Source organism: Kitasatospora sp. Root107, from assembly GCF_001424875.1.
GTDB lineage: Bacteria > Actinomycetota > Actinomycetes > Streptomycetales > Streptomycetaceae > Kitasatospora.
Genome location: NZ_LMCT01000072.1, coordinates 216,609 through 274,279 on the forward strand (window position 1 = coordinate 216,609; position 57,671 = coordinate 274,279).

At 72.5% G+C, this 57,671-nt stretch carries 47 protein-coding genes and 1 pseudogene (2 of these 48 cut by a window edge); 27 read left to right on the forward strand and 21 right to left on the reverse strand.

What is annotated here, in order from left to right; genetic code table 11:
* The 5 genes from ASC99_RS34490 to ASC99_RS34510 all read right to left on the reverse strand — a co-directional run.
* Positions 1-259, reverse strand: partial view of an acetyl-CoA carboxylase biotin carboxylase subunit family protein gene (locus tag ASC99_RS34490; protein WP_057239584.1) — the start only. Its footprint begins 938 nt before the window's first position; only the first 259 of its 1,197 coding nucleotides appear in the window; its start codon is at positions 257-259; its stop codon lies off the left edge, out of view.
* 64 nt (positions 260-323) lie between these two features.
* Entirely contained in the window at positions 324-1,310 is a 987-nt protein-coding gene (locus ASC99_RS34495; protein WP_057239586.1) for an ABC transporter substrate-binding protein, read from the reverse strand.
* A 90-nt stretch (positions 1,311-1,400) separates the two neighbouring features.
* Positions 1,401-2,240, reverse strand: coding sequence for an ABC transporter ATP-binding protein (locus tag ASC99_RS34500; RefSeq protein WP_369824401.1), 840 nt, complete (start codon positions 2,238-2,240; stop codon positions 1,401-1,403).
* Positions 2,237-3,292, reverse strand: a complete 1,056-nt coding sequence (locus ASC99_RS34505) for an iron chelate uptake ABC transporter family permease subunit (protein WP_235502951.1) — start codon at positions 3,290-3,292, stop codon at positions 2,237-2,239. The genes ASC99_RS34500 and ASC99_RS34505 overlap by 4 nt, the downstream gene beginning before the upstream one ends.
* A complete protein-coding gene (locus ASC99_RS34510; protein WP_235502970.1) occupies positions 3,289-4,254 on the reverse strand; it encodes an iron ABC transporter permease in 966 nt (321 codons plus the stop codon). The genes ASC99_RS34505 and ASC99_RS34510 overlap by 4 nt, the downstream gene beginning before the upstream one ends.
* Positions 4,255-4,446: 192 nt before the next feature.
* On the opposite strand from ASC99_RS34510, the gene ASC99_RS34515 reads away from it, so the two are divergent.
* Positions 4,447-5,205, forward strand: a complete 759-nt coding sequence (locus ASC99_RS34515; RefSeq protein WP_200948505.1) for a (2Fe-2S)-binding protein — start codon at positions 4,447-4,449, stop codon at positions 5,203-5,205.
* A 7-nt stretch (positions 5,206-5,212) separates the two neighbouring features.
* On the opposite strand, the gene ASC99_RS34520 is transcribed toward ASC99_RS34515, so the two are convergent.
* Positions 5,213-6,433 carry an MFS transporter gene (locus ASC99_RS34520; RefSeq protein ID WP_369824410.1) on the reverse strand — a complete coding sequence of 407 codons (1,221 nt, stop codon included), beginning with the start codon at positions 6,431-6,433 and terminating at the stop codon, positions 5,213-5,215.
* A gap of 185 nt (positions 6,434-6,618) precedes the next feature.
* Positions 6,619-7,359, reverse strand: coding sequence for a MerR family transcriptional regulator (locus tag ASC99_RS34525; protein WP_369824400.1), 741 nt, complete (start codon positions 7,357-7,359; stop codon positions 6,619-6,621).
* 144 nt (positions 7,360-7,503) lie between these two features.
* On the opposite strand from ASC99_RS34525, the gene ASC99_RS34530 reads away from it, so the two are divergent.
* The 3 genes from ASC99_RS34530 to ASC99_RS34540 are packed head-to-tail and all read left to right on the forward strand — an operon-like array spanning position 7,504 to position 10,837.
* Positions 7,504-9,036 carry an NAD(P)/FAD-dependent oxidoreductase gene (locus ASC99_RS34530; RefSeq protein ID WP_057239595.1) on the forward strand — a complete coding sequence of 511 codons (1,533 nt, stop codon included), beginning with the start codon at positions 7,504-7,506 and terminating at the stop codon, positions 9,034-9,036.
* Positions 9,033-9,956, forward strand: coding sequence for an alpha/beta fold hydrolase (locus ASC99_RS34535; RefSeq protein WP_057239597.1), 924 nt, complete (start codon positions 9,033-9,035; stop codon positions 9,954-9,956). The genes ASC99_RS34530 and ASC99_RS34535 overlap by 4 nt, the downstream gene beginning before the upstream one ends.
* Complete coding sequence (locus ASC99_RS34540) at positions 9,953-10,837, forward strand: SDR family oxidoreductase (RefSeq protein ID WP_057239599.1); 885 nt, start codon at positions 9,953-9,955, stop codon at positions 10,835-10,837. Before ASC99_RS34535 ends, ASC99_RS34540 begins: the two co-directional genes overlap by 4 nt.
* A gap of 70 nt (positions 10,838-10,907) precedes the next feature.
* Here ASC99_RS34540 and ASC99_RS34545 read toward each other — a convergent pair whose 3' ends face one another.
* From ASC99_RS34545 to ASC99_RS34560, 4 genes are all read right to left on the reverse strand, one after another.
* Positions 10,908-13,127, reverse strand: a complete 2,220-nt coding sequence (locus ASC99_RS34545; RefSeq protein WP_057239601.1) for an NADP-dependent isocitrate dehydrogenase — start codon at positions 13,125-13,127, stop codon at positions 10,908-10,910.
* Between the two features lie 91 nt (positions 13,128-13,218).
* On the reverse strand, positions 13,219-14,154 hold the full coding sequence (locus ASC99_RS34550; protein WP_057239603.1) for a hypothetical protein: 936 nt from the start codon (positions 14,152-14,154) through the stop codon (positions 13,219-13,221).
* Positions 14,151-14,822 (reverse strand): hypothetical protein, encoded by a 672-nt coding sequence (locus ASC99_RS34555; RefSeq protein WP_057239605.1) that lies wholly within the window; start codon positions 14,820-14,822, stop codon positions 14,151-14,153. The genes ASC99_RS34550 and ASC99_RS34555 overlap by 4 nt, the downstream gene beginning before the upstream one ends.
* Positions 14,823-14,860: 38 nt before the next feature.
* The gene (locus ASC99_RS34560) at positions 14,861-15,040 is read right to left on the reverse strand and encodes a hypothetical protein (protein WP_057239607.1); all 180 of its coding nucleotides are present in this window, start codon (positions 15,038-15,040) and stop codon (positions 14,861-14,863) included.
* 160 nt (positions 15,041-15,200) lie between these two features.
* Between ASC99_RS34560 and ASC99_RS34565 the strand changes: the two genes are divergently transcribed.
* Together ASC99_RS34565 and ASC99_RS34570 are read left to right on the forward strand one after the other, a co-directional pair.
* Complete coding sequence (locus tag ASC99_RS34565) at positions 15,201-15,968, forward strand: SDR family oxidoreductase (protein ID WP_057240013.1); 768 nt, start codon at positions 15,201-15,203, stop codon at positions 15,966-15,968.
* A gap of 99 nt (positions 15,969-16,067) precedes the next feature.
* The gene (locus tag ASC99_RS34570) at positions 16,068-17,903 is read left to right on the forward strand and encodes an ABC transporter ATP-binding protein (protein WP_057239608.1); all 1,836 of its coding nucleotides are present in this window, start codon (positions 16,068-16,070) and stop codon (positions 17,901-17,903) included.
* Here ASC99_RS34570 and ASC99_RS34575 read toward each other — a convergent pair.
* The gene (locus tag ASC99_RS34575; protein WP_057239610.1) at positions 17,876-18,544 is read right to left on the reverse strand and encodes a 1-acyl-sn-glycerol-3-phosphate acyltransferase; all 669 of its coding nucleotides are present in this window, start codon (positions 18,542-18,544) and stop codon (positions 17,876-17,878) included. The genes ASC99_RS34570 and ASC99_RS34575 overlap by 28 nt on opposite strands.
* A 185-nt stretch (positions 18,545-18,729) precedes the next feature.
* Between ASC99_RS34575 and ASC99_RS34580 the strand changes: the two genes are divergently transcribed.
* On the forward strand, positions 18,730-20,286 hold the full coding sequence (locus tag ASC99_RS34580) for a Na+/H+ antiporter (protein WP_057239612.1): 1,557 nt from the start codon (positions 18,730-18,732) through the stop codon (positions 20,284-20,286).
* Between the two features lie 18 nt (positions 20,287-20,304).
* Here ASC99_RS34580 and ASC99_RS34585 read toward each other — a convergent pair whose 3' ends face one another.
* Positions 20,305-22,479, reverse strand: coding sequence for a bifunctional glycosyltransferase family 2 protein/CDP-glycerol:glycerophosphate glycerophosphotransferase (locus ASC99_RS34585; protein WP_057239614.1), 2,175 nt, complete (start codon positions 22,477-22,479; stop codon positions 20,305-20,307).
* A gap of 608 nt (positions 22,480-23,087) precedes the next feature.
* Here ASC99_RS34585 and ASC99_RS34590 point away from each other — a divergent pair.
* From ASC99_RS34590 to ASC99_RS34600, 3 genes are all read left to right on the forward strand, one after another.
* Entirely contained in the window at positions 23,088-23,354 is a 267-nt protein-coding gene (locus tag ASC99_RS34590) for a hypothetical protein (protein ID WP_082598872.1), read from the forward strand.
* A gap of 80 nt (positions 23,355-23,434) precedes the next feature.
* Complete coding sequence (locus tag ASC99_RS34595; RefSeq protein ID WP_057239616.1) at positions 23,435-23,860, forward strand: YjbQ family protein; 426 nt, start codon at positions 23,435-23,437, stop codon at positions 23,858-23,860.
* 38 nt (positions 23,861-23,898) lie between these two features.
* The gene (locus ASC99_RS34600; protein ID WP_057239618.1) at positions 23,899-24,099 is read left to right on the forward strand and encodes a hypothetical protein; all 201 of its coding nucleotides are present in this window, start codon (positions 23,899-23,901) and stop codon (positions 24,097-24,099) included.
* 47 nt (positions 24,100-24,146) lie between these two features.
* Here the strand turns inward: ASC99_RS34600 and ASC99_RS39225 are convergent.
* From ASC99_RS39225 to ASC99_RS34615, 3 genes and pseudogenes are all read right to left on the reverse strand, one after another.
* A partial coding sequence (locus tag ASC99_RS39225) for an SbcC/MukB-like Walker B domain-containing protein (RefSeq protein WP_304440760.1) occupies positions 24,147-25,023 on the reverse strand: 877 nt, incomplete at its 5' end.
* A gap of 574 nt (positions 25,024-25,597) precedes the next feature.
* Positions 25,598-27,397, reverse strand: a pseudogene (locus ASC99_RS41570) (AAA family ATPase); the annotation flags it as partial.
* Positions 27,394-28,563 (reverse strand): exonuclease SbcCD subunit D, encoded by a 1,170-nt coding sequence (locus tag ASC99_RS34615; protein WP_057239624.1) that lies wholly within the window; start codon positions 28,561-28,563, stop codon positions 27,394-27,396. The pseudogene ASC99_RS41570 and the gene ASC99_RS34615, both read right to left, overlap by 4 nt.
* A 172-nt stretch (positions 28,564-28,735) precedes the next feature.
* On the opposite strand from ASC99_RS34615, the gene ASC99_RS42005 reads away from it, so the two are divergent.
* From ASC99_RS42005 to ASC99_RS34630, 3 genes are all read left to right on the forward strand, one after another.
* Positions 28,736-29,605 carry a hypothetical protein gene (locus tag ASC99_RS42005; RefSeq protein WP_057239625.1) on the forward strand — a complete coding sequence of 290 codons (870 nt, stop codon included), beginning with the start codon at positions 28,736-28,738 and terminating at the stop codon, positions 29,603-29,605.
* Between the two features lie 173 nt (positions 29,606-29,778).
* A complete protein-coding gene (locus tag ASC99_RS34625) occupies positions 29,779-30,375 on the forward strand; it encodes a hypothetical protein (protein WP_157531935.1) in 597 nt (198 codons plus the stop codon).
* Between the two features lie 156 nt (positions 30,376-30,531).
* Entirely contained in the window at positions 30,532-31,332 is an 801-nt protein-coding gene (locus tag ASC99_RS34630) for an SGNH/GDSL hydrolase family protein (protein WP_057239627.1), read from the forward strand.
* 61 nt (positions 31,333-31,393) lie between these two features.
* Here ASC99_RS34630 and ASC99_RS34635 read toward each other — a convergent pair whose 3' ends face one another.
* The 3 genes from ASC99_RS34635 to ASC99_RS34645 form a co-directional block, all read right to left on the reverse strand.
* A complete protein-coding gene (locus tag ASC99_RS34635; protein ID WP_057239629.1) occupies positions 31,394-32,464 on the reverse strand; it encodes a M36 family metallopeptidase in 1,071 nt (356 codons plus the stop codon).
* Between the two features lie 177 nt (positions 32,465-32,641).
* Positions 32,642-33,751 carry a polysaccharide deacetylase family protein gene (locus tag ASC99_RS34640; RefSeq protein WP_057239631.1) on the reverse strand — a complete coding sequence of 370 codons (1,110 nt, stop codon included), beginning with the start codon at positions 33,749-33,751 and terminating at the stop codon, positions 32,642-32,644.
* Positions 33,752-33,933: 182 nt separating this feature from the next.
* Positions 33,934-35,745 (reverse strand): long-chain fatty acid--CoA ligase, encoded by a 1,812-nt coding sequence (locus tag ASC99_RS34645; RefSeq protein ID WP_057239632.1) that lies wholly within the window; start codon positions 35,743-35,745, stop codon positions 33,934-33,936.
* 305 nt (positions 35,746-36,050) lie between these two features.
* Between ASC99_RS34645 and ASC99_RS34650 the strand changes: the two genes are divergently transcribed.
* The 5 genes from ASC99_RS34650 (at position 36,051) to ASC99_RS34670 (ending at position 41,387) form a co-directional block, all read left to right on the forward strand.
* On the forward strand, positions 36,051-38,795 hold the full coding sequence (locus ASC99_RS34650) for a nitrate- and nitrite sensing domain-containing protein (RefSeq protein ID WP_057239634.1): 2,745 nt from the start codon (positions 36,051-36,053) through the stop codon (positions 38,793-38,795).
* Positions 38,792-39,211: a roadblock/LC7 domain-containing protein gene (locus ASC99_RS34655; RefSeq protein WP_057239636.1), complete on the forward strand. Its 420-nt coding sequence runs from the start codon at positions 38,792-38,794 to the stop codon at positions 39,209-39,211. Before ASC99_RS34650 ends, ASC99_RS34655 begins: the two co-directional genes overlap by 4 nt.
* 7 nt (positions 39,212-39,218) lie before the next feature.
* Positions 39,219-39,668 carry a DUF742 domain-containing protein gene (locus ASC99_RS34660; protein ID WP_082598874.1) on the forward strand — a complete coding sequence of 150 codons (450 nt, stop codon included), beginning with the start codon at positions 39,219-39,221 and terminating at the stop codon, positions 39,666-39,668.
* On the forward strand, positions 39,649-40,266 hold the full coding sequence (locus tag ASC99_RS34665) for an ATP/GTP-binding protein (protein WP_057239637.1): 618 nt from the start codon (positions 39,649-39,651) through the stop codon (positions 40,264-40,266). Before ASC99_RS34660 ends, ASC99_RS34665 begins: the two co-directional genes overlap by 20 nt.
* Before the next feature lie 482 nt (positions 40,267-40,748).
* Positions 40,749-41,387 carry a winged helix-turn-helix domain-containing protein gene (locus tag ASC99_RS34670; RefSeq protein WP_057239639.1) on the forward strand — a complete coding sequence of 213 codons (639 nt, stop codon included), beginning with the start codon at positions 40,749-40,751 and terminating at the stop codon, positions 41,385-41,387.
* A gap of 159 nt (positions 41,388-41,546) precedes the next feature.
* Here ASC99_RS34670 and ASC99_RS34675 read toward each other — a convergent pair whose 3' ends face one another.
* Positions 41,547-42,536 carry an aldo/keto reductase gene (locus ASC99_RS34675; protein WP_057239641.1) on the reverse strand — a complete coding sequence of 330 codons (990 nt, stop codon included), beginning with the start codon at positions 42,534-42,536 and terminating at the stop codon, positions 41,547-41,549.
* Positions 42,537-42,642: 106 nt separating this feature from the next.
* On the opposite strand from ASC99_RS34675, the gene ASC99_RS34680 reads away from it, so the two are divergent.
* The 8 genes from ASC99_RS34680 to ASC99_RS34715 all read left to right on the forward strand — a co-directional run bounded on the left by ASC99_RS34680 (position 42,643) and on the right by ASC99_RS34715 (position 56,326).
* A complete protein-coding gene (locus tag ASC99_RS34680; RefSeq protein WP_057239643.1) occupies positions 42,643-43,074 on the forward strand; it encodes a group III truncated hemoglobin in 432 nt (143 codons plus the stop codon).
* Positions 43,075-43,311: 237 nt separating this feature from the next.
* The gene (locus ASC99_RS34685; protein WP_057240020.1) at positions 43,312-44,376 is read left to right on the forward strand and encodes a serine hydrolase; all 1,065 of its coding nucleotides are present in this window, start codon (positions 43,312-43,314) and stop codon (positions 44,374-44,376) included.
* 102 nt (positions 44,377-44,478) lie between these two features.
* Positions 44,479-47,775: a BTAD domain-containing putative transcriptional regulator gene (locus ASC99_RS34690; protein ID WP_235502949.1), complete on the forward strand. Its 3,297-nt coding sequence runs from the start codon at positions 44,479-44,481 to the stop codon at positions 47,773-47,775.
* A gap of 288 nt (positions 47,776-48,063) precedes the next feature.
* Positions 48,064-50,187, forward strand: a complete 2,124-nt coding sequence (locus ASC99_RS34695) for an MMPL family transporter (RefSeq protein ID WP_057239647.1) — start codon at positions 48,064-48,066, stop codon at positions 50,185-50,187.
* A gap of 175 nt (positions 50,188-50,362) precedes the next feature.
* Positions 50,363-51,958, forward strand: coding sequence for an aspartate-alanine antiporter (aspT, locus tag ASC99_RS34700; protein WP_255359307.1), 1,596 nt, complete (start codon positions 50,363-50,365; stop codon positions 51,956-51,958).
* A 34-nt stretch (positions 51,959-51,992) separates the two neighbouring features.
* Positions 51,993-53,693: an aspartate-alanine antiporter gene (gene aspT / locus ASC99_RS34705; protein ID WP_057239649.1), complete on the forward strand. Its 1,701-nt coding sequence runs from the start codon at positions 51,993-51,995 to the stop codon at positions 53,691-53,693.
* A 29-nt stretch (positions 53,694-53,722) separates the two neighbouring features.
* Positions 53,723-55,372, forward strand: a complete 1,650-nt coding sequence (locus ASC99_RS34710; protein WP_057239651.1) for a bifunctional aspartate transaminase/aspartate 4-decarboxylase — start codon at positions 53,723-53,725, stop codon at positions 55,370-55,372.
* Between the two features lie 90 nt (positions 55,373-55,462).
* Complete coding sequence (locus ASC99_RS34715) at positions 55,463-56,326, forward strand: universal stress protein (RefSeq protein WP_057240023.1); 864 nt, start codon at positions 55,463-55,465, stop codon at positions 56,324-56,326.
* Between the two features lie 49 nt (positions 56,327-56,375).
* On the opposite strand, the gene ASC99_RS34720 is transcribed toward ASC99_RS34715, so the two are convergent.
* Positions 56,376-56,993: a TetR family transcriptional regulator gene (locus ASC99_RS34720; RefSeq protein ID WP_057239653.1), complete on the reverse strand. Its 618-nt coding sequence runs from the start codon at positions 56,991-56,993 to the stop codon at positions 56,376-56,378.
* A gap of 107 nt (positions 56,994-57,100) precedes the next feature.
* On the opposite strand from ASC99_RS34720, the gene ASC99_RS34725 reads away from it, so the two are divergent.
* Positions 57,101-57,671, forward strand: partial view of an SDR family NAD(P)-dependent oxidoreductase gene (locus ASC99_RS34725; RefSeq protein ID WP_057239655.1) — the 5' portion only. Its footprint extends 233 nt past the window's final position; the window shows 571 of its 804 coding nt (coding positions 1-571); it begins with the start codon at positions 57,101-57,103; the stop codon falls past the right edge of the window.

Consider the following 57,671-nt stretch of genomic DNA (forward strand, 5'->3'; position numbering starts at 1 on the left):
TCTGGGTCTGCAGATGGTCGCTGTTGCTGAACACCGCGTCCGGGGCCTGGAGTTGCGAGATCAGGCCGATCACCTCGCGGTGGTCGTGCACCGCGCACTCCACCACCTCGGGCGCGAACTCCCGCCCGGCGTAGGCCTTCCGGTGTGCCTCGGGGGAGTCGGTGAGCACCGTCACCGACAGACCCAGCCGCGCGGCGGCGGGCAGGAAGCCGTCGGTGACGGAGTCGGTGGGGTTGAGCGCGAGCAGGTACATCCGCATGACGAGGTGTCCTCTGGTGTGGTTCAGGAGGGCCGGGGGCGCCGTACGCCCCCGGCTCCGGGGACTACTTGGGCGCGTCGACGCCGGCGGCCTTTGCGATGTCGCCGAGCATCTGCTCGGCGGCCTGCACGCCGATCCCGGACATCCAGGTCTCGTCCGGCACGTTGAAGACCTTGTTGTTCTTGACCGCGGTCAGGCCCTGCCAGACGGGGGTGGCCTGGACCTCGGCCTGCTTGGTCTTGGTCGGGTCGGTGGCGACGGTGACGAACACCAGGTCGGCGTCGGCCTGGTTGATCAGCTCGGGGCCGACCTCGAGCATCGCCTTGTTGACGTCCTGCGGGGTCGGGCGGGCCAGCCCGGTGTCCTGGAGCACCACGCCGCTGAACGAGTCCTTGGCGTAGAGGCGGGTCGGACCTGCCACGAAGCGGACCACCGAGGCGGTCGGCACCTTGCCCGCGTTCTTCTCGGTGATGGCCTTGCCGAGCTTGGCGGCCTTGGCCTCGTAGTCGGCCAGCGCCTTCTTGGCCTCGGCCTCCTTGCCCAGCGCTTCGGCGTGCACGGCCAGGTTGGCCTTCCACGGGAAGCCCGTGGTCTCCGTCATCACGGTCGGGGCGATGGCGTTGAGCTTGTCGTAGACCTTCTCGTGCCGGACCTTGGAGGTGAGGATCAGGTCGGGCTTGAGCGAGGCGATCAGCTCCAGGTTGGGCTCGTTGCTCGGGCCGACGTCCTTGGTGCCGTCCACCTTGCCCTTGAGGTACGCCGGGAAGCCGCCCTCGGTCTTCAGGTGCGGGGCCACCGCGCCGACCGGGGTGATGCCCAGCAGGGTGACGTCGTCCAGCTCGCCGCTGTCCAGCACCACGACCTTCTTGGGCTTGACCTTGATCTCCGCGGTGCCCATCGCGTGCTTGACGCTGCGCGGGAAGCCGGCGTCCGAGGACTTCGCGGCCTCGTTCGAGCTGCCGCTGCTGCCGCAGGCGGCGAGCGAGACGGCGAGCGCGGTGGCGAGCAGGACGGCGGGGAGTCTGCGCAGGTGGGTGGTGGGCTGAGACATGGTCAGGTCCTTGCTGTGTGGTGTGTGCAGGCAGGTTGGAGCGACCGGTCGCCGGGGCGGAAGCCCGGGCCGGAAGATCTTGAGGTGGTGTCAGGCGCGGGGTGGGCGACGGCTCCTGGCCCGGGGGACGACCAGCGGGGTGCCGGTCTCCGGGTCGGGGACCACCAGGCAGGGGACCTGGAAGACGGCCTCGACCAGCTCGGCGGTGAGCACCTCGGCGGGCGGTCCGGCGGCGGCCAGCTTCCCGCCGTCGAGCACCACCAGGTGGTCCGCGTACCGGGCGGCCTGGCCCAGGTCGTGCAGCACCATCACCACGGTGCGCCCGGCCTGGTCGTGCAGGTCCGCGACCAGGTCGAGCACCTCCAGCTGGTGCCGCAGGTCGAGGAAGGTGGTCGGCTCGTCCAGCAGCAGCAGCTCGGTGTCCTGGGCCAGCGCCAGTGCTATCCAGGCGCGTTGGCGCTGGCCGCCGGAGAGCTGGTCCACCGGCCGGTCGCGCAGCTCGGCGGTGCCGGTGCGGATCAGCGCGTCCTCCACGGCGGCCTGGTCGGCGGCCGACCAGGGGCTGAGCATCCGCTGGTGCGGGTAGCGGCCGAGCCGTACCAGCGACTCGACGGTGACCGCCTCCGGGGTGACCGGCTGCTGCGGCAGCAGGCCGAGCCGCTTGGCCAGCGCCCGGGCGGACATCCGGTGGATGTCGGCGCCGTCCAGGGTGACGGTGCCGGCGGCCGGGGCGAGCAGCCGGGTCAGGCCACGCAGCAGGGTGGACTTGCCGCAGGCGTTCGGGCCGACGATCGCGGTCACCGAGCCGCCCGGCAGGGTCAGGTCGAGGCCCGCCACGATGGTCCGGTCGCCGTAGCGCAGGTCCAGGCCGGTGGCCGTGAGCTGATTGCCGCTCAGCTGCGCGGCGGGGGTCAGTTGATCGGTGGTCACGACTCACTCCTCTGGGGCGGCCGCCCCTGGCGGATCATCAGCACGAGCAGCCAGGGCGCACCGAGGGTGGCGGTCACGGCGCCCACCGGCAGGCCGTGGATCGGCAGCAGGTTCAGTACGGCGTAGTCGGAGCCGAGCAGCAGCAGGGCGCCGGTGAGCGCGGTCAGCGCGAGGGTGGCCGGGGTCGGCGGACCGGCCAGCAGCCGGACCAGGTGCGGTACGGCCAGCGCGACGAAGGCGACCGGGCCGCACAGCGCGGCGGCCATCGAGGCCAGCACCACCGCGAGCAGCAGCAGGCCGAGCCTGGCCCGGTTCGGGTCGAGGCCGAGCCCGCCCGCCGATTCGTCGCCGAGGTCCAGCACCGCGACCCGGCGGTACAGCAGGAAGACCGCGAGCACGGTCAGCAGGATTGCTGCGCCGCCGAGTCGGAGCTCGGTCCAGTTCCGGCCGTACAGCGAGCCGGTGGTCCACTGCAGCGCGGAGGAGGCGAGTTCGGCCGGGAACCGGACGATCATCAGGTTGACCGCCGCCGCCAGCCCGTACTGCACGGCCAGGCCGACCAGCACCAGCCGGTTGACGGCCATCTTGGAGCGCCAGGCGAAGGCCCCGAGCAGCAGCGCGGCCAGCATCCCGCCGCCGAGCGCGGCCAGCGGGACGAACGCCTGGCTCGCGCCGAGCGCCAGCATCAGCACCGCGCCGAACGAGGCGCCGCCGGTCACCCCGACCACGTCGGGGGAGGCCAGCGGATTGCGGAAGAGCCGCTGGAGCAGCGTGCCGGAGACCGCGAGCCCGGCCCCGGCGATCAGCGCCGAGACCACCCGGGGCGCGCGGAACTCCTGCACCACCAGGACGTTGCCCGGATCGCCGAGGCCGACCAGCGCGCGCAGCGAGTCCAGCAGCGACAGCTCGATCTGACCGGTGCTCAGGGCCAGCCCGGTGAGCAGGACCAGAGCGATGGTCAGGCCTAGGCCGAGCAGCAGCGAACGGCGGCGCCGCCGGGCGATCGCGCCGGTCTTCCTCGGGAGGCCGGTGACCGGCAGGACGGCGGTCACCGGGCGGCCTTCCGGGCCAGCAGGGCGAGCATCGGGGCGCCGAGGAAGGCGGTGACGATGCCGACCTCGATCTCGGAGGGCCGGACCACCAGCCGGCCGAGCACGTCGGCGCCGAGCAGCAGCACCGCTCCGCCGAGCAGGCAGCCGGGGATCAGCCAGCGGTGGTCGTTGCCGAGCAGCGGGCGGACCAGGTGCGGGGCGGCCAGCCCGACGAAGGCGATCGGCCCGGCCACCGCGACCGCCCCGGCGGCCAGAAGCACCACCGCGAGCCCGCCGACCAGCCGGATCCGGACCACCGGCACGCCGAGCGACTGGGCGGCCTCGTCGCCGAGCGCCAGCGCGTTCAGGGCGGGGGAGACCAGCAGCGCGATCAGCAGGCCGGCCAGGATCAACGGCAGGACGGGGGTGAGCACTTCGAGGTTACGGGTGCCGATCGAGCCGGCCAGCCAGAACCGGGCCTCGTCCAGCGTGCGGTGGCTGGCCAGCATCACCGCGGAGGTCCAGGAGGTCAGCACGGCGGTCAGCACGGTGCCGCCGAGGGCGAGCCGGACCGGGTCCAGGTCACCCGAACGGCGGGCCATCGCGTACGCCAGTACGGCGGCGGCCGCGGCGCCGACGACGGCGAACCAGACGTACTGGAGCGGGTGGGTGAGCCCCAGGGTGAAGATCGCCACCACCACCGCGAGGCTGGCGCCGGCGTTGATGCCGAGCGTGGTGGGCGCGGCGAGCGGGTTGCGGGTGACACCCTGCGCGACCGCTCCGGCCACGCCGAGGGCGGCGCCGACGGCCACTCCGATGATCGTGCGCGGGACCCGCAGGCCCCGTACGACATCGGCGTCCCCGCCGGTCAGCTGCCCTGAGAGGGCGTCAAGCACGGTTCCCAGCGGGATCGGCCGCGATCCCAGCGCCAGGCTGAGCGCCGCGCACAGCGCGAGCGCCGCGAGCCCGGCGAGCAGCAGCAAGGGTTGCCGGTACGTCGCCGTGGTCCGCCGCGCCGGGGCTGTGGACTCCGGTTGTTCGGTGGTGAGCACGAGGCAGAAGCTTAGGTTAGGTTTCCCTAAGTTCTCAAGTCGCTCGCGGATTGAGCGAAAATTTCCCAGCTGCCTATAAGGTGAGCCTCACCTTATTCGATCTAGAGAGTCGGGGTGTCCCGGATGACGGCCGTCATGGTCTCGCCGGACGAGTGGTTGGCCGAAACCTATCGGTCGGTGATCAGCACCTGTGGCACGCTCCGGGTCTCCTTGCACACAGGATCGACGCCTGGTCAGGGTTGGCTGCGGCTCACCGAGCTGACGTCGGGTCTGGATGCACTGGTCGCCGGCGAGGCGGCCAGGATCGAGGCCGAGCACGGCACCGCGCCGCGCACCCATGTGGCGGCCTCCCGCCTGCTGCACCACTACCTGTGGTCCGCGGGGCTGCTGTTCAGCGGCCCCTGGTACCTGACCGGCGAGCTGCCGGTGCTCCGGCCCGAGGACGTCTGGATCGAGATCGCCACCGGCGATCTGCTGGTCCGTCCGAGCGGCTCGGCCCCGGCCGACGAGGCCGGGCTGCGGGCGGCCGTGGCGGCCCATGTCGAGCCGGTGCTGACGGCCTTTCAGCCAATCGTGAAACGCGGACCCCGGGCGCTCTGGGGCATGGTGACGGACGATCTGATCTCCGGAATCTGGTATCTCGGCCGGATGCTCGGCGAGGAGGAGTACGCCGTCCGGGTGGCCGAAGCCGTCCTTCCGGGTGACACCGCCCCGCTCCCCGGCGCCGCCGACTTCCGTCGGCTGGCCGGCACCGAGGGCCGCAGTCACCTGACCAGGACCAGGCTCGGCTGCTGTCTCTACTACGCGGTCAAGCCGCCGGAGGCGTGCGTCACCTGCCCGCGCACCTGCGACGCCGACCGGGTCCGCAAGTTGGAGGCCTGACCCGGGGTCAGGAGACCTGGACCGGCTCCGCCGCCGGTGCGCTCGCGGCCACCCGCCGGTAGCGCCGTGAGGTGGCGGTGGTGGCGGCCAGGGTGAGCGCGGCCAGCGCGGCCGTGCAGGTGATCCAGAACGGCGCGGTGGTGCCGTGCCGTTCGGCGAGCAGGCCCGCCAGCAGCGTGCCGCCCGCCTGGGCCAGCGTGATGCTGGACACCAGCGCGGCCATCGCCTCGCCCAACCGGGCGGCCGGGACGGTCCGTTCGACCAGGCCGAACATCGTGATCATCTGCGGTGCGATCGCCACCCCGAGGCCGCCGATGGCCAGCGCCAGGCCGCCGACGCTGCCGACCGCGAGCAGTGGCAAGGACACCGCGAGCAGCAGCCCGGTGGCGACCCGGAGCCGCAGCGGCAGGTCCCAGCGGGCCGGCAGCGCGACGGTGGCCACCCCGGCCAGGGCGCTGGTGCCGCCCATCAGCCCGTAGATCAGCCCGGCCGCGCCTGGCTGCCCGAGCGCCTCGGTGGTCGCGGTGACCCCGACCTGGACCGAGCCGAAGCAGGTGCCGAGCAGTGCCATCCCGGCCAGCAGGAGCAGGTACGGGGTGGTCAACAGCCGTCCGGCGCCGCGCTGTTGGGCCGGATTCCCGGGGGCGGCGGTCGGATGCAGCGCGAACAGGGTTCCGCAGACCGCGACCAGCCCGGCACCCAGCAGCAGCCCGGCGGCCGGGTCCACCAGGGCGGCCAGCAGGCCGATCACGGCGGGGCCCGCGGTGAACGAGATCTCGTCGATGGTGCCGTCCAGCGAGAGCGTTGCAGAGGTCAACTCGGCCTCGCCGCCTGCCAGTCGGACCCAGCGGCTGCGGGAGAGCGGCCCGACCGCCGGGACCGACAGGCCGATCAGGGTGGCCGCCGCCAGTTGCTCCGGCAGCGGACGCCCGGCCTCCGAGGCGAACACCAGGGCCAAAATGGCCAGCGTGTTGACGGCGGCTGTCGCCAGGCCGACCCGTCGCTGGCCGTGCCGGTCGGCCAGCCGCCCGACCAGCGGGCCGCCGACCGCCTGACCGATCGCCAGCAGCCCGGTGGCGGCCGAACCGCGCCAGACGCTGCCGGAGTTGTGGGTGACCAGCAGCAGCGCCCCGATCGGGCACATCGCGTTCGGCAGCCGCCCGAGCGCGGACCAGAGCAGCACCCGGCCGCCGGTCAGTCTGGCGGCGGTCCTGAAGGCGGTGAACACGGCCAAGGTGGAGCTCCCGTACGGACCGGGCTCGGGGTGCCCGCCTCCCGTCCGCCGGCCCTGACAGGTGATCATTCTGCGGGTGAGTCTTGACCGTACGGTGTGCGCGACGCCCGCCGGAAGGGTGGCTTCGCCCAGGGTGTCGGTGCGGTCACGGTGCGGTACCTGTAGGACCGGCCAAGTGGTCAGAGGTGCTGCTCCAGCACCGCCTGGTACTCGGCGGCCACCCGCCGGTCCATCGCCAGCGTGAACTGCGCGTCCGCCACCGTCCGGGCCAGCGGCCGCAGTCGGTGCACCTGCTCGGTCAGCCGGGCGGCCTCACCGGGCGTCAGCTCTTCGGCCCGCTCCAGTGCGCCGAGCAGCTGATCGCGGATCAGCGAGGTGAAGACCTCGGCGACCGAGTCCGCGTACTCCTGCGCCTTGCGGCTCGCGGCCAGTACCGCGCCGAGCGGGATGCCCTCGGCCACCAGGGCGGTGGTGGCGTCCATCAGCCGGCGGCTGACGTGGGTGATGCCGTCCTCCTCGACCGTGATGTAGCCCTGGTCGATCGACTCGGCGGTGTTGTGGTCGGTGAGCTGGTCGCCGAAGGCGCGCTCCAGTTCGGTCCAGCTCAGGTGCACCGGGGTCTCGTCCGACCAGGGTGCGGTGATGGCGGCCTTCAGGCCGATCAGCCCGGCGACGTCCTGGCCGTTCTCGCCCGCGCCGATCAGCTCGGCGATGCCGCCCAGGGTGTGGCCACGCTCCAGCAGCTCGCCGATCATCCGCAGCCGGGTCAGGTGCCGCTCCCCGTACCAGGCGATCCGGCCCTCCCGGCGGGGCGGCTGGAGCAGCTTGCGCTCGCGGTAGAACCGCAGCGTCCGGGTGCTGATCCCGGCCGCTGCGGCCAGCTCCTCGACCCGGTACTCCCGGTGCTCCTCGATCTCCACGGCGCCCAGCATAGGACCCGGGCTGCCGAAACCGGCTCGGTCGGGCTTCTTCCACTCGGTGTCAGCAAGGACTACCCTGCCAATCGCGCCAGCAATCACTGGCGCGGTTCTAATGGACAGGACCAAGCCCCAGGAGGCCGACGCATGGCAGCCAGCCCCAAGCGCACCAAGCAGCGCCCGACCGAGGGGACCCCGCACGTCCGGGTCGCCGTGGTCGGTTCCGGATTCGGCGGCCTCGGTGCCGGGGTCCGGCTGCGCCGGGCCGGGATCACCGACTTCGTGATCCTGGAGAGGGCCGACTCGGTCGGCGGGACCTGGCGGGACAACAGCTACCCGGGCTGCGCCTGCGACGTCCCCTCGCACCTGTACTCCTTCTCCTTCGCGCCCAACCCCGACTGGCCGCGCAGCTTCTCCGGCCAGCCGGACATCCGGGCCTACCTGGAGCGGGTCACCGACACCTTCGGCCTCCGCCCGCACCTGCGGTTCAACGCCGAGGTGACCGAGCTGCGCTGGGAGCAGGAGCACACCCGCTGGCGGATCAGCACCGCCGCCGGCGACTGGACCGCCGACGCCGTGGTCTCCGCCTCGGGCCCGCTGGCCGACCCGCAGATCCCGGAGCTGCCGGGCCTGGCCGAGTTCCCCGGCAAGGTCTTCCACTCCTCGCGCTGGGACCACGACTACGACCTGACCGGCAAGCGGGTCGCGATGGTCGGCACCGGCGCCTCGGCCGCCCAGATCATCCCGCAGATCCAGCCGAAGGTCGGCAAGCTGACGGTCTTCCAGCGCACCCCCGCCTGGGTGCTGCCGCGCCGCGACCGGGAGATCTCGGGGGCCGAGAAGTGGCTGCACGCCAAGCTGCCGCCCACCGGTACGCTCCGCCGGGCCGCCCTGTTTGCCCTCCGCGAGATGCAGGTGGACGCCTTCGTCCGGCGTCCCGGCGCCCTCAAGCTGATCGAGCAGCTCGCCGTCCACAACATCCACAAGGGCGTCGCCGACCCGGAGTTGCGGGCCCGGCTGACCCCGGACTACCGGATCGGCTGCAAGCGCATCCTGCTCAGCAACACCTACTACCCGGCGTTGGCGGCCGCCAACGCCGAGGTGGTCTCCGCCGGTCTGACCGAGCTGCGCGGCTCCACCCTGGTGGCCGCCGACGGCAGCGAGCACGAGGTCGACGCGATCGTCTTCGGCACCGGCTTCCACGTCACCGACATGCCGATCGCGCACCGGGTGTTCGGCATCGACGGGGTGAGCCTGGCCGAGGAGTGGAAGGGCGGCATGGAGGCGCTGCGCGGCTCCACCGTGCGCGGCTTCCCCAACCTGTTCTTCGTGATCGGTCCGAACACCGGCCTCGGCAACAGCTCGATGATCCTGATGATCGAGTCCCAACTGAACTACCTGATCGACGCGTTGACCACCCTGGCAGCCCTGGGCGGCGGCGCCCTGCAGCCCACCGCGCGAGCCCAGCGGCAGTGGAACCTCGAACTCCAGCACCGGATGAGCCGCACCGTCTGGTCCACCGGCGGCTGCCGGAGCTGGTACCAGGACGAGGGCGGCAAGAACACCGTGCTCTGGCCCGCCTCCACCAGCAGCTTCCGCCGTGCCACCCGCAGGCTCGACCTGGCCGAGTACGAGGTCATCCGGCAGACCGCCCCCGTCGCCGAGGAGGCACTCGCATGACCGACTTGCCCGCCGACTGTGTCCTGCCCATCCCTGAGGCGGAGTACCGGATCCGCTCCGCTGACGGCCACTGGATCCACGCCGCCGCGTACGGCCCCGAGGACGCGCCGTTGGTGGTGCTCGCCCACGGCTGGACCTGTTCCACCCGGTTCTGGGCCCCGGTCATCCACCAACTCCTGCCCGACCACCGGGTGGTGGCGTACGACCAGCGCGGCCACGGCCGCAGCGACATACCGGCCACCCCGGCCGGGTACTCCACCGACAAGCTGGCCGACGACCTGGCGGCCGTGCTCGGCGAGGTCGTCCCGGCCGGCGGCCAGGCCGTGCTGGCCGGGCACAGCATGGGCGGCATGACCATCATGGCCGCCGCCGACCGGGCCGAGGTGGCCGACCGGACCGCCGCCGCCGTGCTGGTCAGTACCGGCCCCGGTGACCTGCTGGCCGAGCTCGCGGTACTGCCCGCCGCGATCCGAGGTGGCCTGCGCCGGTTCCTGGGGCGGCAGTTGCTCCAGTCCAGGCTGCCGCTCGGCCCGGTCAGCCCGCTCACCCGGGCGGCTCTCAAGTACGCCACCATGGGCCCGGCCACCCCCGCCGACCGGGTCGAGGCCAACGCCCGGATCGTGCACGCCTGCCCGGCCGGGGTCCGCTACGGGTGGTCCCGGGTGCTCGGCAGCCTCGACCTGTACGCCCAGCTGGCCAAGCTGGCCGCCCCCACCGCCGTGGTGGTCGGCAGCCACGACCGGCTCACCCCGCCGGTGCACTCGCACCGGATGCTCGCCGCACTGCCCGCCCCCGAGGGCCTGCTCGAACTCCCCGGCGTCGGCCACATGTCCCCGGTCGAGCGCCCCGCCGAGGTCGCGGGCGAGATCCGCCGCCTCGTCAACTCCCATCTGCCCACTGCCCAGAAGGTCGCCGAATGAGCCCGCAGCTGACCGGTCAGGTCATCGTCGTCACCGGCGCCGCGAGGGGTGTCGGCGCCCTGATGGCCCGTAAGCTCGCCCAGCGCGGCGCCCGGCTCGCGCTGGTCGGCCTTGAGCCCGCCGAGCTCAAGGCGGTCGCCGCCCAGTGCGGACCTGACGCCTCGTACTGGGAGGCCGATGTCACCGATCTGGCGGCGCTGCGCAGCACCGCACAGGCGATCCAGGAGCGGTACGGCCAGATCGACACCGTGGTCGCCAACGCCGGGATCGCCATCGGCGGGCCGCTGGTGGACAGCGACCCGGGCGCCTTCGACCGGGTGATCCAGGTCAACCTGCTCGGTAGCGTCGCCACCGCCAGGGCCTTCCTGCCCGCGCTCACCGAGAGCCGGGGCTACCTGCTGCAGATCGCCTCGCTGGCCGCGATCACCCCGGCCCCGCTGATGGCCGCGTACTGCGCGAGCAAGGCCGGGGTCGAGGCCTTCGCCCACTCGCTCCGCGCCGAGGTCGCCCACCAGGGCGTCAAGGTCGGTGTGGGGTACCTGAGTTGGACCGACACCGACATGGTGCGCGGCGCCGACCAGGACGAGGTGCTGCGGCAGATGCGGGCCAGGCTGCCGTGGCCCGCGAACAAGACCTACCCGCTGCCACCCGCCGTCGACCGGCTGGTCGCGGGCATCGCCCGGCGCTCCGCCCACGTCTACGCCCAGCCCTGGCTGCGCGGTATGCAGCCGGTCCGCTGGCTGCTGCCGTCCCTGATCGCGGCGGTCGGCGCGCGTGATGTGGCCAAGCTGGCACCGCAGTTGAAGGCCACCGCGGCCTCCAGGCTGCGCCCGGTCGGTGCGGGCGGCGAGGCCGACACGACGGCGCGCAGCACGTCCTGACCCGGCCCGTACGCACCGAAGCCCCGCCCAGGATGTGGGCGGGGCTTCGGCGTTACCGCGTGCGGGACCGTCAGCCGAGGATGGCGAGGGCCTCGTTGAAGGTCGCCGAAGGACGCATGATCGCGGCGGCCTTGGCGGCGTCGGGCTGGTAGTAGCCACCGATGTCGGCGGGCGAGCCCTGGACGGCGATCAGCTCGGCCACGATGGTCTGCTCCTGCTCGGCCAGGGTCTTGGCCAGGCCGGCGAAGGACTGGGCCAGCTCGGCGTCCTCGGTCTGCGCCGCCAGCTCCTGGGCCCAGTACATGGCCAGGTAGAAGTGGCTGCCACGGTTGTCGATGCCACCGAGGCGGCGGCTCGGCGACTTGTCCTCGTTGAGGAAGGTGCCGGTGGCCCGGTCCAGGGTGTCGGCGAGCACCTGGGCGCTCGCGTTGCCGGTGGTCTGCGCCAGGTGCTCGAAGCTCGCGGCCAGCGCGAAGAACTCGCCCAGGCTGTCCCAGCGCAGGTAGTTCTCCTTGACCAGCTGCTGGACGTGCTTCGGGGCGGAGCCGCCCGCGCCGGTCTCGAACAGACCGCCACCGTTCATCAGCGGCACGACCGAGAGCATCTTGGCGCTGGTGCCCAGCTCCAGGATCGGGAACAGGTCGGTCAGGTAGTCACGCAGCACGTTGCCGGTCACCGAGATGGTGTCCTCGCCGCGGCGGATCCGCTCCAGCGAGAAGGCGGTGGCCTCGACCGGGGAGAGGATCTCGATCTGCAGACCCTCGGTGTCGTGGTCGGCGAGGTACTGCTTGACCTTCTCGATCAGCACGGCGTCGTGCGCACGGGTCTGGTCCAGCCAGAACACCGCCGGGGTGCCGGTGGCCCGGGCCCGGGTGACGGCCAGCTTGACCCAGTCCTGGATCGGCAGGTCCTTGGCCTGGCAGGCGCGGAAGATGTCGCCGGCCTGGACGGCCTGCTCCAGCACGACCGCGCCGGTGGCGTCGACCAGGCGGACGGTGCCCGCGGTGGCGATCTCGAAGGTCTTGTCGTGGCTGCCGTACTCCTCGGCCGCCTGCGCCATCAGACCGACGTTCGCCACCGAGCCCATGGTGGCCGGGTCGAAGGCGCCGTGGGCGCGGCAGTCGTCGAGGACGACCTGGTAGACACCGGAGTAGCTGCTGTCCGGCAGCACGGCCAGGGTGTCGGCCTCGGCACCGTCCGGGCCCCACATGTGGCCCGAGGTGCGGATCATGGCCGGCATCGAGGCGTCGACGATCACGTCGCTCGGCACGTGCAGGTTGGTGATGCCCTTGTCCGAGTCGACCATCGCGAGCGCGGGGCCCTCGGCGAGCTCGGCGTCGAACGAGGCCTTGATCTCGGCTCCCTGGGGGAGCGCGGCCAGGCCGTCGAGGATGCCGCCGAGGCCGTTGTTCGGGCTCAGCCCGGCCGCGGCCAGCACCTCGCCGTAGGCGGCGAAGGTCTTCGGGAAGAAGGCGCGGACCACGTGGCCGAAGATGATCGGGTCGGAGACCTTCATCATGGTGGCCTTGAGGTGCACCGAGAACAGCACGCCCTCGGCCTTGGCCCGGGCGACCTGGGCAGCGAGAAACTCGTTCAGCGCGGCGGCGCGCATGACCGAGGCGTCCACGACCTCGCCTGCGAGCACCGGCACCGACTCGCGCAGCACGGTGGTGCTGCCGTCGGCCGCGAGCAGCTCGATCCGGAGCGAACCGGCCTCGGCGACCACCGTGGACTTCTCGGTGGAGCGGAAGTCGTCGGCGCCCATGGTGGCGACGTTGGTCTTGGACTCGGCCGTCCAGGCGCCCATCCGGTGCGGGTGGTTCTTGGCGTAGTTCTTCACCGAGGCGGGGGCGCGGCGGTCGGAGTTGCCCTCGCGGAGCACCGGGTTGACGGCGCTGCCCTTGATCTTGTCGTACCGGGCGCGGACGTCGCGGTCCTGGTCGGTCTTCGGGTCGTCCGGGTAGTCCGGCAGCGCGTAGCCCTGGGCCTGCAGCTCGGCGACGGCAGCCTTGAGCTGCGGGATCGAGGCCGAGACGTTCGGCAGCTTGATGATGTTGGCGCCCGGCGTCTTGGCGAGCTCGCCGAGCTCGGCGAGGGCGTCGGCGATCCGCTGACCCTCCTCGAGGAACTCGGGGAAGCTCGCGATGATGCGCCCGGCCAGGGAGATGTCGCGAGTCTCCACACTGACGCCCGCTGTCGAGGCGTACGCCTGGACCACCGGCAGGAGCGAATACGTCGCCAGGGCCGGGGCCTCGTCAGTGTGCGTATAGATGATGGTCGAGTCAGTCACCGGTGCTCCGCTCCATGTCTACTAACGTCTTGATATCAAGATATCTCGTCTCCGGCCTTCTCCGACACCAACCCCCTCCCCGGGGCGAGTGTCACGCCGGCACCGGCGAGCCGCCGAGCGCCCGGGCCAGGGTCACCGTCCCGGCGATCGCGGCGACCACCGCCGTGTGTTCGTGGTCCTTGAAGGCCCGCGCCGGGTTCTGGTCGACCGGCTCGGTGTCCCGGGGAGTCAGGCCGTCGGGGTGCTGGGCGCCGGCCAGCCGCTCCCAGGGGTCGAGGCCGCAGACCGGCTCCCCGGTGCAGGAGTCGACGATCAGCAGCTCGCCGACCAGGTCCCACTGGCCGGTCTCCAGCCAGATGTCGACCCAGACCGGCAGCCAGTCCCGCAGGTACGAGCGGAGCGGCGTCGGCAGGCCGTCCGGTCCGGCTCCCCAGTCGGTCAGGTGGAAGACGGTGTGGGTGAGGTCGTAGCCGGTGCTCCAGTCGATCGCCCAGGGCTCGGGGGTGGCGCCCAGCCAGCCGGCGGCGGTCAGCGCGTCCCAGTCCGGACGGTGCTCCAGGCCGATCACCCGGCGGGCGTTGGCGACGGCCAGCCGCCGGTTGGGCACCAGCTCGGCGGCGTGGGTGGCGCGGAGCCGGGCGAGCGAGGCGAGCAGCTCGTCCAACTGCCGGTGCCGGTAGCCGGACCGGGCGAAGTGGGCGTACGTCTCCAGCGGGTCGGTCAGCTGGGGGAAGCGCAACTGCCGTTCGTAGAGCAGGTTTCCGCTCTGCAGCTGATGCCAGCAGAACTCGATCAGCTCGCCCGCCGCCGCCAGGTCGCGGGCGCCCGCCACGCCGTCCCGGAGGATCAGTGAGGCGGCCAGCGCGGATTCGCCGATCGGCTTGTAGGCGGTGTCGGGGTCGGAGAGGTCGATGCCCGCGTCGGGCGGGAGGGCGCCGTGGCCGTCCTGGTGGGCCCGGTGCAGCCAGTGCAGCGCGTTGGAGCCGAGCCGTTGGGCGGTGCTGAGCAGTCGGGCGTCGGCCGTCATCGTCGGGTCTCCGTCAACAGGCGCTCGGTGATGGTGAGTTCGAGCGTGGTCCGGCGGGAACCGTCGCCGACCAGGCGGAGCCGGTCCAGCAGCGGCGGCAGCTCGAGTGGGGTGGGGGTGCCGAGCCAGGCCAGCCAGCGGACCAGCCGGAGGGCGGTTCGGTGGTCCCGGCGGAGCATCGCCCGGGTGGCGCCCCGGGCGAGCGCGAGCGGTCGGTGGTGGGCGGCTCGGTGGACCGGTCCGTCGAGTCCTGGCAGGGCCAGCGGGGCGAGCTGGGCCATCCGCACCGACCAGCGCTGCCAGTGCTCCGGGTCGGGGACGTCCGCGGGCTGCGGAACGGACCGGCCGGCCAGGAAGCCGGCCACGTGGTCCAGCCAGGCCACCACCAGCGCGTCCTGTCCGACCGGCGCGGCCGGGGCGGGCGGGAAGGCCAGCAGGGCGGCGGCCAGCGAGGCGGTGGTGACGCTCTCCAGCGGTGCCCCGGTGAGGAGTTGGGCGGCGAACAGGTCGGGTCCGAGCACCCGGAGCGCGGCGAGCTCGGCGGTGCTGGTGGGGTCGGTGAGCACGACCGCGCCCCCGGCACCGGTGAGGGCGTCGAGGGCACGGCCCGCCACCCGCTCGACCGCTGCGGCGTACTCGTCGCGGAGCGAGGTGTCGGTGACCGGCATGGTGGTGAAGTCTCCTGGGGTGGCGGGCCGTTCGGCGGTCAGCCGGTGCGCCTCGGGTCCTTCGGCTCCTTGGGGGACAGCAGGAGCAGCAGGGCGAGGGAGGTGGCCGGGCAGTACAGCGGGGCGCCACTGACCGGCGCCTCGGCCTCGGTGAGCAGGGCGGCCAGTGCGGAACGTTCGGCCGGTGGTCGTACAGGGGTGGGGATCTGAGTGGGCATCAGATGCCTCCTTGTCGTCCAGGTGCGACGTCGGCGTTGACGCCGCACGGCCAAAGCTACGAGCGCGAATCGTTCCGGAGGCCGGGGGCACGCCGAACGAACTGTCAGATCACCGCGACGCGCCGGTGCACGGGTGACTACCGCCGAGTACGGTCTGCACATGACGACTGCTCTCATCACCGGCGCGACCGCCGGAATCGGTGCCGCCTTCGCCCGCCGCCTCGCCAAGGACGGCAGAGACCTGGTGCTGGTCGCCCGCGACACCGAGCGGCTGGCCGCCACGGCGGCCGAGCTGACGAAGACGTACGGGGTCGAGGTCGAGGTGCTGCCCGCCGACCTGGCCACCGACGCCGGGATCGGCGCCGTCGAGGACCGGCTGCGGGACGGCGCCAGGCCGGTCGACATCCTGATCAACAACGCCGGCTTCGGGAACAAGGGCGAGTTCCTGACCGTCCCGCTGGACCAGGAGCTCGACATGCTCAAGGTGCACGTCGAGGCGGTCCTGCGGACCACCGTCGCCGCCCTGCCCGGCATGCGCGAGCGCGGCTTCGGCGGCATCGTGAACGTCGCCTCGGTGGCGGCCTTCCTGCCGCGCGGCACGTACGGCGCCAGCAAGGCCTGGGTGGTCAGCTTCACCCAGGGGGCGGCCCGCGACCTCGGCGGCACCGGGGTGCGGCTGATGGCGCTGGCGCCGGGCTTCACCCGGACGGAGTTCCACCAGCGGGCCGGCATGGGCACCTCCAACGTGCCCGCCTGGGGCTGGCTGTCGGCGGAGCGGGTGGTGGACGAGGCGCTGCGCGACCTGGCCAAGGGCCGCTCGCTCTCGGTCCCCGGCAAGCGCTACAAGGCGGTCGTGGCGGTTGCCAGGCTGCTGCCGTCCGGCAAGCTGGGTGGTGTCTCCGCCAAGGCGGCGCGGACGTACGAGTAAGAGACCTCGGCTCATTATTAGCCCGTCTAACTATGAGCTATGCTCGGTACGCGGGCAGGGGACTCCTGCCCGCGTGCCGACATCACGGGGAGGTCGCCTGTGCGCGACGAGATCAACTGGACACCGCCACCACGGGTCAAGGGCGAACCCCGCCCGCCGGCCGAGTGGCGCCGCATCCTGGCCCTGTTCCGCCCCTACCGGGCCCGGCTCGCCGTGGTCGGCCTGCTGGTCGGGGCGTCCGCCGTGGTCGGCGTGGTCACCCCCTTCCTGCTCCGCGCGGTGCTGGACACCGCGATCCCGCAGGGCCGTACCGGGCTGCTCAGCCTGCTCGCGCTCGGCATGATCATGGCCGCCGTGGTGAGCAGCATCTTCGGGGTGCTGCAGACGCTGATCTCGACCACCGTCGGCCAGCGCGTCATGCACGACCTGCGCACCTCGGTCTACCGCCACCTGCAGCGGATGTCGCTGGCCTTCTTCACCCGGACCAGGACCGGCGAGGTGCAGTCCAGGATCGCCAACGACATCGGCGGCATGCAGTCCACCGTCACCTCCACCGCCACCTCGCTGGTCTCCAACCTCACCGGCGTGATCGCCACCGTGGTCGCCATGATCGCGCTGGACTGGCGGCTCACCGTGGTCTCGCTGCTGCTGCTCCCGCTGTTCGTCTGGATCAGCCGCCGGGTCGGCAACGAGCGCAAGAAGATCACCACCCAGCGGCAGAAGCAGCTCGCCGCGATGAGCTCCGCCGTCCAGGAGTCGCTGTCCGTCAGCGGCATCCTGCTCGGCCGCACGATGGGCCGCTCGGGCTCGCTCTCGCACGAGTTCGACCGGCAGTCGGACGACCTGGCCGAGTTGGAGGTCCGCTCCAGCATGGCCGGGCGGTGGCGGATGGCCACCATCGGGATCGTGATGGCCGCGATGCCCGCCGTCATCTACTGGGCCGCCGGTCTTGCGATGGCCAGTGGCGCCCCGATCGTCTCGGTCGGCACCCTGGTCGCCTTCGTCTCGCTCCAGCAGGGCCTGTTCCGACCCACCGTCAGCCTGCTCTCCACCGGCGTGCAGGTGCAGACCTCGCTCGCGCTGTTCCAGCGGATCTTCGAGTACCTCGACCTCCCGGTCGAGATCGCCGAACCGGCCGCCCCGGTCCGGCCGGCGAAGATCCGCGGGGACGTCACCTTCGAGAACGTCGAGTTCCGCTACAACGCCGACCAGGAACGCCCCACCCTGACCGGGATCGACCTCAAGCTCCCGGCCGGCGGTTCGCTCGCCGTGGTCGGTGAGACCGGCTCGGGCAAGACCACCCTCAGCTACCTGGTGCCCCGGCTCTACGACGTGACCGGAGGACGGGTCGCCATCGACGGCACCGACGTCCGCGAGCTCGGCTTCGACACCCTGGCCGACGCGATCGGCGTGGTCTCCCAGGAGACCTACCTGTTCCACGCCTCGGTCGCCGACAACCTGCGCTTCGCCAAGCCGGAGGCCACCGACGCCGAGCTGGTCCAGGCTGCCAGGGCAGCCCAGATCCACGAGCTGATCGCCGGGCTCCCGGAGGGCTACGACACCGTGGTCGGCGAGCGCGGCTACCGGTTCTCCGGCGGCGAGAAGCAGCGGCTCGCGATCGCCAGGACGGTGCTGCGCAACCCGCCGATCCTGATTCTGGACGAGGCCACCAGCGCGCTCGACAACCAGACCGAACGAGCGGTCCAGCAGGCCATCGACGCACTGTCGGCGGGCCGCACCACGATCACCATCGCGCACCGGCTCTCCACCGTGCAGCGGGCCGACCAGATCGCCGTGCTGGACGCGGGCGAGATCGCCGAGATCGGCACCCACGAGGAACTGCTCGCCCGGAACGGGCGGTACGCGGCGCTGCTGCGCCGTGAGCTGCCGTCAGCTTCAGGTGAGGGTCAGGCCGCCATCGGGCGCTCGTTGTAGACCTCGGCCAGCTCCTGGCCGGAGAGCTGGTGGATCGCCGCCATCACCTGGTCGGTGACCTCGCGCCGGGCCCGGGCCGAACGGGCCTGGCCGTGCAGCTCGTCGAAGTGCAGCGGCTCGCCGAACCGCACCGTCACCTTGCGCAGCCGGGGAATCCGTTTGCCGACCGGCAGGATGTCCGCCGGACCCTCCAGCGCCACCGGCACCACCGGTACCCCGGCGGTCAGCGCCAGCCAGGCCACTCCGGTCTTGCCCCGGTACAGCCGCCCGTCCAGCGAACGGGTGCCTTCCGGGTAGATGCCGAACGCCTTGCCCTCGTGCAGGATCTCCAGCGCCGAGTCCAGTGCGGCCTGGGCGGTCTTGATGTCGCCGCGCTCCACCGGGACGGCGTTGAGCGCGTTGAAGAGTGCCCGGGAGAGGGCGCCCTTGAGGCCGGTGCCGGTGAAGTACTCGGCCTTGGCGAGGAAGTACACCCGACGCGGCGCGGTCAGCGGGATCACCACGCTGTCGATGAACGACAGGTGATTGCTCGCCAGGATGACTCCGCCATCACGCGGCACGTTCTCCAGCCCCTCGATGACGGGGCGGTAGAGCGCCTTCGCCACGGGCTTGAGCACGAGCTTGGTGATGAGGTTGATCATCTAGTCTCCCTGGCCGCCACTACCCCCGCGCCGGAAGGACCGGGGCGAGGCCAGACCGCAGATTACGTCATCACCCCCGCCCGCCGTCCACCACTCCGCTCGGCGGACGGCTGCGATCCTCGTCACGCCGGTCCGTCCGAGGCGGCGTTCTGGGCCTTTCTGACGCACCGTCCTAAGGTGAGGCAGTGAGCGAAGTGACGACCGTACTGCTGCTCGTGGTGCTGGCGACGGCGGTGGCCACCGGGGCGCGGCGGTGGAGCATTCCGGCGCCGTCCACGCTGGTGGTGGCCGGCGTGCTGGTGGCGCTGCTGCCGTTCGTCCCGACGGTCGAGGTGCCGCCGGAGGTGATCAGCGTGGTCGTGCTGCCGCCGCTGCTCTACGCCTCGGCCGAGGAGATCTCCTGGCGCGAGCTGCGCGCGGTCTGGCGGCCCGTCACCGCACTGGCGCTGGGCCTGGTGCTGGCCACCGCGGTCGCCATCGGTGCGCTGGCCGGCCTGCTCACCCCGCTCACCCCCGCGATGGCCTTCGTGCTCGGGGCGGTACTGGCCAGCACCGACCCGGTCGCGGTCACCGCCCTGGGCCGGCGGCTCGCGCTGCCGCCCCGGATCCAGACCCTGGTGCAGGCCGAGAGCCTGTTCAACGACGCGACCAGCCTGGTGCTGTTCAAGATCGCCGTCTCACTGGCCGTCACCGCGGGCTCGTTGTCGGTGGCTTCGGCGGCGGGCGAGTTCCTGCTGCTGGCCGGCGGTGGCGCCGTGGTCGGCGGGGTGGTCGCGGTGGTGGTCGCGTTCATCCGCCGCCGCACCGAGGATCCGGTGCTGGAGACCGTCACCGCCCTGGTCACCCCGTACGCGGCGTACGTCCTCGGCGAGGACCTGCACACCTCGGGCGTGACCGCCGTGGTGGTCGCCGGGGTGGTGCTCGGCGCCCAGCAGCACCGGCTGACCGACGCCCGGATCAGGCTCCAGGTGCACGCCGTCTACCGGACGGTGGTGTTCATGCTGGAGAGCGTGGTCTTCGCGCTGATCGGCCTCGAACTGCCCGGCATGGTCGAGGATCTGACCGGTGCGCAGGGGGCCTGGGTCTGGCAGTCCGTCCTGATCGCGCTGGCGCTGATCCTGCTGCGGCTGCTCTGGATCGGCCCGATGTCCTGGGTGATGCACCGTCAGCAGGCGCGCGCCCGGGGCGCGGTGAGCCCCGGCCCGCTCACCTGGCGGGTGCCCGCCGTGCTGACCTGGGCCGGCACCCGGGGCGTCATGCCGCTGGCCGCCGCCCTCACCATCCCGCTCACCGCCGACGACGGCTCCGCCCTGCCCTACCGGGAGCTCGTCCTGGTCCTCACCACGGCCGTGGTCGCCATCACCCTGGTGGTCCAGGGCTTCACCCTCGCCGCGGTCGTCCGGGCCAGCGGGCTGGCCCTCGCACCGGAACAGACCGAACGGGAGGAGGCCGAGGCCGCCGACCTGCTGCTCCGTGCCGCGCTCTCCCATCTGGACGGCCTGGTCGACGCGGAGATGGTGCCCCCCGTCGTCGCCGACCGGATGCGGCACGACCTGCAAGCCCGCCTGACCCTGGCCGACCAGCCGCCCGACACCACCTACCGCCGCCTCCGCCGCGACCTGATCGCCATCGAGACCGAGACCCTCCAGCAGCTCTACACCGACCACCAGGTCAGCGACGCCGTACGCGGCCGCCTGCAGCACGCCCTCGACCTGGAGGAAGCAGCCCTCAGCGACCTTTAGGTCAGGCCCTGGCGGTACTCAGCCGAGGTCGAAGACGCGCCGCACCACGCGCTCCGAAGCCCCGCCGTCGTCCCAGGGGCAGAACCGCTCCCGGAAGGCCGCCCGGGCGGCCGGGGCGGGGTCACCGGCGAGCAGGGCCTCGGTCAGGGCGCCGGGTTCGGTGGCGACCGCGCCCGGGGGGAAGGCGAGCAGGTCGAAGTAGACGCCGCGGATCCGGCGGTACTGCTCCCAGTCGGGGGCGTGGATGACGATCGGCCGGTCCAGCACCGCGTAGTCGAACATCATCGAGGAGTAGTCCGTGACCAGCACGTCCGCCGCCAGGTAGAGGTCCTCGACCACGGGGTGGGCGGAGACGTCGACCAGCTCGGCCGCGTGCGGGCCCGTGGTCAGGTCGCCGGGGCCGCCGTGGTGGAAGTAGTGGGTGCGGACCAGCAGGGTGTACCCGGGCCCGAGCTTCTCGGCCAGCTCCCGCAGGTCGAGCAGCGGGACGTAGGAGCCCTGCCCCTCCCGGTGGGTCGGTGCGTAGAGCACCGTGCGCTGCCCGGCCGCCAGGCCGAGCCTGGACCGGACGTCGGCCACCTCGGCGGGGGTGGCGAGGGCGAGCCGGTCGTTGCGCGGGTAGCCGGTCTCCAGCAGCTCGTAGTGGCCGGGGAAGGCGCGGGTGAAGTGCTCGCTGGTGTGCGGGTTGGGGGAGACCAGGTAGTCCCAGCGGTCGACCGCCTCGCGCAGCCGGTCGAAGTCCATGCCGTCGGCGGCGGCCGGATGCTCCCTCAGGTCCATGCCCATGGCCTTCACGGGGGTGCCGTGCTGGGTCTGCACGTGCACGGTGCCGGGCCGCTTGGCCATCGTGCGCGGGAAGTTGACGTTGTTGACGAAGTATTTGGCGGTGGCCATCGCCCGCAGGTAGGCGGGCGTGTTCAGCAGCACGTACGGCACCCCGGCCGGCAGCGTGGCGGCCTGGGCCCGGGTCTCCACCACCCACACCCCGCGCACCTGGGGCGCCAGCTCGCGCGCCTTCCGGTAGATCGCCGCCGGGTTGCAGGCGTAGCCCCGGTGCCAGTACGCCGCGTAGACCGCGAGGTGCTCGTCCAGCGGCAGCCGCCGGAAGGCGCCGTACGCGGTGGACCTGGCCCCGCTGCGGACGCCCTTGCGGAGTGCCGGTGCGACCGCCCCGGCGCCTCGCTTGAGGCTGCGCGGGAGCTGCCCGCCCCGGCGCAGTTCGCCGTACGCGATCCGGGCGCCCCGGGCGGCCAGCCGGTACTGGACGCCGCGCAGGCCGCCGGGGAAGCGGTAGCCGGCGGGGCGGTGGCGGGCGAAGTGGTCGGCGATCCGGGCGAAGAAGTCGGCCCGCAGTGCGGTCGGCACCAGACCGGGGGTGTCGTACACGGTGAGCGCCTGACGGACCGTCCGGTCGAAGACCAGGCGGCGCAGGGCCGGGCCGGGGTCGGCCGAGGGGCGGTCGAGCACCCGGAAGATCGCGTCGTACTGGGCGAAGGCGTCCGCGTGCTTGGGGGAGGCGGTGGCGGTGATCGCGCCGGGGCGCCCGCGCCGGTAGTTGTAGCAGGAGCGGTCGAGGTAGCGCAGGCGCCCGGTGAGCAGCGCGGGGTAGGTGACCGAGATGTCCTCGTAGTAGCCGCGCCCGAAGGCGACGTCCAGGTCGAGCAGGAACTGCCGGCGGAAGACCTTGTTCCATACCGACATCACGGTCTGGAACAGCGCCGGGTGGTCGGCGGCTCGGCAGCCGGCCACCAGCGGGGAGCCGCGCAGCAGGTGCCGCCAGGGGTTGGGCTCGGTGCTGCCGTCGGGGTAGACGTGGGTGAAGTCGGTGAGCAGCACGTCCACCGGGGCCTCGGCGGCCTGCTCTGCGCGGAGCTCGTCCAGCAGGGCGTCGAGGGTGCCCTCGGGCAGCCAGTCGTCGCTGTCGACGAACCAGACGTACGTCCCGGTGGCCTGGGCCAGCCCGACCTCGCGGGCGCCGCCGAGGCCCTGGTTCTCCGTCAGGTGCAGCACCCGCAGGCGGGGGTCGCGGGTGGCCTGCTCATCGAGGATCGCGCCGCAGCCGTCGGGGGAGAGATCGTCGACCGCGATCAGCTCGACGGTGCCGTCCGCCGGGCCGGCCAGCGACTCGAGGCAGCGCGGCAGGTAGCGCTCAACGCCGTGGACCGGCAGCACGATGCTGAGGAGGGGGCTCACGCTGGTTCACTCCGCTGGGGATGCCGGGGCGAGGGGCAGCCGCCCGGTTCTGGCGACACTCTACTGGGCCCGGCGGGACGGGCGGCGGCGAGGCGTGCGGCGGCGTTCCTGCTGGAGAAAAGCGACCGCCGGTGCCGCGCCGTGCGAGCGCGAGCACCGGCAGTCCGGTGTTGGCGGTCCGACCGACCCTCAGCGGTCGACCGCCGGTCCGTCCACCAGTTCGGAGCCGGGCCGCCGCAGCGTCGAGACGGCCGGACAGTAGCTCACCTGGTGTCGGAAGCAGTTGTCCCTTCATCTGTCGAACGTATTCGACAGGGTCGGGGGCGCCTTTCGGCGTTGATAGAGATATTGCTTGTAGGTTTCGGCTGCGTCAATCCCTCGGATGTGTTCACTTCCTGAATTTTGCGCGGGAAGTCCCGGAGGGTGGGGCGGCCGATTCGACGGATCCGGCCGATGCGCAGTCGTGACCGGGTCCGCTGGGATCTGGTGGAGCGTCAGTTCACTTGGCACGATACGGTGGCAGAACACCAGGACGGTTGCGCGAAGCCCGCCACTCACGGATAGTCTTCGCCTCACGGCCCTGGCGCCTCGTAGGGGTGGGAAAACTGATGGAACACATGCAAGTGCGGTCCCGGCCACGAGTGCCGGCGATCCAGTGCGGCGTCGGCTCGACCGGCCGTCGGCTCGATCGCCATCTCTCCGTGCTCGGTGCGCCGGCCATCCCGGCGGTCGACACCGTCGAGGCACTCGGCCTGATAAGGGAGCTGACGCCTCGTGGGGTGAGCACCCAGGCCGCGCCGCGTCGGACGACCCGGGTGATGCTGCTGGCGCCGCTCCGGCGGCTCAAGCGAAGCCTGTTCGGCAGCCGAGGCTAGCCCTCGTCGCCGGGCGACCCGATGGACCTGCCGGTCCATCGGGTTTTCCGCATGTCCGCCGCCGGTGCGAGGATGGGCCCATGGCGGACACCTCCTTCCACTCCCACACCATCGACCTCACCACCGGCAGCGGAGAGGTGGCCCTGGACATCACTCACCACTGCGCGGACTTCCTGGCGAGCGCGGCCCCCGGCCGGGACGGCTTGCTGAACGTCTTCGTCCCGCACGCCACCGCCGGGGTCGCGGTGATCGAGGTCGGTGCGGGCAGCGACGACGACCTGCTGGCCGTGCTGCGCGACCTGCTCCCGGCCGACGGCCGCTGGCGGCACCGGCACGGCAGCCCCGGCCACGGCCGGGACCACGTACTCCCCGGGCTGGTCGCCCCGCACGCCACGCTGCCGGTGATCGGTGGCCAACTGGCGCTCGGGGTCTGGCAGTCGGTGGTGCTGGTGGATACCAACAGCGACAACCCCCGGCGCACCGTCCGGCTGTCCTTCCTGGGCTGAGGGCCGGAGACCGGCCGAGCCGCCGTAGGCTGGGCGGTATGACTGACGAGACCCCGCAGTGCGACCTGGCGCCCGCCGTCGACGCCGTGGCGGCGCTGACCCCGGCGGTCGGGGACGGGCCCCGGGCCGACTGTGTGCTGTGCGGCGAGCCCACCGAGCTGCCGGCGGACCAGCCCGGGGTGACGCTCTGCCCGGTCTGTGCCTGGCAGGAGGCGCAGCGGATCGCCTGCTCCGGCTGAGGCCGACCGGCACATGGTGGGCGGATGAAGGAGCGGCGACCGGTCGGTCAGTGCTCCTCGCGGTCGGCCAGCCGCAGGGTGGAGCCGTGGCGGCCCTTGTGGACCAGCAGTTGGGCCGGGATGCGCGAGCGCAGGTCGGCGACGTGGCTGACGATGCCGACGGCGCGGTCCCGCTCCCGCAGGCCGTCCAGGACGTCGAGCACCTCTTCGAGCGCCTGCTCGTCCAGACTGCCGAAGCCCTCGTCGATGAAGAGGGTGTCCAGCGGCATCCCGCCCGACTCGTCGGTGACCACGTCCGCCAGGCCGAGGGCGAGGGCGAGCGAGGCGAAGAAGCTCTCGCCGCCGGAGAGGGTGGCGGTGTCGCGGTCCAGCCCCGTCCAGGCGTCCACCACCCGCAGGGCCAGGCCCGAGCGCCGGTTGCCCGCCGCCCGGCCGTCGCTGTGCACCAGGGTGTAGCGGCCGCTGGACATCCGGACCAGCCGGCCGCTGGCCGCCGCCGCGACCTGCTCCAGCCGGGCCGCCAGCACGTACGACTCCAGCCGCATCCGGAGCGCGTTCTCGGTGGACGTCCCGGCGGCCAGCTCGGCCAGTCGCTTGATCCGTTCGTACTGCTCCAGCGCCGGGCCCAGCGCGACGGCCAACTCGGTGAGTTGCCGGCCCAACCGGCCGAGCGCGGCCGTCCGCTGGCGGGCCGCGCTGTCGGCGGCGGACGCCTCCCGGAGCCGGGCGGTGGCCTGCTGGTACGTCAGCTGGACGGCCGCCTGGTCGACGGGGGGCAGGGCGCCGGCCGAGACCAGCTCCGGCTCGGCCAGGCGGCGTTCGACCTCCTCGCGCTCGGCCCGGTCGCGCTCCACCCGGTCCTGCAGTGCGCGGTACTCGGGTGCGGGCAGCAGGGCGGCCGCGGCCTCGGCGGAGGAGGCGAACNCCCGCCGCGCCGACGGCCTTCGCCTCGGCCACCCGCAGGGTGAGCAGGGCCTGCTCGGCGGTGTCCCGGTGGCGCTCGGCCCGGTCGCGCTCCACCCGGTCCTGCAGTGCGCGGTACTCGGGTGCGGGCAGCAGGGCGGCCGCGGCCTCGGCGGAGGAGGCGAACCCGGCCCGGGCACTGACCTCGGTCACCTCCAGCTCGGCCGCGCCGAGCCTGCTCTCGGCCTCGGCGCGGGTGCGGACGGCGGCCAGGGTGGCGGCGACCGCGTCGGCCAGCGTGCTGAGGGCGGCCGACCGGGCGGCGACCGACGGGGCGTCGCCGAGTACGGCGCCGATCCGGGTGGTCAGCGCCCGCTGCTCGGCGGTCAGTGAACCGAGCCGGGTGGTCAGGGCGGCGGCGCGGAGCCGAGCCTCCTGCCGAGCTGCCTGCCTGGTGGTCTGCTCCTGGGTCAACCGGTCGATCTGCCGGTCGAGTTGCCCCAGCGAGTCGGCGCTGCCGAGGGCTTCGCGGTGCTGCCGGTCGGCCTCCGCGAGGGCGGTGCGCAGCTGCTCGGCCGGCTGGTCGCCCGCCGCNGCTGCCGAGGGCTTCGCGGTGCTGCCGGTCGGCCTCCGCGAGGGCGGTGCGCAGCTGCTCGGCCGGCTGGTCGCCCGCCGCGCCGACGGCCTTCGCCTCGGCCACCCGCAGGGTGAGCAGGGCCTGCTCGGCGGTGTCCCGGTGGCGCTCGGCCTGCTGCTGGGCGGCGGTGGCCCGCTGCTCGTCCTCGGCCCGGACCGAGCCGTCGGCGGGCCGGGCCGGGGCCGGGTGCTCGGCCGAGCCGCAGACCCGGCAGGGGTCACCGCTGACGAGCCGGCCCGCCAGCTCGGCGGCCATCCCGGTCAGGCGGCGTTCGCGCAGGTCGAGGGTGCGCTCGCGGGCGTCGTTGGCGGCGGCCCTGAGGGTCTCCAACTCCCGTTCGGCGGTGGTGATCCCGGTGCGGAGGCGGTCCCGCTCGGCGGCGGCGGTGAGTCGGCTGCGGAGCTCGGTGCGGCGGGCATCGAGCTGCTCGACCCTGGCCTCGGCGGTGCGGGCCTCGGCCTGACGCTCCTGGAGCCGCTTGAACCGGCCGTCGAAGTCGGTCAGCCAGTCCGCCGCATCCTCCGCCGACTCCTCGGCCCGGAGCAGCTCGTGGCCCAGCTGCTCGCGCTCCCGGACTGCTTCGGTGAGCCGCTGCTCGTCGGCCCGGGCGGCATCCAGGCGGCCGAGCTCGGCGCGCAGCTCCCGTTCGTGTTCCGCGAGTTGCGAGGCGTCGGCGTCGGCATCGCCGGTGAGTGCGGCCCGGCTGTGCTGCTCGGCCCGGACGGCGGCGATGTGGGCGGTGGCCGCAGCGGCGTGGTGGCGGAGCACCGGCTCGACGGTGGCGGCCTGCTGGGCGGTGCCGAGACGCTCCCGGTCCTGCCGGTACCGGTCGGCGCTGTGGGCCAACTCGCCTGCCGCAAGCACGGCCTGACGGTGGCGCTGCTGACGGCCGGCCAGCTCGGTGGCCCGCTGGAGCGCCTGCTGAGCCGCGCCGTGGCCCCGCTCGGCGGCGTCCAGGGCGAGCGCCGCGACGGTGGCCCGCTCGGCCGCGTCGGTGCGCAGGATCGCCGCCCAGCCGAGAAACTCCACGGCACCCGCGTGCTCCGGCACCTGCTCGGCCAGCGGGACTGCGGTCGCCCCGGCGGCCTCCTCGGCCCGGGTGGCGAGCGAGTACAGCCGCTGCCTGCCCTCCTTGACGGTGGCCTCGTGCTTGGTCCGCTGGTCGGTGAGCCAGCGCTCCACCTGGTCGAACCGGCCGGTGTCGAAGAGCTGCCGGAGCAGCTTGGCCCGCTCGTTGGTGTCGGCCCGCAGGAAGCGCGCGAAGTCGCCCTGCGGCAGCAGCACCACCTGGCAGAACTGCTCCCGGCTCATCCCGATCAGCCGGTTGATCTGCTCGCCGGCCTCCTGGTGCGAGCGGCTGAGCGCCCGCCAGCCCGGCTCGCCCTCCCCGGTGTCAGTGACCCACTCGCTGAGCAGGGTCTCCGGCTTCATGGGGGTCAGCCCGGTGCCGCGTAGCTTCGGCCGGAGCTGCTCGGGGCTGCGGACGATCCGCAGCCGCTGGCCGCCGAGGGTGAGTTCGAGCTCGACCTGGGTCGGCACGGTGGCCAAGGCGTGGTCGCTGCGCAGCGGGTTGCCCTTGCGGGCGCCCGGCACCTCGCCGTAGAGCGCGAAGCAGACCGCGTCCAGCACGCTGCTCTTGCCCGCGCCGGTGGCGCCCCTGAGCAGGAAGAGACCGGCCGAGGCCAGCTCGTCGAAGTCGACCCGCTCGGTGCCCGCGAACGGGCCGAACGCGGTGACGGTCAGCTGATGCAGCCTCATCGGGGCAGCTCCGCCTTTCGGTCGCCCTGCTCGCGGACGGTCTCGAACGCCGTCCGCAGCCAGGCTCGCTCGGTCTCGTCGGCTTCGGTGCCGGGGCGGACGTGCCGGACGAAGCCCTCGGCGATCTCCAGGTCCGACCGGCCGCTGACCCGGGCGGCGTACGACTCCTGCCGGTCGCCGGGGACCGGGTCGGGCTCGAAGAGCAGCTGGAGGGTGTGCGGGAAGCGCTTGCGGAGCTGTTCCATCGGGTTGGCCGGGCGGGCCGGGTCGGTCAGGGTGGCCTGCACCCAGGAGTCCTCGTGCTGCTGGTACTTCTCGGCGGTCAGCAGCTCGTCGAGCCGGCCGCGCAGCCGGGCCAGCGGGCGGGGGACCGGGCAGTCGATCCGCTCCGCCGCGACCGAGCCGTCGGCGGCCAGGTCGACCAGCCACATGGTCTTGCGGTGGTCCACCTCGGAGAACGAGTAGGCGATCGGGGAGCCGCTGTAGCGCAGGTGCGGGGCGATCGTCTGGCTGCCGTGCAGGTGGCCGAGGGCGGCGTAGTGCACCCCGTCGAAGACGGCGGAGGGCACGCTCGCCACGCCGCCGACGGTGATGTCCCGCTCGCTGTCGCTGACCTCGCCGCCGGTCACGAAGGCGTGGGCCAGCACCACCGCCCTGGTGCCGTCCTGACGGGTCGCCAGATCGGCCCTGACCTGGTCCATCGCCGCGCCGAGCACCTGCTCGTGGCCGCCCTTGGCCAGCCCGAACCGCTCCCGGGTCAGGGCCGGCTCCAGGTAGGGCAGGCCGTAGAGGGCGACCGGACCGTGCTCGTCCGCCAGCAGGACGGGGGTGGCGACGGCGCCGGGATCGGTCCGCAGGTGGATGCCGGCCCGGCCGATCAGACCGGCCGCGACGCCGAGGCGGCGGGCCGAATCGTGGTTGCCGCTGATGAAGACGGTGGGCACGCCGAGCTCGGCGAGCCGGTGCAGCACGTCGTCGAAGAGCTCGACCGCGTCCAGCCCGGGGAGCGCGCGGTCGTAGACGTCACCGGCGACCAGCACCGCCTCGACACCGTGCTCGCGGACCACGCCGACCAGGTGGTCGAGGAACGCGCGCTGCGCCCCGATCAGGTTCTCCCGGTGGAACGACCGGCCGAGGTGCCAGTCCGAGGTGTGCAGCAGCCGCACGTACCCAACCCCCACACGCTCGTACTCACCAGGACCGTTCCCGAGTATCACAGCTCGCGCCGACAAACCCCGAAGGCGGTAGCTGAGCGTGCTTGTCAGTGACGCTGTGTACGTTTCCCGGCATCGGGGGCCAGGCGTTGCCCGGCCGCCGGATTCCACCTCGGGAGGGTGCATGACCAGCAGGAACAAGAACGGCAGCAGGCGGCGGTGCGGGGAGCGGGGCCGGGTGCGGCAGACGGTGGCGCTGGCGGTGGCCGCCGACGAGGCGGCGTACGCCCGGCTTCGCGGCCGCGGCCTGTTCGGCGCGGCGGACTACGGGGCGTACCTGCGCTGCACCGAGCAGCGGTTGCGGGCGCTGCACGGGCACGGGATGGCGGTGCACCTGCGGGTGCTGGAGCCGGTCGACTTCGAGGACTTCTGCGCCGAGCACCTGCTCGACCCGGCCGACCCGGTGGCCGAGGTGGCGTACGCGGCCGATCCGGAGCTGGCCGGTGAGCCGTTCGCCTACACCGGGCAGGGGCTGGCCGAGCTGCTTCCGGCGCTGACGGAGGATCACCTGGCCCGGGTGCGGATCTCGATCGGCTGCGCCGCGCTGCTGGCGGCGGTCGGCTGCGAGCGGCGGCCGCAGGAGCGGGTCACGGCGGTGCTGCAGTACGTCTCCGAGGTCTGCCTCGCGCTGGCGGCGGGCGCGGGGGACGGGCGGCACCGGCTGACGCTCCGTTCGCTCGGTCTGTTGGACGGGGAGGAGCTGACGGCGGCGGCCGAGCTGCTGGTGGCGGCGGGACGGCCGGTCGAGCTGGGCCGGGAGGCGGAGGCGTTCTGCGTCACCCTGGCGGCGGCGGTGGCCGGGTACGGCTCCGGTGAGCTGCTGCTGTACCGGGCCGGCGGCGAGGCGTCCGGCTGGGTGCTGGTGGACGGCTGGCTGCGGCCGATGTCCGCGCTGGAGACCCAGGCGGTGCTGGGCGCGGAGGCCGGGGGCCCGCCCACCCCGGTCGGCCGGGCCGGGTTCCCGCTGCCCCCGCCGGAGGTGACCGGAGCCTGAACCACGGGCGGCCGGCCATGCCCCGGGCGGCGGCCAGGACTGTTCATCGACCGGATGTTCGGGGAAGATCAACAGTTGGGGCGTGCTGTCATGGGACAGCGCGCCCGCGTGCACCACCAGGAGTACGCCTACGCACCGCACGCCTACCGGCGCCCGAGACCGAAGGGGGACGCATGAGCCGGATCGAGTACAGCGCGGAGATCGCCGAGCTGCTCGGCCGGGTCCGGCGCCGTCCGACGGCGGGGTGGCCGTGGCGCCCCGGCGAGCAGGTGCCGGAGGGGCTGCCGGTCAAGCAGTCCTGGGGCTGGCTGTTCGTGCCGGACGGCCGGGTGCTCACCCTGGTCAACCCCCGGGACGGCGTGGTCAGCCTGCCCGGCGGCTCGTTGGAGCCGGAGGACGCGGGCGACCCCGGTGCGGCGCTGGCCCGGGAGGCGGGGGAGGAGGCGCAGGCGGTGATCGGCCCGGCGCACTACCTCGGCTACCTCTACGACCGGGTCGGCTCGGCCAACGGCGGCCACGAGTGCGCCCGGGTCCGGATGGCCGCCGCGCTGCGGGCGGTCGGCCCGACCGCCCCCGACCCGGCCTCCGGGCGGCACTACCGCCGGCTGCTGGTGGCACCCGGTCTCGCGGTCGAGCTGCTCGGCTGGGGCGAGCCCGGCCTGCGGCAGGCCCGGGCGGCGGTGGATCTGGCGGCCCGCAGGCTCGGTGTGCCGTCCGCCGCCGAAGAGACCATCGAGGAACTGCCCGCCGCCGGGCTGGCCTTCGACTGAGGCTGAGACTGCGCCTGAGGTACGGGAACTGACACCCCGTCGAACTGACGGTGCCACATGAGCGAACCCTCGCAACAGTTTTGGCATGGCCACTGTTGCTCGAAGCTACTCCCTGGTAAATAAAATGTGACCCGCGTCACTCCAGTGGAGGTACTCGTGCGCCCTGCTCGTGCCGTGTCCGTCGCCACCACGGCGATCCTGCTCACCCTGACCACCCTCTTCGTGGCCCCCGCGGCCAGCGCCTCGTCGGCCCGCTACGTCGCGCTGGGCGACTCCTACTCCTCCGGAGTGGGCGCGGGCAGCTACACCAGCGAGAGTGGCAACTGCAAGCGCAGCACCAACGCCTATCCGTACCAGTGGAAGAACGCCAACTCGCCCGCCGCCTTCGCGTTCACCGCCTGCTCGGGTGCGCGGACCGGCGACGTGGCGAACAACCAGCTCGGCCCGCTGGACGCCTCGACCACCCTGGTCAGCCTCACCGTCGGCGGCAATGACTCGGGCTTCGCCAGCACCATGCAGACCTGCGTACTGAACAGCGAGAGCGCCTGCCTGACGGCGGTCAACAACGCCAAGGCGTACGCGACCAACACCTTGCCCGGCCTGCTCGACTCGCTCTACGCGAAGATCCACGCGAAGGCCCCCAACGCCCATGTGGTGGTGCTGGGTTACCCGCACCTCTACCAGGTCGGCGGGAGCTGCATCTTCGGCATCGGCGACACCAAGCGGGCCGCTATCAACAGCGCGGCCGACGTGCTGGACGACGTGATCGCCAAGCGGGTGGCGAACGCCGGCTTCACCTATGAGGACGTCAGAAGCCGGTTCGCCGCCGGCCACGAGATCTGCGGCAGCAGCACGCTGTGGCTGAACAGCACGGTGCTGCCGGTGGACGAGAGCTACCACCCCAAGGCGGCCGGCCAGATCGGCGGCTACCTGCCGGCCTTCACCGCCGGAGTCTGATCCACCAAAGGTTGTGCCCTCTGCCCATCGCGGGCGGCAGAGGGCACAACCTTTTTTGCGGCTACAGCCCGGGGATCTGCCGGGCGGCGAAGGCCTGACGGACCGAGGCGGCCGCCTTGTCGCCGTACATGGCACGGGCGGTGGCGACGGTCGTCAGGGCCGCCGCGGTGAAGTCGGTGTCGGGCGCGAACGAGAACTGGGCGTTCACGATGATCCGGTCGGCGGTGCGGGCACCGAGGGCCTTACGGATGTCGTACAGCGCCTGGGACCAGATCTCCCCGTCGGCGTGCACCTCGCCGACCTTGTCCGAGTAGACCTTGCCGCTGTCGATCCGGCGCAGGCAGTGCGGCGTCGTGGAGGTGTAGCCGACGGAGTCCCAGTCGGCGACGCACGCTTCGGGCGTGTTGCGCGGCCAGCCGTACTTGGCGTCGGCGGCCAGGCCGACCGACACGGCGAGGTAGTCGCCCCAGGCCTCGCCGATCGAGCCGGCCTCCTCCGAGCTGCCGAAGCCGGGCACCTGGGCCTCGTGCACGGCGTGACCGTACTCGTGGACGATCACCTCGGCGTCCTCGGCGTCATCCACGCCGCCCTTGCCGAAGCGGATCTCGTCCTTCTTGTCGGTGAAGAAGGAGTTGTCGGAGCCCCACTGGTTCAGCCGGACGTTCTGCGGGCGGTCGTTGGCGCCGCGCAGCTCGCTGCCGAAGCCGAGGCTCTGCAGGTACTCCTGCGCCTCGTTGACCCAGAAGTAGGCCATCACCTGCTCGAACTGGTCGGCATTGCGGGTGTAGCGGAAATCGCCGGTGCCCGAGCGGGCGGGCGTGCCGGTCTCCGAGCGGACGACGGCCCAGCGGCCGGAGAGGCCGCCGGAGGCGTCCAGGTTGCGCAGGGCGACGGTCGCGTAGGCGGAGGCCGGGACGGCGGAGTCCGCGTCCTTTCCGTCGGTCAGGTTCTGGTCACCCGAGGACTGCACCGGGCTGACCATGAATATCCGCCCGGTGGCGGTCGCGGTGGCGGCAGCCGGGCTGTTCGCGGCGAGGGCGGGCGGGGCGGCGACGCCGGCCACCGAGGCGAGGACCGCGGTGGCGGCGAGGGCCAGGGTGAGGCGTCGGGGCGCAGGGGTGGAACGTGACAAGGCTCCTCCAAGGCAGGCAGAGCAGACGCCCGGTCGGGACGCGTGATGCTCGATGGGGGATCTTCCCGCACGGTGACGGCTGTGACCAGAGGGGTAGAGGCGACGGATACCCGCCGGCCTTCGACCAACGGCTGTGCCCTCTGCCCGTCGCGGGCGGCAGAGGGCACAGCCGTGCGGTCAGCTGGTGTAGTTACGCAGCCCGGCCACGGTGAGACCGGCCGCCGTGGCGTCGGTCAGGGCCCGCTGGAGGTCGCCGGCCAGCGAGTCGGCGAAGTGGAAGATCACCACGTCACCGGCCTGCAGACCGCCGTGGTAGCTGTTGGATGCGCCCCAGCTGTAGTCCGCGGTCGCGGTCAGCACGGTGCGCAGCCCGCAGTTGGCGGCCGCCTGCAGGGTGTCGGCGTTGAACGCGAAGTACGGCGGACGGAAGATGGTCGGCACCGTGCCGTACCGCTTGGCCGCCGCGTCCCGGGCGTCGCAGATCTCGGCCTGCTGCTCGGCGGCGGAGAGCGTGGTGAGGTCACGGTGCGAGACGCTGTGCGCCTCGACCGAGGAACCGGGGACGGCGGTGATCCGCTTGAAGTAGTCCGGCTCGAAGCCGGACGGCATCGGCAGCGGGAAGGCCGTCACCGGCAGCTTGTTGGTCTCGATGAACTGCGCCGCGTCGGCGGTGCGGGCCCAGCCGTCGTCGATGGTGAAGAAGACCACCTTGTCCTGGGTCGGCATGTTCCAGGTGGCCCAGGCCGGGGCGGGGGCCGGGCCGGTCAGCTCGACGTCGTCGGCCGAGAAGGCGCCCTGCTCGTACCAGCCGTGCAGGTAGAGCCGGACGGAGGTGTTGGTCGGTCCGGTGGTGAAGCTGGTGGTGAGCTTCTGCCAGTTCCCGCCGGTGGACTGCACCCAGGACGGCGCCACGTCGTTGCCGGTGCCGGTGGCACCGAGGAAGACGTAACTTCCGCGCACCCAGGCCGAGTAGGTGTAGGTGGTGTTGGGCCGGACCGCGAGGGTCTGGGCGCACTCGCCGTTGCTGTGGTCGCCGGCCGGAGTCACCGTGAGGGCCGAACCGCCGCTGTGCGCGGCGGTGTTGAGCACGGCCTCGCCGGTGGTGCACTGCCAGCCGGGAATCGAGCCCCAGTCCGCCAGCGGCAGGGTGGGGATCTCGAAGCCGGGGTTGGTGGCGAGGTTGACGGCCGGAGCGGTCTCGGCGTGCGCGGCGGGGACCGTGGCGCTCAGGACCGTGAGCGCCGTGCCGGCCGCGCAGGCGGCGAGACGGCGCAGAGTGGTGGACACGAGTGATCTCCTGTGGGGGAAGAACGCTGCACTCCCCTGAGGGCGGGGACGAATCGGCCTGCCGCACACATGCCGGGTCCCGGTGGCTGGTTGCGCTTTCCGGGCCGGGCCATACATTGGACTGGACCAGAGGGCCCGTCAAGACCGCTTCCGACATTGCCGAACCAGCCTGATCACGGGGATCAGCTGTGGTAAAGCTCCTCGATGTCGTCCGCGTAGTGCCGGACGATGGCGCCGCGGCGGAGCTTGAGGGACGGGGTCAGCAGGCCCTGGTCCGGGCCGAACTCGCGGGGCAGCAGGCGAAAGGCGCGGATCGACTCGGCGCGCGAGACGGTGGTGTTGGCGGCGGCGACGCCGCGCTGGATCTCGGCGTGCAGGGCCTCGTCCGCCAGCGCGGCCCAAGAGTCCAGCTGCTCGCGGCCGTTGGCCTTCAGCCAGTGCGCCAGCGCCTGCGGATCGAGGGTGATCAGGGCCGCCACGTAGGGGCGGTTGTCGCCGACCACCAGGCACTGGGAGACCAGTGGATGTGCGCGTACCCGCTCCTCCAGCACGGTCGGGGCGAGGTTCTTGCCACTGCTGGTGACGATCAGCTCCTTCTTCCGGCCGGTGATGGTGAGGTAGCCGTCCTCGTCCAGCTCACCGAGGTCGCCGGTGGCCAACCACCCCTCGTAGAACATGTCGTGCGAGTGGTTCAGGTACCCCGCGAAGACCGAGGGGCCGCGGACCCAGACCTCGCCGTCCTCGCCGATCGCCACCTCGGCACCGGGCAACGGCCGGCCGACCGTGCCGGCCTTGGGGCGGCCGGGCGGGTTGGCGGTGACGGCGGCCGAGGTCTCGGTCAGCCCGTACCCCTCGTACACGGCCAGGCCGACGCCGGTGAAGAACAGGCTGAGCTCGCGGCCGAGCATCGAGCCGCCGCACATCACCGTCCGGGTCCGCCCGCCCAGCACCGCGCGCAGCCGGTGGTACACCAGCCGGTCGTACGCCGCGTGCCGCAGTCGCAGCGAGGCACTCGGGCCGGGACCGCGCCCGAAGGCGCGCTGTTCCCGGGCGGCCGCCCATTCGATCGCCACCTCGGCGGCCTGGCCGAAGAGTTCGCCCTTGCCGGCCTCTTCGGCGGCCTCCCGGGCGCGTTGGTACACCTTCTCCAGTACGTACGGCACCAGGTGCAGGAAGGTCGGCCGGAACGAGGCCAGCGCGGGCAGCAGCGAGTCGGTGGTCAGCTCGCCGTGGTGGCCGAGCCGGATGTCGCCGCGGATCGCCGCGATCTGCACCACCCGCCCGTACACGTGCGCCAGCGGCAGCAGGACCAGGGTGGCGGGCTGCACCCCGCCGGTGTCCCGGACCACCTGCTCCCAGCCGGTGAGCAGTGCGTCCGCCTCGGCGGCCAGGTTGCCGTGGGTGAGCAGACAGCCCTTGGGGCGTCCGGTGGTGCCAGAGGTGTAGATGACGGTGGCCACCGAGTCGGGGGAGACGCCGAGCCGCTGACGGTGCACCAGCGAGTCGGGCAGGCCCCGGCCGTCCTCGGTCAGGGTGGTCACGCAGTTCTGGTCCAGCTGCCAGATCGAGGTCAGCTCGGTGAGCGCGTCGCAGACCGCGCCGACCGTCATGGCGTGGTCCTCGTGCTCCACCACGCAGGCCACCGCCTGGGTCTCGGCCAGGATCCAGCGCACCTGCTCGGCCGCCGAGGTGGGGTAGATCGGCACCGGAATGGCGCCGATCGACCAGAGCGCGTAGTCGAACAGGGTCCACTCGTACCGGGTGCCGGACATCACCGCGACCCGGTCGCCGTACCGGATGCCGTGGCTCAGCAGACCCTTGGCGAGCCCGAGCACCTCGTCCCGGAACCGCAGCGCCGTCACGTGCCGCCAGCCGCCGTGCTCCCACCGGTCCAACTGGACCAGATTCGGGGATCGTTCGGCGGTGTCGTACACCGAGTCGGCGAGCCCGCCGACAGCCGGGGCCGGCGCGGCCAGGCCGCTGTACTGCCGCACCCGTGGCCCCCCGTTCCCGTCTGCCCGAGCGGATGTCAGCGAAGCTACCGGATCGAAGCTGCGCTGCCCAGGGGTGGTGCGCCGGATCGCCGGATCGGCATGTGCCGCTCAAAAGCGCCGGACGGACAGAACTCCCTTTCCGGGCAATACCGGGAGGATCGTGACGGCTTCCGTCTGACTGTGCTTTCGACCCTTCGAACGAGTGGTCATGGAGTAGTAAGCTCACGCAGATCTCGGGCAGAGAGGTGTCCGGATCGCACCCGTCGCACCCCCTTGTCCGTGCTCTTCCCCGCACCGAGGACCCCATGCGTCTGCGCAGCAGCTCGATCCGCGCGAAGATGATCGCGCTGCTCATGGTGCCCATCATCGCGCTCACCGGACTGTGGGTGTACGCGACGCTGGTGACCACCGGCGACGTGTGGAACCAACTGGACGTCAGCTCCGCCTACCGGACCTTCGGCGTGCCGATCGACCAGTACGCCCGCGACGTGCAGGCCGAACGCCGGGCCGCCGTCATCAGGCTGGCCGATCCGGACGACAAGGACGCCCAGGAGAAGTACCAGCAGAGCAAGGCGATCACCGACCGCTCGCTGCAACTGCTGCGCTACCAGGCGGACTCCTCCGACGAGGCCAAGCTGGGCGGCGCCCAGCGGCTCAGGCTGCAGGACGTGCTGACGGCGGCCGACGGAGTCGGCGCGATCCGGCTCGAGGTGGACCGGCGGTCGAAGAACTGGGACCAGGTGATCGACCGCTACGCCGACCTGGTGCAGCCGGTGTTCGCGTTCCGGACCGCCTTCGTCAGCCAGCAGAGCGGCCAGCTGCCCCGGCAGGGCATGGTGCTGACCGAGCTGGTCCGGGCCAGGGAGTACCTCTCCCAGGAGGACGCGGCGCTCCGTGGCCTCCGGCTGACCCTGGAGGTGGCCAACCGCCCCGGATCCAGGAGCCCCAAGCCGGACAACACGATGTACCAGACCGCCCTGGACGCGCTGCACAACCAGCAGACCCTGTTCACCGTCTACGTGGCGGAGCTGGACGTGCAGGACCAGGCCGACTACCGGGCGGCCAGGAACAGCGACAGCATGGCGACCCTGGCCTGGGCCGAGGTGCAGTTCGGCAGCTTCCAGAACCCGGCTGAGCGGGAGGCCGCGCTGGCCCGGGTGCCGCTGGCCGGCTGGAGCACCGGCGCGGACCAGGCACTGGCCGAACTCTCCACCCTGAACACCCGGCTGGCCGGCCAGATCGGCGCGGTGGCGAAGTCCTACGCGGTCAACCAGCTGGTGCGCGGCGGCATCGCCGGCCTGGTCGGTCTGATCGCGGTGGTCGCCTCGGTGATGATCTCCTACCGGATCGGCCGCGGCCTGGCCCGCGAACTGATCGGCCTGCGGAACGCGGCACTGGACATCTCCGGCACCCGGCTGCCCGCCGTGATGCTGCGGCTGCGCCGTGGCGAACCGGTGGACATCGCGGCCGAGTCGCCCGAGCTGGAGTTCGGCCCCGCCGAGATCGGCGAGGTCGGCCGGGCCTTCAACCAGGTGCAGCGGGTGGCGGTCGAGGCGGCGGTCGAGCAGGCCGAGCTGCGCCGGGGTGTCTCGGCGGTCTTCGTCAACCTGGCCCGGCGCAGCCAGGTGCTGCTGCACCGTCAGCTCACCCTGCTGGACACCATGGAGCGGCGCACCGAGGACCCGGCCGAGCTGGAGGACCTGTTCAAGCTCGACCACCTGACGACCCGTATGCGCCGGCACGCCGAGGGTCTGATCATCCTGTCCGGCGGCTCGCCGGGCCGGGCCTGGCGCAAGCCGGTCCGGATGGTCGACGTGGTGCGCGCCGCCGTCGGTGAGGTGGAGGACTACGCCCGGGTGATAGTCCGGCCGTTCCCCGGCACCGGGCTGCTCGGCAGCGCGGTCGCCGACGTCACCCACCTGATCGCCGAGCTGGTGGAGAACGCGGCGGTGTACTCGCCGCCGCAGGCCCAGGTCACGGTGCAGGGTGAGGTGGTCGCGCACGGCTTCTCGCTGGAGATCGACGACCGGGGCCTCGGGCTGAGCGAGTCGGCACTCGCCGACATCAACCAACGCCTCGCGGTGGAGCAGGAGTTCGACCTCGCGGATACCGACCGGCTGGGCCTGTTCGTGGTCAGCCGGCTGGCCCGGCGGCACGGCATCCGGGTCCACCTGCGGCCCTCGCCGTACGGCGGGACGGCGGCGATCGTACTGATCCCGCGCGAGCTGCTGGCCGAGGCCCCCGACCTGCTGGCCGACGCACCGGCGGGACCGCGTCCGGCCGCCGTCCCGCCTGCCGGGTCCGGCCGGCCGGACCTGGTCGCGGTTCCGGCGCTGGGCACGGGCCAGGACGGTGGCAAGGGCCGGGACAGTGGCAAGGACGGGCCCACCGGCCACGGCGGGCATCGGCGCGGCGAGAGTGCGCCGGTGGGCGCCGACGAGCCGGTCCGCGGCCTCGGGCGCCCGGCGGGCGGACCACGCCCCTCGGCCGCCGAACCCGCCCGTACGCCGGGTGGGTTGCCGCGCCGCCGGTCCGGTACCGGGCCGACCCTGGTACCGGCCGGGAGCACCGGTGCCGGCAGCGGCACCGGACGGCACCGCCGGTCGGACAGCCCGCCGGAGGAGGGGCCGGTCCCGGTCCCGCCCACCGCGCCGGCCGGGGGGCTGCTGCCCCGCCGGGTCCGACAGGCCAACCTGGCACCGCAGTTGAAGAACGCGGCGACCTCCGACGCCACCGCCGAGCAGAGCAGCCGGGACCGTTCGCCGGAGGAGGCCCGGTCGGCCTTCTCCTCCTTCCAACGCGGCTTCCAGCGCGGGCGTGGCGACCGGTTCCAGCCCGCCTCGCTCACGGTCGTGCCGGACCAGCCCGAGCCCGCCGCACCCCCTGTGCCCGCCGTGCCCGCACCGGTCCCGCCGGTCCGCCGGCGCCCGGCCGCGATCCTGCCGGCGCCCCGGCCCCAGGCCCTGTCGGCCGGGCCGGCCCGATCCGTGACACCAGCTCAGCCTGTGACACCTGCTCAGCCTGCACCAACGGAAGGAACCGAATCATGACCGCAACGGCACAGCCGTCAGGAGACCTCAACTGGCTGCTGGACGATCTGGTGGGACGGGTCGCGGCGCTGCGGCACGCGGTCATCCTCTCCAGTGACGGTCTGGCCACCGGTGCCTCCCAGGGCCTGGAGCGCGAGGACGCCGAGCACCTGGCCGCCGTCGCGGCGGGCTTCCACAGCCTGGCCAAGGGGGCCGGACGGCACTTCCAGGTCGGCGGCGTCCGGCAGACCATGGTCGAGCTGGACGAGGCGTTCCTGTTCATCACCGCGGCGGGCGACGGCAGTTGCCTGGCGGTGCTGAGCGAGGCCGAGTCCGACGTCGGCCAGATCGCGTACGAGATGGCCCTGCTGGTCAAGCGGGTCGGTGAGCACCTGTCCGCCGACCCGCGCACCGAGTCCGTTCCGCCGGGGAGATGACCGAACGATGACCGTCGAGGACACCGCACCGGAGCCGAGCCGGACCGAAGAGCCGACCCAGCCGGCCTTTCCCGCCCGCCCGCCCGTCGAGGACCAGTGGTTCGACGACGACGCGGGGCCGATGGTGCGGCTGTTCTCGATGACCAAGGGCCGGACCAGGCCGGTCGAGGAGGGGATGTTCGACCTCATCTCGCTGGTGACCGCCGTACACCCGGACGAGAGCGAGGAGCCCGACCTCGACCCGGAGCACCGGGCCATCCTCGCGCTCTGCCGTCACGAGCCGCTCAGCGTCGCCGAGTTGGGCTCGTACACCGATCTGCCGGTGAGCGTGGTCCGGGTGCTGCTCGGCGACCTGCTGCATGCGGAACTTATCGCCGTCACCCGACCCGTTCCGCTCGCCCAACTACCGGACGAGCGCCTGCTGCGAGACGTGATCAATGGCCTTCGCGCACTCTGACGTCCAGCCCGTCCAGCCCGCCCAGCCCGGCCAGGCTTCGCCCTGGAGCGCGGTGGCCCTCAAGATCCTGGTCGCCGGCGGCTTCGGCGCGGGCAAGACCACCCTGGTGGGGGCAGTCAGCGAGATCCGCCCGCTGCGCACCGAGGAGCAACTCACCACGGCAGGGCAGGAGGTGGACGACACCTCCGGCGTGGAGGCCAAGCGGACCACCACGGTGGCGATGGACTTCGGCCGGATCGACCTGCGCCCCGGCCTCGCGCTCTACCTGTTCGGCACGCCCGGGCAGGACCGGTTCTGGTTCGCCTGGGACGAGCTGGCGGCGGGTGCGCTCGGTGCGGTGGTCCTCGCCGACACCCGTCGACTCGCCGACTGCTTCCCCTCGGTGGACTTCTTCGAGCGGCGCGGCATCCCGTTCGTGGTCGCGGTGAACTGCTTCGAGGGCACCGAGGTGTTCGCCCCCGGCGACGTCCGCGACGCGCTCGACCTGGACCCCGGGGTGCCGGTGCTGCTGTGCGACGCCCGCCGCCGGGAGGACGGCAAGGAGCTGCTGATCAGGCTGGCCGAGCACGCGATGGAGCGGCGCGGTTTCGTAGTCTGAGACGCCGTCTCGCCAGTTGGACGATTTGGCGCATTCGGCTTGCCGCCGGGGCCCGGGTCGTGGAACTCTCTTGGCGACAGTTCATCGCAGCGCCGGGGGGAGGTACCACAGCATGGCCGCAGCAGCAGTCCGTCCGAGGCTCCGCCCGACGGCCCACTCCGCCCCGGTGACACCGGACCTGACCATGCGTCGGTACATCGACCAGGCGCTCTGCTCCAGCGCCTGCTGTCGCTGACCCCGGGTCCGACCCGCACTCCTGCCGTCTTAGGTGCTCTGCTCCCGGCCACTTTCTTTCGCCGGGCAACGAACCGCCGGACGTGGACAGTCCTGATGTCCCGACCGTCGCACCAGCCTCAGCAGTCGTGCCCCGGCCCGCCCGGCGCGTCCCGGCCCACCGCCTGACCACCCGTCAGTGCCGGTGTCCCGCCCAGGTCGACGCGCAGACGACACCCACCATCCGTCACGCGCGAAAGAGCGGCATCATGTCTTCCTCCTCCACCGCCACCCTGTCCGCCCCCTCCGCCACCCCGCACCTGCGGGCGGTCCGATCCGTCTCGGCCCCCGTCGACCGCCGGCACCTCGCCCCCGCCACACCGCAGGCACTGTTCGGTGCGCTGCCCGAAGGTGCCACAGTGGTCGCCGCACTGCCCCAGTCCGCCATCCCGCAGGGCCTGTTGGCGCAGTACGGCGCCCAGTTCGGCACCACCGACGCGGGCAGCGGACCGCTGGTCGGCTACCTGGTCCTGGTCCCGGCGGCAGAGGCCCCGGCCGCCGTCGCTCCCGCTCCCGCACCCGCTGCTGCACCGGTCCGAACGGCGGGCAGGCCCTCGGCGCACGGCATCAGCGTCGACACCGAGCGCCGCAGCGCCCACGTCGACGGCAAGCTGCTCGACCTCACCTACCTCGAGTTCGAACTGCTCGCCCACCTCACCGAGCACCCGCAGCGCGTCCACACCCGCGACCACCTGGTCTCCGCCGTCTGGGGCTACGGCCACGTCGGCGACGGCCGCACGGTCGACGTCCACGTCGCCCGGCTCCGCCGCAAGCTCGGCGCGGCCTACCGCGACAGCATCGTCACGGTCCGCCGGGTCGGCTACAAGTACGCCCCGGTCAGTCAGTAGCGGGGCCAGCCAGGCACACACCAGGGCTCGGGGAACTGCGAGGAGATCCGGCGTTCGGGTCACGTACGAAAGTGCCTGACCACTTACGTACGGATCACCTTGCACGCGGTCGGCGTCGCAGTTCCCCGAGCCCCTGGTCTGACAGGGCTGACGCCTTGCCTAGCGGGTGAGCGCGTCGATCTCGGCGAGGTCCTCGATCGTGAGCGGGCCGGCCGCGAGGGCGTCGAGGTTCTGGTCGAGCTGGGCCACGCTGCTGGCGCCGATGATCACCGAGGCCACCCGGTCGTCGCGGAGCACCCAGCTCAGGGCCAGCTGGGCCAGGCTCTGGCCTCGGCGTTCGGCGACCTTGGCGAGGGCCCGCAGCTGGTCCAGCTTGGCTCCGGTCAGGGCCTCCTCCTTGAGGAAGTGGCCGACCGACATCCGGGAGCCCACCGGGACGTCGCCGGAGAGGTAACGGTCGGTCAGCAGGCCCTGAGCCAGCGGGGAGTACGCGATCAGGCTGGTCTGGGTCTCACCGACCGCGTCCAGGACGGCGTCCTCCACACCCCGGTCCAGGATCGAGTAGCGCGACTGGTTCAGCAGCACCGGCGTACCCAGCTCGCGCAGGATCGCCACCGCCTCGCGGTGCTGCTCCGCCGGGTAGTTGGAGATCGCCGCGTACAGCGCCCGGCCCGACCGTACGGCGGTGTCGAGCGCCCCCATGGTCTCCTCCAGCGGAGTGGTGGGGTCGTAGCGGTGCGAGTAGAAGACGTCGACGTAGTCCAGGCCCATCCGGCCGAGCGACTGGTCCAGGCTGGCCAGCAGGTACTTTCGGCTGCCGCCGTCGCCGTACGGGCCCGGCCACATGTCGTACCCGGCCTTGGAGGCGATGAACAGCTCGTCCCGGTACGGGCGGAAGTCCTGCGCGTACAGCGTGCCGAAGTTCTTCTCGGCGCTGCCGTACGGCGGGCCGTAGTTGTTGGCCAGGTCGAAGTGCGTGACGCCCCGGTCGAAGGCCCGGCGCAGCACCGCGCGCTGCACCTCCAGCGGCTGGGTGTCACCGAAGTTGTGCCAGAGGCCGAGCGAGATCGCGGGCAGCAGCACTCCGCTGCGGCCGGCCCGGCGGTAGGTCATCGAGGAGTAACGGTCATCGGCGGCGAGGTACGTCATGCCAGCATCCTGCCAGTCCGGCGCCCTGGACGGGACGAACGGCCCTGTCCGACCGACGTGCCACACACCTAAGCTGGCGCGACCACCCCGGGAGAGGAGTCCTCGGATGTCCGTCCGCCCCGACATCGCCGACCGGGCCGGCCTGGAGCTGCTGCTGCGCCGGTTCTACGGTGCGGCCTTCGCCGACCCGGTGATCGGCCCGTTCTTCGCCGGCACCGAGCTGGAGCGGCACCTGCCGCACATCGCGGACTTCTGGGAGCGGGCGCTGCTGCGGTCCGCCGAGTACCGCCGCGACCTGTTCGCCCCGCACGCCGTCCTGCACACCCAACAGCCGCTCGGCGCCCGCCACTTCGGCCGCTGGCTGCAACTCTGGACGGCCACCGTCGACGGCCTGTACAGCGGCCCGGTGGCCGACCGCGCCAAGAGCCAGGGCGAACGGATCTCACTGTCCATGCTCCGCCGCCTGACCGACGGCGAGACCGGTGGCGGCACCGGCGGCTTCGTCCCACTCTCGGCCGTCCTGCTGCGCAGCGGCTGACCCCAGGGCACAGCCCGGGCGGCGCGCACATCGCGGAGCAGCGGGAGAAAGTGCTCCCCCGGTCGGGGGAGGTCACCGGCGAGCGGCCCGACGACACTGGGCGCATCGTGACCAGGGAGTTCCTCTGGTCTCCGGTGATTCCCCAGGAGTTGACCCGTGCGTGAGCAGATCTGGCAGCGAATTCCTTCCGGTCGAGATGCGGTCCGGTCGGCCGTGGCGGTGGTGGCCGCCGGTGTGATGGCCGTGGGCGCAGCCCCGGCGCCGTCCGCCCCGGCCAGGCCGGACAGCGTCCAGCAGGGGCTGAACGCACTGGTGCGCACCGACGGCCTGCCCGCCGCACTGGCGAGCGTCCAGGACCGCGCGGGCCGCACCCGTACGTACACCGCAGGGGTGGGCGACCTGGCCACCGGCGCGAAGGTGCCGGCCGACGGTCAGGTACGGATCGGCAGCAACACCAAGACGTTCACCGCCGTGGTCGTGCTGCAGCTGGTCGGTGAGGGGAAGGTCGCGCTCGACGAGCCGGTCGAGACCTACCTTCCGGGCCTGGTCCACGGGGACGGGATCGACGGAAACCACATCACGGTCCGTCAGCTCCTCCAGCACACCAGCGGTATCCCTGACTACGAGGGCCTGATCGAGGAGTCCACCCTCCGGTACCGGTACTTCGAACCTCGCCAGCTGCTCGACCTGGCGCTCGGGCACAAGGCCGACTTCGCCCCGGGGAAGGGGTTCAAGTACAGCAGCACGAACTACGTGCTGGCCGGCCTGCTCGTCCAGCGCGTCACCGACCGCCCCCTCCCCGAGGAGATCGACCGGCGCATCATCAAGCCCGTCGGACTGCGCCACACCTACTTCCCGGCCGCCGGTGACCGGACCGTCCGAGAGGCCCACCCCCACGGCTACCGCAGCGACTCGGCGGGCGGCCCGCTGCGCGACTTCACCGAGCTGGACCCCTCCGCGGGCTGGGCGGCGGGGCAGATGATCTCGACCAACTCCGAGGTCAACCGGTTCTTCACCGCGCTCCTGGCCGGCCGCCTGCTGCCGACGGCCCAACTCGCCCAGATGCGCACCACCGTCCCGATCGGCGACAGCGGCGCCGGCTACGGGCTGGGGATCATCAGCAGGCCGCTGTCCTGCGGCGGCGTCTACTGGGGCCACGGCGGTGACATCGCGGGGTACGAGACCCGGGGCGGAGTCACCGACGACGGCCGCGCCGCCAACGTCGCGGTGACCGCCATCCCGGCCGATGCGGCGGGCACGGAGCACCTCGAGAGCGTCGTCGACACGGCCCTGTGCCGCTGAGCCACGCCGGGGCGCCCTCACACTTGGAGTCCGCTTGGAGCCTGCGGACGCCCATCGCATAGGCTCGGTGGCCAGTGCGGAAGTGGGCTCGGGGGAGGGCTGGTGCAGGGAGTGGGCACGGTCCGGATCAGGGTGCTCGGGGCGTTGGCGGCCGAGGTGGACGGGGTGCGGGTGAGCCTCGGGGGGCCGAGGCAGCGCGGGGTGCTCGGGCAGTTGTTGGTGGCCGGTGGGGCGGTGGTGGCCGCGGACCGGTTGGTCGACGGGCTGTGGGGTGGGCGGCCGCCGGCCAAGGCGGCGGCCTCGCTGCAGGCGTACGTCTCCAATCTGCGGCGGGTGCTGGAGCCCGCGCGAGGCCCCCGGGAACCGGCCAGGGTGCTGGTGAGCGAGGTGCCCGGCTATGCGCTGCGGCTGCCGGAGGCCGGAGCGCTGGACGCCCGGGACTTCGAGCGGCTGGTGGCGCAGGCCAGGGAGCTGCGGCGACCGGGACCGGTACGGGCGGCGCTGGAGCTCTGGGACGGCGAGGCGTACGCGGAGTTCGCGGACCAGCCCTGGGCGCTCCGGGAGGTCGCCCGGCTGAACGAACTCCGGCTCGGGGCCCGGGAGTTGACCGTCGCCCTGACGGTCGAGCAGGGCGACTTCGGCGCCGCCGTGCCCGAGGCGCTGGCGCTCACCGAGGAGTACCCGTTCCGCGAGGAGGGGTGGCGGCTGCTCGCACTCGCGCTGTGGTCGGCGAACCGGCAGGCCGAGGCGCTGGACGCGCTGCGCCGGGCCCGGTCCCTGCTGGCCACCGACCTCGGTCTCGATCTCGGGCCCGCGCTGGCCGAGTTGGAGTCGGCGATCCTCAACCAGCGCACCGAACTGATCGGCACTCCCGCGCCGGCGGCCGTACCGCTGCCGCCGCAGGAGCTGTTCGTCGGCCGGGCGGACGAGCTACGGGTGGTGCGGGAGGCGGCGGCCGAGGCGGTCGGCGGCGCGCGGGCGGTGGTGCTGATCAGCGGGGAGGCCGGTGCAGGGAAGAGCACGCTGCTGCGGCGGCTGCGGGCCGAACTGGCCGCCACCGGCTGGCTGGTGGCCTCCGGCCGGTGCCCGGAGACCGAGGGTGCGCCGCCCGCCTGGGCGTGGACCGAGGCACTGCGCGAACTGGCCGGGCAGGTCGACCCCGGGCCGGCCGAGGCCGAGGCGCTGGCACCGCTGCTGGAGGCCGAGGAGTACGCCGCGCGGCGGGGCAGCGACCCGCTCGCGGGCCGGTTCCGGCTGCACCGGGCGGTGGCCGGCTGGCTCCGCAGGGCCGCCGCCGACCGGCCGGTGGCCGTCGTGCTGGACGACCTGCACGCAGCCGACCAGGAGACCCGGGCGCTGCTCGCCGAACTCAGCACCGGTCCTGCCGTCCCCGGCCTGCTGCTGATCGTGGCGCACCGCCCCGGCGAGGGCGATCTCACGGACACGCTGGCCCAGTTGGCCCGGCTCTCGCCCCGGCGGCTGCCGCTGGCCGGCCTGGCCGAGGCCGAGGCGGGCCGGCTGATCGCGGCCGTCTGCCCGACGGCCGTGGACCGCGCGACGGTGGCCGCCCTGGCCGAACGGACCGGCGGCAACCCGTTCTACCTGCGGGAGAGCGCCCGGCTGTTGGCTGGCGAAGGCGCCCTGGTCGCGGTCACCGAGGTCCCGCAGGGGGTCGGCGACGTGCTGCGCCGCCGGTTCGGCGGGCTCCCGGCCGACACCGTCGAGGTGCTCAGGCTGGCCGCCGTGGTCGGCCGGGAGGCCGAGGTCGACCTGCTGCTGGCGGCCTCCGACCGGACCGAGGACCAGCTGCTGGCCGCCCTGGAGACGGCGCTCTCGGGTGGGCTGCTCACCGAACCCGGCCCCGGCGTGGTCCGGTTCACCCACGCACTGGTCAGGGACACCCTGTACGGCGACCTCAGCGGGCTGCGTCGGACCCGGCTGCACGGCCGGGTCGGGGCCGCCCTGGCCGACCTGAGGCCCGGTCAACTCTCCGCACTGGCCCACCACTTCACCCGGGCGGCGTCCACCGCCACCGCACAGCAGGCGGTGCAGCACTGTGTCCGGGCCGCCGAGGCGGCCGAGCGGCGCTACGCCCACGAGACCTGCGCGGCGCTGCTGCAGCAGGCGCTCACCAACCTCGAACTGGTCCCGGCGGGCGACGACGATCGTCCGGCCCGTCGGATCGAACTGCTCGGCGCGCTGCTCCGGGCCCAGGTCAGGGCTGGTGGCATCACCGCAGCCCTGGCGACCCGGCACACCGCCGTCGAGTTGGCCAGGGAGACCGGCCGGAACGACCTGGCGATCGCGGCCTGGACGTCCTGGACCGTGCCCAGCCCCTGGGTGGCGCACGCCTACGGGACGATCGACCGGAGTGCGGTGGAGACCCTGACGGGCCTGCTCGCGCTGCCCGACCTGACGCCCGCCACCCGCTGCGGCCTGCTCGACGCGCTCACCTACGAGCTCGACTGCTCCGGCAGTCCGCAGGGCTGGGCGGCAGCGGAGGAGGCGGTCGCCATCGCCCGTACCGAACGGGACCCGGTGCTGCTCGCCCAGGCGCTCGCGGCCCAGGCGCGGGTGCACGACTACGAGTTGGAGATCGAGCTGCGGGTCGAGATCGCCGCCGAACTGGCCGCCGTGGCCACCGAGCACGATCTCCCGGCCTACCACTGGCAGGCCGAGCACCTGTTCGCGACGGCCGCCGCCGTCCGAGGTGACCTGGTGGCGCTGCGCGAGCACATCAGGGCCGGGCTGCGGATCGCGGAGACCTACCACCTGCCGGAGCTGGTCGACGTCGGCCGCTGCCAGCTCGGCATGCTGGCCCTGATCGAGAACCGGCCGGCCGAGGCGGACGCCCACTACCAGCAGGCGCTCGACGGCCTGGTCGCCCGGGAGTCGCTGCACGCGGCGGGCTTCGGGGCGCTGCACCGGATCACCATGGCGATCCAACGGGGCACGCTGGGAGCCGAGTTGGCCCTGATCGAGCAGGCCGGTTCGGCGTACGGGGCGATCACCGAGGACGTCCGCGCGTTGGCCCTGATCGAGCTGGGGCGCCCGGCCGAGGCCCGGGCCGTCCGGGTGGTCAAGCGGTCCATCCCGCCGGACTACTACCGGTCGTTCTTCCTCGCGATCCGGGCGATGGCCGTGATCGCGCTGGACGAACGGGCCGAGGCGGAGGAGGTGTTCACCGAACTGCTGCCACTGCGCCACATGATTGCCGGCGCGGCCAGCACCTCGATCGCCCTACGCCCGGTCGCCCTGACCCTCGGCGACCTGGCGGTCTACCTCGGCCACCCGAACGCCGGCGAGCACTACCGGCACGCCGCCGCCCTGTCCCACAAGTGGAACGCCCCGCACTGGGAGGCCGAAGCCGTGGCCTTGTCAACGGCTGAGCTTCACTGACGGCGCTTCGGAAGACAGGGGCTCGGGGAACTGCGACGCCGACCTCCGGTGCGTGATCGCCGCGTAAAGGGTCAGGCACTTTCGCCTGAACCCGCACGCCAGGCACACCTCTACCGCGCCCGGGGTTGACCGCACCCGCAATTTGACCCCGTCCCGTGGCTGGCGTCGCAGTTCCCCAGTTCCCCGAGCCCCTGGGTGCTGCCTGGCTGAGCGAGGTTGCCAAGTGGGTTCCAAGTGGGGGTGTGCAGGCTGAGGGAGTCTCAACGGAAATCGCCGGAAGGCTCCCGCATGTCCTCGTTCCTCGGCCGCCTGGGCGGCGCTGCCGCTGCCAGACCGTGGCGCACCCTGCTCGCCTGGCTCCTTCTCCTGGTCGTGGCCTTCGGCCTGGCCGCCGCCATCGGCGGTGAGCCGCACGACAACTACCGTGTTCCCGGCGCACGTTCGACCGCCGGTGGCGATCTGCTGACCGAGCGCTTCCCGGAGATGTCCGGGACCGGCGCCAGGGTGGTCGTGCGCGACCGGGAGGGTGACCGACTCCCGGAGTCGGTGCTCGCCGAGCTGCGGCAGCGGCTGACCGGGATGCCGAAGGTCGCCACCGTCGGGGAGCCGGTGCTCTCCGCACGCGGCGACACCGCGCTCCTCCAGGTCGGCTACCTGGTGCCGCAGACCGAGTTCAAGGGCTCCGAGGGGCTCGACGCCCTGCGCGAGGCGGGGAAGCCGACCGAGGCGGCCGGTCTGCAGGTGGAGTTCGGCGGTCAGGTGCCGGAGAACTTCTCCGCCCCGGACGGAACGGCCGAACTGGTCGGTGTGGTGGCCGCGCTGGTGATCCTGGTGATCGCCCTCGGCACGCTGATCTCGGCGGGCCTGCCGCTGCTGGTGGCGCTGGCCGGGCTCGGGCTCGGGACGGCGCTGACCACGCTGATGGCGGCCGTCACCGACATCAGTGAGACCGCCCCGACGGTGGCCACCATGGTCGGCCTCGGGGTGGGCATCGACTACGCGCTGCTGCTGGTGAGCCGTCATGTCGAAGGCCTGCGCAAGGGGCTGACCAAGCAGCAGGCGGCCGCCGAGGCGACCGCGACCGCCGGGTCGTCGGTGGTGGTCGCGGGTGCCACGGTGCTGGTCTCGCTGCTCGGGCTGCGGCTGGCCGGTCTCCCCACCTACTCCTCCTTCGGCTATGCGACCTTCGCCGTGGTCGGCGCGGTGATGCTGGCCTCGCTCACCCTGGTCCCCGCCCTGTGCTCGCTGGCCGGACCGCGCCTGCTGCGCCGGGCCGAGCGGGCCGCCCCTGCCGCGCGGGTGGCCGAGGGCCCGACCAGGACCGAGCGTTGGGCCCGGCTGATCGGCCGGCGTCCACTGGCCGCCGGGTTGGCCTCGCTGGTGGTGCTGCTCGCGCTGGCCGCGCCGATGCTCGGCATGCGGACCTGGCCGCAGGACGCGGGCAGCCAGGCCTCGGGCAACACCACCCGCAAGGCGTACGACCTGGTGGCCGAGGCGTACGGCCCGGGGGCGAACGGCCCGCTGCTGGTAGCGGTCGACCTGCGCACGCTGCCTGCCGCCGAACTCCCCACCCTGCTCGAGCGGTTGAAGGCCGACCCGGGCGTGGCGGAGGTTGCCCCGGCAGTGCAGAACCGGGCGGGTGACGCGGCGGTGGTCTCGGTCCGTCCGAGCACCGGGCCGCAGGACGAGCGGACCACCGAGCTGCTGGACCGGATGCGCGGTGATCTGCTGCCCGCCGGTGCGGAGGTGACCGGGGTGGTCGCGGTCTTCGCGGACATCTCCGACCGGCTGAGCGATCGGCTCTGGATCGTGGTCCCGTTCGTGGTGGCGCTCTCGCTGATCCTGCTCACCGTGCTGTTCCGGGCGCCGGTGCTGGCGGTCAAGGCGGCGGCGATGAACCTGCTCTCGGTGGCGGCCGCGTACGGGGTGACCACGGCGGTGTTCCAGTCCGAGACCGGGGCGAAGCTGCTCGGGCTGCCGCACTCGGTGCCGGTGTCCAGCTGGGTGCCGATCCTGATGTTCACCGTGCTGTTCGGGCTGTCGATGGACTACGAGGTCTTCCTGCTGGCCCGGGTCCGGGAGGACTGGCTGGCCACCGGGGATGCCAAGGGCAGCGTGGTGCGCGGCCTGTCGGCGACCGGACGGGTGATCAGCAGCGCGGCGGCCATCATGGTCGCGGTCTTCGTCGGCTTCGCGCTGGACCCGGACATCACGGTGAAGATGATGGGTGTCGGGATGGCCGCCGCCGTGCTGGTGGACGCCACGGTCGTCCGGCTGCTGCTGGTGCCGGCCACCATGACGCTGCTCGGCCGGGCCAACTGGTGGCTGCCGGCCTGGCTGGACCGGCTGCTCCCGGAGCTTCGGATCGAACCCGAGGAGTCCGCCCCGGCCAAGGAGCTCGTCCCGGCCTGACGGGCGGTAGCCCCACAGGCCTCAGCCCGGAAACCCGGTCAGGGTTTCCGGGCTGAAACGTTGCTGCAATGGAGTGTCTAAAAGGGTCATAAGCCTACATATGCGATGTAATCGCAGGCATGATCAGTCCTCGGCCCGCTGCCGGTCACAGCCCTGAGCCACCGTCAGCCCGGCGGTGCGGCCGGTGAGCCTGCTCCGGGAGAACGGGACGCTGATCGTCTCGATGCTGATCGGTGCGCAGGACGTATCGGTGAACGCGGACGTCAAGAACGTGGCGTTCGCGCTCTTCATCTTCTCGCTCGGTTACATGGCGGGGCCGCAGTTCTTCGCCAACATGAACGCCAAGGGCCTGCGCTTCGGCGTGCTCTCGGTGCTGGAAGCCGTGGTGGTGATCCTGCTGGCGTTCGGCTTCGCCGTCGGCTTCGACCTGGACGTGGGCACGGCCGCCGGCATTCTGGCCGGCGCCGCCACCGAGTCGGCGGTGGTCGGCACCGCGCAGGAGGCGATCAGCCAGCTCGGCGGCATCACCGAGGACCAGTCCCAGCAGCTGCAGGCGCACGTGGCCACCGCGTACTCGGTCTGCTACCTGTTCGGGCTGGTCAGCATCGTCATGCTGACCAGTCAGGTCTTCCCGCTGCTGATGCGGATCAAGCTGCCCGAGGCGAGCCGCGCGCTCTGGGAGAAGATGCGCGGCGGCGAGGGCGGCCCGGGGTCGGGCGAGCAGGCCGCCCTGCCCGCGCTGGTCGGCCGGACGTACCTGGTCTCGCAGGGCGAGGGCAGCCGGGTCGGCACGCTGGAGGCCGAGTCGCGGCAGCTGGTCTCGATCGAGGGCGTCAAGCGCGGCGACCAGGTGCTCACGGTCGCGCCGGAGCTCCAACTGCGGCGCGGCGACCGGGTCCTGGTGGTCGGCCGCCGGGCGGCCGTGATGGCCACCGGGCACGACCTCGGCCCGGAGACCTCCGGCGTGCCCGGGCTGGACAGCCCGCTCGCGGTCCGCCAGGTGGTGGTCACCCGCAAGGAGATCAGCGGCCGGACCGTCACCGAGTTGCGGGCCGCCGAGCCGGAGACGGTCGGCGGGGTCTACCTGACCGACATCCAGCGGGTCGACCAGCACCTGCCGGCGATCGGCGAGACCGAGCTGCACCAGGGCGACACGCTGACCGTGGTCGGTGCCAGGGTCAAGGTGGAACGTTTCGCCACCAAGGTCGGCGCGACGGTCCGTCAGGACACCGCCGACTACATCTACCTGAGCCTGGGCATCTGCGCGGGTGTGCTGCTCGGCATGGTCACCATCCACGTCGGGGAGGTGAACCTCTCGCTCGGCACCGGCGGCGGCTGCCTGATCGCCGGTCTGGTGTTCGGCTGGCTGCGCGCCCAGCGCCCGACCTTCGGCGCGTACCCGCCGGTGGCCGCGCAGACCGCCAAGGACCTCGGCCTGTCCATCTTCATCGCCGTCACCGGCATGGCGGCAGGACCTGACGCCGGTCCGCTGCTCAAGCAGTACCCGGTGCTGCTCCCGGCGGCCGGCGTGCTGATGGTGGTGATCCCGGCCTTCCTGTCGCTGTTCGTCGGCCGGAAGCTGCTGAAGATCGAACCGCCGATCCTGATCGGTGCCATCGCGGGCCAGCAGTGCTCGACCCCCGCCATCACCGCCGTCAGCAACGTCGCCCGGAGCAGCGTGCCGATGCTCGGCTACACGATCACGTACACCATCTCCAATTTCCTGCTGCCCCTGACCGGCCCGGTGCTGGTCGGCATCATCGGCCTCTGAGTCCGAGCCTCTGCCCCCCACCTGAAGGGCCACGATGGACTGGATCACCGATCACGTCTTCAAGCCGTATCCGGAACTACTGATCTTCCTGACCATCGCGATCGGCTTCCTGGTCGGGAAGATCCGTTACAAGGCGATCGGGCTCGGCGCGGTGACGGGCTGTCTGGTCGCCGGGCTGTTCACCGGCTGGGTCACCGAGGTCAGCGTCAACGGCACGGTGAAGTCGGTGTTCTTCATCATGTTCCTGTTCGCACTCGGCTACAAGGTCGGTCCGCAGTTCTTCCGCGGCCTGAAGAAGGACGGCCTGCCGCAGGTCACCGTCGCCGTGGTGGTCTGTGTCACCGGCCTGCTGGTCTGCTGGGGCTTCGCCGAGATGCTCGACTACGGCCCGGGCCTCGGCGCCGGTCTGCTCGGCGGTGCGCTCACCCAGTCCGCGGTGATCGGTGTCGCGCAGGACGCGATCGGCAACATCCAGGGGCTGAGCCCGGATCAGATCACCGAGCAGCAGAACCTGGTGCCGGTCGCGTACGCGGTCACCTACCCGCTCGGCACCATCCTGTGCGCGGTGCTGCTGGCCAACATCGCGCCCCGGCTGCTGAGGAGCAACCTGGCGGAGGACTCGAAGGCGCTGGCCATCGAGCTGGACGCCCCGGAGGTCAACCCGGATCTGGCCGAGGGCTACTACGAGGTGGTGCTGCGGGCCTTCACCGTGGCGGGCAACGGCCTGGTCGGCCGGAGCATCGACGACATCGAGGCCCAGCAGCGGGAGCAGGGCCGCCGGATCTACGTCACCCGGGTCCGCCGGGCCGGCGAGATCCTCGACCACACCCAGCAGACCGTGCTCCAGCAGGGCGACGTGATCGCGGTCAGCGCGCTCCGGCACGACCTGGTGGACTTCGACCCGGCCCGGCAGATCGGCCCGGAGTCGGACGACGCGGGTCTGCTCAGCTACCAGACCGAGAACCTGCACGTGGTGGTCTCCAACAAGGAGCACCTGGGCAAGACGGTGGCGCAGGTCCGCCGCGAGCCGTTCATGGTCGGTGTTTTCATCGACAAGGTCTACCGCTCCGGCGCGGAGTTCCCCTACCGGCTCTCCACCGAGCTGGAGCGCGGCGACACCCTGGTGCTGACCGGCCCCAAGCGGCTGGTCGACCCGGCCACCGACGCGCTCGGCAAGTCGGTGCCGACCAGCTTCGCCACCGACATGATCTGGGTCGGCCTGGGCATCTTCCTCGGCGGCTGCATCGGGATCCCGTCGCTGACCGCGGGCGGGGTGCCGATCTCGCTCTCCACCTCCGGCGGCGCGCTGATCATGGGTCTGGTCTTCGGCTGGATCCGCGGCAAGTACCCGACCTACGGCAACGTGCCGCCCGGTGCGCAGTGGTTCATGGACACCTTCGGTCTGTGCGCCTTCGTCGCCATCGTCGGCATCAACGCCGGTCCGAGCTTCAGCAGCGGTCTCTCCCAGGCGGGTTGGGGCCTGCTGGTGTGGGGAGCGGTGGCCACCGTGATCCCGTTGTTCGCCGGCCTGCTGGTCGGCCACTTCATCTTCAAGATCAGGGCGCCGATCCTGACGGGCGTGGTGGCCGGGTCGCAGACCACCACGGCGGCGATCGGCGCGATCAACGAAGAGGCCAAGAGCCAGATCCCGACGCTCGGTTACACCATCCCGTACGCGGCAGGCAACGTCCTGCTGACCATCTGGGGCGCCATCATCGTCGCCCTGCTCGGTTAGCCCCCAGGCCCTAGGAGAGAGACCCCCTCATGAGCAAGCCTTCGATCAGCCGCGAAGAGATCCGCCGCCTGGCCCAGCTGAGCCCGTTCGAACTCAAGGGCCGGTTCATGGAGTTGGCCGAGACGTACCAGGCCGACCAGCCCGGGCAGAAGGGCAAGTCGAGCGCGCACATGCTCAACGCGGGGCGCGGCAACCCGAACTGGATCGCCACCGGGCCGCGCGAGGCGTTCCTGGCGCTCGGTCACTTCTCGCTCTCCGAGAGCCGCCGGGTGTGGACCGCCGACAACCTGGGCGGCATGCCGGAGCAGCAGGGCATCTCCGAGCGGTACGACCGCTTCACCCGCTCGCACCCCGAGATGCCCGGCATCGAGCTGCTGACCGCCTCGATCGACCTGGCCGTGCAGCGGTTCGGCTTCGACCGGGACGCCTGGATCCACGAGCTGGCCGACTCCACCATCGGCGACAACTACCCGGTGCCGGACCGGATGCTGACGCACGGTGAGCAGGTGGTCCGGAGCTACCTGCGCGAGGAGCTGATGGACGGCAAGGCACCGGCCGACCAGCTCGACCTGTTCGCCACCGAGGGTGGCACCGCCGCGATGTGCTACATCTTCGACTCGCTGATGAAGAACGGCATCCTGCACAAGGGCGACAAGATCGCCCTGATGGTGCCGGTCTTCACCCCGTACATCGAGATCGCCGAGCTGGACACCTTCGACTTCGAGGTGGTCAAGGTCGAGGCGTCCAACTTCGCCGAGACCGGGGTGCGCGGCTGGCGCTACCCGACCGAGGAGGTGGCCAAGCTGGAGGACCCGGCGGTCAAGCTGGTCTGCCTGGTCAACCCCTCCAACCCGCCGTCGCTGGAGCTCTCCCAGCGGGTCGCGGACCAGATCAAGCAGATCGTGGCGACCAGGAACCCGAATCTGATCGTGGTCACCGACGACGTGTACGGGACCTTCGTGAACGGCTTCCGCACGATCGCCGCCGCCCTGCCGCGCAACAGCCTGCTGGTGTACTCCTACTCCAAGCACTACGGCTGCACCGGTCACCGCCTGGGCGTGATCGGCCTGCACAAGGACAACGTGCTGGACGAGATGCTGGCGAAGCTGTCGGCGGAGGAGAAGGCCCGGCTGAACAAGCGGTACGGCACCCTCACCCTGGAGCCGGAGAAGATCCGCTTCATCGACCGGCTGGTGGCCGACTCCCGGCAGGTGGCGCTCAACCACACCGCCGGGCTGAGCCTGCCGCAGCAGGTGCAGATGATGCTGTTCTCGCTGTTCGCGCTGCTGCCCGAGGGCAAGGCGTACAAGACCAAGGTGCAGGAGATCGTGTACCAGCGGCTGGCGCTGCTGCTGGAGGGGTCAGAGATGAGGATCGCGGACGACCCGCAACGGGCCGGGTACTACATCGAGTTGGACCTGCTGGCGGAGGCCGAGCGGACGGCCGGTCCGGAGTTCGCCGAGTACCTGCTGAAGACCTACGAGCCGACCGAGCCGCTGTTCCGGTTGGCCGAGCAGACCGGGGTGGTGCTGCTCAACGGCGGCGGCTTCGACGGCCCCGAGTGGTCGGTCCGGGTCTCGCTGGCCAACCTGGACGATCTGGACTACCTGAAGATCGGCCACCACCTGCGGCAGATCTTCCTGGACTACCGCACCGAGTGGGAGCAGTCCAAGGTCTGACCCGGTAGCGAAAGGGGCCTCCTTCGTGGGCCCCTTTCGGTTGCCCCGAGGCGCATGCTGGAGGGAGGCATCGACGCTCCGGAGGCGATCATGGACATCCGATCCCCCGCAGGTGTGGTGGTCGGCGTGGACGGCTCTCCCCATGCCACGGTGGCGGCCGACTGGGCCGCCCAGGAGGCCGAACGGCGCGGCTGCGGGCTGCACCTGGTGCACGCCGTCAACACCGGTACGGTCACCCTCTCGCCCCGCTCCGGCGCCGCCGTGACGGACCTGATCCTGAAGAACGCGCAGGCCGTCCTGGACGAGGCGCTCGACCTGGTCAGCGCCGCCCACCCGACCCTGCGGCCCACCGGCGACGTGGTGCCGCGCGACGCGGCCGCCGCCGTGCTGACCGCCGCCGAGCACGCGGAACTGGCCGTGGTCGGCACCCGGGGCCACGGTGGCTTCGCCTCGCTGCTGCTGGGCTCGGTCAGCCTGCGGGTCTGCGCGCACGCGATCTGCCCGGTGGTGGTGGTCCGGGTCGCCCCGGAGCAGGGCAAGCACGTCCTGGTGGCGATCCGGGAGGAGCGGGACGCCGTGGCGCTGCGGTTCGGGGCCAGGCAGGCCGCGCTGGCCGGGCTGCCGCTGCGAGCGCTGCACACCTGGTCGCCGGTGGTCGCGGACGTCACCCATTCCGCCCCGATGCTGGACGAGCTGGGGGAGGAGGCGAAGCTGCACGCGCAGCTGCTGAGCCGCACCGTCGACCCGGTCCGGGAGGAGTTCCCGGAGCTGGAGATCGAGGCCGAGGACTACAGCGGCCCGACCGCCGCCACCCTGGTGGAGGCCTCCAAGGAGGCGGCCCTGCTGGTGATCGCGAGGCACGAGCCGGCCCCGCACTTCGGCCTGCGGCTGGGCACCGCCGTGCACGCGGTGCTGCACCACGCACACTGCCCGGTGGCGGTGGTCCCGCTCTGACGCCCGGGTTCTGACGCCCAGTTTCTGACGTCCGGGTTCTGACGACGGTTCAGGCCCAGAGCCGCAGACCGGCCGTCAGCTCGCGGATGCACCGGGCGCCCAGCTCGGCGATCCGCTCCGGCGGCTCCTCGGTCTCCGCCCAGGTCTCCAGCGCGACCCGCATCGCGGTGTTGGCGGCCGCGGCGGCCAGCCGCAGCTCCAGCGGGTCGGCGCCGGGCCCGGCCAGCGTGCCGAGCACGGGCGAGAGGGCGAGCTCGGACTCGTGGTGCACCCGGTGCCAGACCGCGAGCAGGTCGGGCTCGGCGGGGGTGATCCGGAGCAGGCCGCGGACCCACTCGAAGGTGGCGGCCGGGTACTCGGCCGAGGGGGTGAGGGCGATCCGGGCGGAGTGCTCCAGCGCCTCGGGGACGGAGAGCTCGGGCGGGCTGAGGGCCAGCTCGGTGACCCAGTGCCTGACCCCGCCGGAGAACAGCGGCGCGACCGCGTCCTCCTTGGTGCGGAAGTACCGGTAGAAGGTGCGCAGCGAGACCCCGGCCGAGCGGGCGATCGCCTCGGCGGTGCAGCCGGCCGCGCCGTGCTCGGCGAACAGCCGGGCGGCGGCGAGCGCGATCTCCTGCTGGGTGGTGGCCTTGCGGCGCTCGGTGAGGGAGGGGCGTTGGTCGGACACGGGGCGAGTCTAGTGCCGGGCGGGCACGGAGTGCGGTTGTGGCACAACGTGCCATCAAGGCGTAACGTGAAGCGTGAGCCGTCCAGACCACCCAGCAGGAGACACCCATGAACCGCTTCGAGGGCCGCCGCGTACTGATCACCGGCGCGGGCTCCGGCATCGGCCAGGCCACCGTCCGTCGCATCCTGGCCGAGGGCGGCCGGGTCGTCGGTGCCGACGTGGCGGAGAACGGCCTGGCCGCCACCCGCGAGCTGGCCGCCGCCGACGGCACCGCCGACCGGCTCACCACGCTCACCGTCGACATCGGCGACGAGGCCTCGGCGGTGGCCGGCGTGGCCCAGGCGGTCGGCCTGCTGGGCGGCCTGGACGCCCTGGTCAACGCGGCCGGCATCCTGCGCTCGGAGCACACCGACCGCACCAGCCTGGAGCTGTGGAACACCGTCCTGCGGGTCAACCTGACGGGTACGTTCCTGATGACCCGTGAGGCGCTGCCCGAGCTGCTCGCCTCCGGCCACGGTGTGGTGGTCAACTTCAGCTCCACCTCGGCGAGTTTCGCCCACCCGTACATGGCGGCGTACGCGGCCAGCAAGGGCGGCGTGCAGTCCTTCACCCACACCCTGGCGGTCGAGTACGCCAAGCAGGGCCTGCGCGCGGTCTCGGTCGCGCCCGGCTCGATCA

Bases quoted from the DNA above. Each gene is read 5' to 3' on its own strand.
- ASC99_RS34715 (WP_057240023.1), top strand. From the start codon at position 55,463: ATGGACATCCGATCCCCCGCAGGTGTGGTGGTCGGCGTGGACGGCTCT.
- ASC99_RS34555 (WP_057239605.1), bottom strand. From the start codon at position 14,822: ATGCCGGTCACCGACACCTCGCTCCGCGACGAGTACGCCGCAGCGGTC.
- ASC99_RS34655 (WP_057239636.1), top strand. From the start codon at position 38,792: ATGACCGCAACGGCACAGCCGTCAGGAGACCTCAACTGGCTGCTGGAC.
- ASC99_RS34650 (WP_057239634.1), top strand. From the start codon at position 36,051: ATGCGTCTGCGCAGCAGCTCGATCCGCGCGAAGATGATCGCGCTGCTC.
- ASC99_RS34600 (WP_057239618.1), top strand. From the start codon at position 23,899: ATGACTGACGAGACCCCGCAGTGCGACCTGGCGCCCGCCGTCGACGCC.
- ASC99_RS34675 (WP_057239641.1), bottom strand. From the start codon at position 42,536: ATGACGTACCTCGCCGCCGATGACCGTTACTCCTCGATGACCTACCGC.
- aspT (WP_057239649.1), top strand. From the start codon at position 51,993: ATGGACTGGATCACCGATCACGTCTTCAAGCCGTATCCGGAACTACTG.
- ASC99_RS34540 (WP_057239599.1), top strand. From the start codon at position 9,953: ATGAGCCCGCAGCTGACCGGTCAGGTCATCGTCGTCACCGGCGCCGCG.
- ASC99_RS34665 (WP_057239637.1), top strand. From the start codon at position 39,649: ATGGCCTTCGCGCACTCTGACGTCCAGCCCGTCCAGCCCGCCCAGCCC.
- ASC99_RS34535 (WP_057239597.1), top strand. From the start codon at position 9,033: ATGACCGACTTGCCCGCCGACTGTGTCCTGCCCATCCCTGAGGCGGAG.
- ASC99_RS34660 (WP_082598874.1), top strand. From the start codon at position 39,219: ATGACCGTCGAGGACACCGCACCGGAGCCGAGCCGGACCGAAGAGCCG.
- ASC99_RS34595 (WP_057239616.1), top strand. From the start codon at position 23,435: ATGGCGGACACCTCCTTCCACTCCCACACCATCGACCTCACCACCGGC.
- ASC99_RS34710 (WP_057239651.1), top strand. From the start codon at position 53,723: ATGAGCAAGCCTTCGATCAGCCGCGAAGAGATCCGCCGCCTGGCCCAG.
- ASC99_RS34625 (WP_157531935.1), top strand. From the start codon at position 29,779: ATGAGCCGGATCGAGTACAGCGCGGAGATCGCCGAGCTGCTCGGCCGG.
- ASC99_RS34575 (WP_057239610.1), bottom strand. From the start codon at position 18,544: ATGATCAACCTCATCACCAAGCTCGTGCTCAAGCCCGTGGCGAAGGCG.
- ASC99_RS42005 (WP_057239625.1), top strand. From the start codon at position 28,736: ATGACCAGCAGGAACAAGAACGGCAGCAGGCGGCGGTGCGGGGAGCGG.
- ASC99_RS34515 (WP_200948505.1), top strand. From the start codon at position 4,447: ATGACGGCCGTCATGGTCTCGCCGGACGAGTGGTTGGCCGAAACCTAT.
- ASC99_RS34680 (WP_057239643.1), top strand. From the start codon at position 42,643: ATGTCCGTCCGCCCCGACATCGCCGACCGGGCCGGCCTGGAGCTGCTG.
- ASC99_RS34695 (WP_057239647.1), top strand. From the start codon at position 48,064: ATGTCCTCGTTCCTCGGCCGCCTGGGCGGCGCTGCCGCTGCCAGACCG.
- ASC99_RS34670 (WP_057239639.1), top strand. From the start codon at position 40,749: ATGTCTTCCTCCTCCACCGCCACCCTGTCCGCCCCCTCCGCCACCCCG.
- ASC99_RS34590 (WP_082598872.1), top strand. From the start codon at position 23,088: ATGGAACACATGCAAGTGCGGTCCCGGCCACGAGTGCCGGCGATCCAG.
- ASC99_RS34530 (WP_057239595.1), top strand. From the start codon at position 7,504: ATGGCAGCCAGCCCCAAGCGCACCAAGCAGCGCCCGACCGAGGGGACC.
- ASC99_RS34685 (WP_057240020.1), top strand. From the start codon at position 43,312: ATGGCCGTGGGCGCAGCCCCGGCGCCGTCCGCCCCGGCCAGGCCGGAC.
- ASC99_RS34550 (WP_057239603.1), bottom strand. From the start codon at position 14,154: ATGACGGCCGACGCCCGACTGCTCAGCACCGCCCAACGGCTCGGCTCC.
- ASC99_RS34495 (WP_057239586.1), bottom strand. From the start codon at position 1,310: ATGTCTCAGCCCACCACCCACCTGCGCAGACTCCCCGCCGTCCTGCTC.
- ASC99_RS34560 (WP_057239607.1), bottom strand. From the start codon at position 15,040: ATGCCCACTCAGATCCCCACCCCTGTACGACCACCGGCCGAACGTTCC.
- ASC99_RS34565 (WP_057240013.1), top strand. From the start codon at position 15,201: ATGACGACTGCTCTCATCACCGGCGCGACCGCCGGAATCGGTGCCGCC.